Below are 56614 nucleotides of genomic sequence, written 5' to 3'. Positions count from 1 at the left end.
AATAGATCGAGAAGCTCAATTCATCCGGCGGGATGCGGACATCGGATCCGGATACGGCGTTCAACACCATGCCGCCTGCATCGAGCACCATGGTCTGCTTCTGCGTTTCGCCGGTTTCAGATACGCTGAGCTTCTTGGTAACACCGGCGCGACCGAACGAGACGTTAACGAAATAATCTCCGGGCATGAGGTGGAATGAGGCCGAGCCGCCCTTCGAGCTAGCCACCAGCGGCAGTTTGCCGTCAGTGCCTGCAATCGGGCTGAAGACATACCAGGAGAGGCCCTGCTGCTGCGGGCTGCTCTGTGGCGTCATTTTGGCTTCGAGCGAAACGTCCTTCAGTGAGCGCGCGGCGGAATTCTCGCCATCAGGCGCAACGAACGCATTGAGCTTCGGCATCTTCACGCTGCCGTCAAGCTGCTTGAACTCCTTGAAAGCTTCCTGCGCCGAGGCGTTTGTGCAGAGGCAGCCGAGAACCGCGAGAGCCGCGCTCAATCGGCGAGCCGATGAAATGCCTGACATGGGTTCCGAACCGATTGACTTCCGATAAGACACACGCCACTTCAAAACCAATGCCATGACAAATTCAAGGCCTGCATCCTCTTATCCGTTAAATGAAAGCAATCACTCCATGAAAACCGATATTAAGCTGATCGATTATCTTGCCGTGCGCAGATCCATTCCTGCCTTTCAGATGGCTGAACCAGGCCCGGAAAGGCCTGAGATTGAGGAGATTATCCGCCTGGCCTCGCGTGTTCCCGATCACGGCAAGCTCGCGCCCTGGCGTTTCATCGTCTATCGCGGTGAGGAACGTACGCGGATCGGCGAGGAATTGCTGAAGCTCGCTTTGGAGGCCAAGCCCGACTTGTCGGAAGAGATGATTCAGGTGGAGCGTACCCGTTTCACGCGCGCGCCGGTCGTGATCGCCGTCGTCAGCAAGGCAGCGCCGCACGTGAAGATCCCCGAGTGGGAGCAATTGATGTCGGCCGGGGCGCTTTGCCTCAATTTGCTGATTTCCGCCAATGCCCACGGCTGGGTATCGAACTGGTTGACCGAATGGTTTGCCTATGACGAACGCGCCTATCCGCTGCTCGGCGTTGCTCGTGGCGAAAAAGTCGCCGGCTTCATCCATATCGGCTCTTCGGACTTTCCGCCCGTGGAACGTCCGCGCCCTGAGCTGGCGGAAACCGTAACCTGGGTCGGAGGCGACGACGCCTGATGTTCTATTCGACGGACACCAATCGTCACGGCCTGGCGCATGATCCGTTCAAGGCGATAGTCGCGCCGAGGCCGATCGGCTGGATCGGCAGCAAGGGCAGGGACGGTTCGCTGAACCTGTCCCCCTATTCCTTCTTCAATGCGGTCAGCGACCGGCCGAAGCTGGTGATGTTCTCCTCGTCCGGCCGCAAGGACAGCGCGCGCAACGTCGAGGAAACGGGCGTCTTCACCGCCAACCTTGTCAGCCGCAATCTCGTGGAGAAGATGAACCACTCGTCGATTGCGGCATCTTATGGTATTAGCGAGTTCGAGCTGGCAGGGTTGACGGCTGCGCGCGCGAAATTGATTGATGCGCCTTACGTCGGCGAAGCCTTCGCCGTGCTTGAGTGCCGGGTGACGGAGATTCTCCGACCGAAGGGCCTCGACGGTGAACCCTCCGAGAATATCATGGTCATCGGCCAGGTCGTCGGCATCCATATCGACGAGGCGATCATCCGCGATGGCAGGCTCGATATGGCGCTTGCAAGGCCGGTCGCGCGCATGGGCTATATGGACTACGCCGAAGGCAGTGATGTTTTCGAAATGATGCGCCCCAAGGCTCCCTGATTTCAGCCTTTGTTCTTGAGGGGTTAACAAACGCGGTAAACGACCCGTAAACCTTTGCCCGCTAACGTTGGCAGCATGAGTTTGTGGGGCCGGAATCGCCCCGCCGATATCGGGGCGTTACGTGATCATAGAAGCATTCCTTCGTTGGGCTGAGACCGCAAAGGCAGAAAACCGGGCAAGGGCCGCCAATGCGCTCGGCCGCGCCTATCTCCAGTCGGAAATGCCGAAGGAAGAGCGCGTCGCCGCCGAGATGGCGATGACCTATCTGCTGGATGATCCGTCACCCCGCGTGCGGCTTTCCCTCGCCGAAGCGGTAGCGCATTCCCCCAGAACTCCTCGCAACGTGATTCTGACGCTTGCAGAGGACCAGCCCGAGATCGCAGGACAGATCATTCTGTTTTCGCCGGTGTTTACCGATGAAGACCTTGTCGATCTCGTACTGCATGGCAGCGATGTAACGCGGGTGCTGATTGCATCGCGCGGGCAAGTGCCGCGCGTCGTTTGTGCGGCGCTTGCAGAAATCGGCGAAGAGACCGAAATCCTGTGCCTTCTCGAAAATGACGGCGCCCTGCTGTCGCAGGCTTCGCTGAAGCGCATTGCCGAGCGTCTCGGCGACTGTGCCGATATACGCGGCCTGCTTCTTTCCCGCGATGTTCTCGCCTCCGACGTCAGGCACTTGCTGATGCGTCGGGTCAGTGAGGCGCTGTCGGAATCGAACCTCATTCAGACGGTGATTGGCACCGGCAGGTTGCAGCAAGTGGCGCGCGAGGCGAGCGACTCCGCCGCAGTCGCAATCGCCGGATCGGCACAACACGAACAATTGCCCGATCTGGTCGAACATCTGAGGCAATCCGGCTGGTTGACGCCGACATTCCTGATGCAGGCCTTGTGCTCCGGCAAGGTCGATTTCTTCACCTGCGCGATGACCAATCTTTCCGGCTGTGATGAGCGGCGCGTTCGCTCCATCATCTCAAGGGGGCGGGTCTATGCGATCCGCGCCCTTTACGAGAGCGCAGGCCTCTCGCGGGATATCAGCATCGTGTTCGTAGAAGCAACGTTGATCTGGCGCGAGGCATCGCGCAAGAACGGCGAGGCCATGCTGGAAAATGTTTCTTCCCGCCTAGCTCGCAAGTTCCGGCTCGCGGAGCAATCGACCGCGGCGACGCAGTTGCTCGACATGGTGGAGAAGCTTGCGAATACGGAACGGCGGCAAACGGCGAGGAATTTCGCGGCATTGGCGACCCGTGCCGCCGCGTGAGATGCAGCAAGCGACTTGTTTGCGAGGTATATTTTGTCCCTGATGATCGCTATCGAATCGCCCCGCCAAGATGGCGTCATCCGTCTTCTGGAGATGTCGGATGCTTATGCGGAATCATTGTACCCGGCTGAGAGCAACCACATGCTCGATCTCTCTTCGCTAGAGAAGCCAGAGGTAACCTTCTGGGTTGCCAGGATCGAGGGGGATATCGTCGGCTGCTGTGCTCTGGTCGGAGCCGGCGACGGAATCGCCGAGATCAAACGCATGTTCGTAGACCCTGCCGCCAGAGGACAGAGCGTTGCTCGAAAGCTGATGGAGACGGTTGAAGCAACAGCGATCGAAAAGCGGTTCGACGCCATACGGCTGGAAACCGGCATCTATCAACCGGAAGCAATCGGCCTCTATAAGAAGTTCGGCTATATCGAAATCCCCGCCTTCGGCAGCTATTTGCCTGACCCGCTCAGCCTGTTCATGGAGAAGCGCCTCAATCAGGCTTGAGGCGGGTCGCGGCCTCTTAGCTTTACTGTGTGCGGTTTGGAGTCGTCTATCCTCAAATGGAGGACGCGCACTTTTGCGCGGAGTGTCTTGGACGAAGCCTATTTTTCGGCACTGTCCTGCAGCTGGAGTTGCAGTTCCGGCTCCTGCGTATGCTGCTCCTCGGTCAATTCGGCCTCGCGGATCCACTCACGCCAGATTGCGACGATAATGGCCATCAGCACGGGGCCGATGAAGAGGCCAAGGAAGCCCATGGTTTTTACACCGCCGACAAGGCCGAAGAAGGTTGGCAGGAACGGCAGCTTGATCGGCCCGCCCACGAGCTTCGGACGAAGCGTCTTATCGACGATGAAGAGTTCGATCGTGCCCCAGAGGAAGAGGGCGATACCTGCCCAGAGCGAGCCGCTTGCGATGAGATAGATGGAGACCAATGACATCGACAGCGGAGCGCCGCCCGGCACCAGCGCCATGACGCCGGTCAGGACGCCCAGCGTAATGGCCGACGGAGCGCCAGCGATCCAATAGGCGATGCCGAGAACGATGCCTTCGCCGATGGCGATCAGCGTCATGCCCATAACGGTGGAGCTGATTGTCGCCGGCACGACGCGAGAAATGCGCTCCCAGCGGTTGGGAAGAATGCGTTCGCCAAGTAAATCGACTTGACGGACGAAGGTCGAGCCGTCGCGATAGATGAAGAACAGGGCGATCAGCATGAAGAGCAGGGTCAGGACGACGTGAAACGCATTGCCGCCGGCGGCAAGCACAGCCCTGTATATATTGCCGATGTGCGCGCCGCTGACGATCTGGGCCAATTCGCCGAGAGAGCCGGGGCTGCCGACATACTGTACCCATTGATCGCCAAGCCATGAGCCGACGACGGGCAGGGCTAGGATCCATTGCGGCGGTGGAGCGCCATCGCGATTGACGTGCACCGCCCAGCCGAACCAGTCGCGCACTTCACCGGCCATATAGAGCGCTGAGAGGACGATTGGCAGGACGAGGAACGTCACGATGAAGGCTATGGCTATGCTGGCTGCAAGTGTCGTGTTTCCACCTGTACGACGCACGAGATCGCTATAGAGCGGCCAAGTGGCAAAGCCGATGACAGCCGCCGCCAAAACCGGAACGAGGAAGCCGTAGAAGAAGTAGATGCCGGCAATTGCTATGAGGATAAGAAGCCAGCGGGCCGCAGAGATGGATGGTATAAGAGGCATTCGCGCATGCGCGCTTGGTCCGAGCCAACGATGCTCTTTCAGCTTCTGACGTTCAAAGACACCCACCAGACCTACTTCGCCCCACATTACTAGATTACCCGGTTATGGGGTATGATCTAGGCTCTTTCAAGGGCACCGCCCTGAAAGCCTCTTTATTCCGCTGCCGTGACAATGACACGACTACGTTGCGGATAAATATAAGTTCTCAACCCGGTCGGCGAACTACCTTGAAAGCAAAGAACTGCGTCTTTTGTGTTGGGTTGAAGTTGTTGTCGGAGACGAGGATGAGTACGTCCGTACCATCCTTTGCCTTGCCGAAGGTAATACCTTCGATATTGTCAGGAACGAGGCCGAGTGCCCGCAGATCCATGATCTGCGTCTTGCGCACAGGTACGATCCGTTGATCCGTTTTTGCCAGGGAAGGGATGTTCGAGATGTCGGTGGCGCCATCGAGGTCGAACATGTTGATGACCACGGAAGTACCGACGCCTTCCGCGTAGCCACGTTCGATCGAAAGCAGGCGACGATCGTCAAGCGCCATGATCTCGGACAAGCCGAAATCGTTCCAGCCCTTCGCAGTAGACGGAGCCTGCGGAATGGGCGAGATCGGGTAGGCGTACTGCGCCTTCTGCTCTCCTGTCGCTACATCGTAACGGATGAGGCGAGCAAGTGCGCCGCCGGTTAGCGTGGCGATCGGTCCGTCCTGATAGAGCGCCGACTCGGTGCCGACGATCAGATCGCCGCCGGGCAAGAAGGCCAGGCCTTCGAAGGCGAGATTGTCGCGAATGCCGATGCTTTTGTCTGCGGTTGGGGCGAAATTAGCAGGAAGCGAGAATTCGCGCATGAAACCGCCGTCACGGCTGGCGATCCGCACGAAAGGCGGCAGCAACGCCTTGCCGTCGCCTTCGCTGGTCCAATAGATCCCGTCTCTGCCCAGACGAATGGATTCAGCATCGACCTTTTTCGTCCCGAAAGGCTGGTCATCCTTGTCTTTCAGCGTGACATGATCGAGAATCGCCACACCCTTCAAGCCGCTGGCGCTGACATCAATATCGAGATTGTAGAAGCGAGCCGGCGCCTTTTCAGACCTATCATCGCTGATCGAGATATAGCGGCCGGTGGATGGATCGAATTCGATCCCCGAAAGTCCGCCCATCTCCACGCCATTCTCGCTGAAGCCCGTGGGAATATCGTAGCTGCCGAGATAGGAGAGGCTGATGCCCGCGCCGCAATCGCCGAACGGGCAGGGCACGTCGATCGGCGTGCCGATCTCGAGTGCGGAGGCGGCTTGACCAAACAGAAGAAAAGCGGCAGTCGTCAGAAATGGCTTCAACATGGCGAAATCATCAATCCAGATCGTGAAATGGCGGCATTGAGAACAATGCCGCCATCTACACATTCATCCATGACGTCTTTGTAACGGATATCGGACAATCCGATAAAGTTTCGCGAAGCCCTACTGGCCGGCAACCGATGATTGCCTCGCCGTCAGATATCCAGATCCGCGGCAAAGGCAGCCCGTTCTTGGATGAACCGGAAGCGAGCGTCGGCCTTGGTGCCCATCAGACTGTCGACGGCGTCACGCGTGCCTTCGAAATCGACCTCGTCGATCTCGACACGCAGAAGCGTGCGCTTGGACGGATCCATCGTCGTTTCCTTGAGCTGGGCAGGAAGCATTTCACCCAGACCTTTGAACCGGCTGATCTCGACCTTGCCTTTGCCCTTGAATTCCGTCTCCATCAGCTCCAGCCGGTGGGCGTCATCACGGGCATAGATGGACTTCGCCCCCTGCGTGATCTTGTAGAGCGGCGGAACGGCCAGGAACAGATGGCCCTGGCGGATCAGCTCCGGCATCTCCTGATAGAAAAAGGTGATGAGCAACGAGGCGATATGAGCACCGTCGACGTCGGCATCGGTCATGACGACGATGCGCTGATAGCGAAGGTCTTCCTCGCGGTATTTCGTACGCGTGCCGCAACCGAGCGCCTGGACCAGATCGGTAATCTGCTGGTTGGCAGAGAGCTTCTCCCGGCCAGCGCTCGCAACGTTGAGGATCTTGCCGCGCAAGGGCAGGATGGCCTGGTTGGTGCGGTTTCGTGCCTGCTTGGCCGAGCCACCTGCCGAATCACCTTCGACCAGGAAGAGTTCCGCGCCTTCGGACGTATTCTGCGAGCAATCCGCCAGCTTGCCTGGCAAGCGCAGCTTGCGCACGGCGGTCTTGCGGTTGACTTCCTTTTCCTTGCGGCGACGCATGCGCTCGTCTGAGCGCTCGATTACCCATTCCAGAAGCTTTTCGGCTTCGGCCGGATTGTCAGTGAGGTAATGATCGAAGGGATCGCGCAACGTATTCTCGACGAGGCGCTGTGCCTCGACGGTCGCAAGCTTGTCCTTCGTCTGACCGACGAATTCCGGTTCACGAATGAAGATCGACAACATGCCGACGCCGGAAATCATCACGTCATCTGTGGTGATATTGGCGGCGCGCTTGTTCTGGGTAAGCTCGGCGTAGTTCTTCAGGCCCTTTGTGAGCGCAATGCGGAAACCGGCTTCGTGCGTACCGCCTTCGGGAGTCGGGATGGTATTGCAGTAGGAGTGGATCTGGGGATCGCCGCCATACCAAGTGATCGCCCATTCCAGTGAGCCGTGGCCGCTTTCCTTTTCCGATTTGCCGGCAAAGATCTCGCGGGTGACAGTGAACTCGTTGCCCATCGTCGCCTTGAGATAATCCTTCAAGCCGCCGGGGAAATGGAAAACAGCCTTCTCGGGAACGTCCGAACCTTCCGGCGCAAGCTCCGGATCGCAGCTCCAGCGGATCTCGACGCCGCCGAACAGATAAGCCTTAGAGCGAGCCATGCGGAAAACGCGGGCCGGATCAAAGCGGGCATGATCGCCGAAAATCTGCGGATCGGGGTGGAAACGAATACGCGTGCCGCGGCGATTGTGGACATCCCCAAGTTCTTCGAGGCCACCGACCGGCAGGCCGCGCGAGAAACGCTGGCGATAAAGCTTGCGATTGCGGGCGACTTCGACCTCCAGATCATCCGACAGGGCATTGACCACGGAAACACCAACGCCGTGCAGGCCGCCTGAGGTCTCGTAGGCCTTGCCGTCGAATTTGCCGCCGGCATGCAGCTTGGTCATGATGACTTCGAGGGTCGACTTACCTGGCACCTGCGGGTGATTTTCCACCGGGATACCGCGACCGTTGTCGGTGACGGTGAGATATCCCTCACGGTCAAGATAGACTTCGATGAAATTGGCGTGGCCGGCCACGGCCTCGTCCATCGAGTTGTCGATGACTTCGGCGAAAAGATGGTGCAGCGCCTTCTCGTCCGTGCCGCCGATATACATGCCGGGCCGCATGCGGACCGGCTCGAGCCCCTCGAGAACGCGGATCGAGCTTGCGCCATATTCTTCGGCTGAAGACGTGGTGGGCGCAGCGCGCGGCGCCGGTGCCGGCTTTTCAGCCTTCACATCTGGCTTTTCCGCTGGCTCGGGCTTTGCGGAGCGGGGGAGTCCGGAGAAGAGATCGTTGCTGTTGTCCATAGAATTTCAAGCTGCTCAGATTTGTTCTGGTGGGGCCAGACCCCTTTATCATGCATTTGCTGCCGGTATTCGCGAATCACCGCGATTCTGCCAGAAACGGCACTCAAACGCGATGGCGCCCCTACGATGGGGCGGGTTTATGAAGAGATTTGCGTTGTCGGGTGAACAATGGCAAGCCCGATGGCCGATCAGAGGAAGTATCCGCATGCGAATGTCCACAGCTCATTTGTCTTTTCTAGCCGCAATTTCGGGCGTCCTGCTCCTAGCGACAACGGCGGGCGCTACGGCGGAGATGCTGAAACCCTTCAAGGACGAGCTGTTTTCGAGCCAGACCGTCATAGAAAATCACGATAACGGCGCCTTTCAGACAGTCGACTATCAGGAGATGCGCGATATCAACGGCCGAGACCAAATCCCGGAAAAGCGCGTCAAGCCTGTCTATGTCGACACTAGCGTGCGCTGGAAAGCGCAAGAGGACGAAACCCTGCAGCTTGGCGATCGGAAGGTTGATGTCACCCGCATCGGGCCGGGGTCGAAGCAGGCCTTCACCGTCATCTTCATCCATGGACGCGGTGGCGACCGTCGGCTCGGCTCGAACGATTATACATTTGGCGGCAATTTCAACCGGCTGAAGAACCTCGCCTACCGCAACGGCGGCACTTATTATGCGCCGAGCGTAAAAAGCTTCGACAGCAACGGCGTTGCCGATATCGCGGCGTTGATCCGCTATTCCCAAGAGCAATCGGGCGGCAGGCCCGTGATCCTGACTTGCGCTTCCATGGGCAGTTTCATCTGCTGGGGCATTACCCGCGATGCAGAAAGCGTCAAGCGACTGAAGGGCATGGCGATCCTCAGCGGCGTCACGGATCCCGATTTCACCAAAAGCGCCTTCTACAAGGCCAAGTTGCCGCTCTGGTTTACGCATGGCAGCAAGGACCCCGTCTATGCCGCGGCTGCCCAGCAGGCCTTGTTCGAAAAGCTCTACAAGGCGCATTATCCGACGCGTTTCACTCTATTCGAAACCGGAAACCATGGAACGCCCGTGCGCATGACCGATTGGCGCAAGGTGCTTAACTGGATCGTCGATCCACAGATATCGCAATAGGTCTGAAGCGGCTGGATTTATTTTCCGGATAAGCATCTTTCAAACGATTTGAACCGCTTTCTGGCGTTCGCCGCAACTTTCCTTTCCTGCTCCTTTTTGTTAGGTCGACGGAAGAAATAGGGGGAGAGCATCGGAATGACCAAATCCATACGGCCGCTTCTGGCCGGAAACTGGAAGATGAACGGCACGCGAGCAAGCCTGGACCAGATCAAGGCGATCGCGGATGGCATAAAGGCGCCGCTGTCGGAGAAGATCGATACGCTGCTGTGCCCTCCGGCCACCTTGCTCTATGTCGCGACGGCGCTTTGCGACGACAGCCCGCTCGCCATCGGCGCGCAGGATTGCCATCAACAAGTCAGCGGCGCTCACACCGGCGATATTTCGGCCGAAATGGTTGCGGACTGCTTCGGCACCCATGTCATCGTCGGCCACTCAGAACGCCGCAGGAACCACGCGGAAAGCGATATGCTGGTGCGCGCCAAGGCTCAGGCGGCGCATGATGCGGAGCTGGTTGCCATCGTCTGCATCGGTGAAACCGCCGACGAACGCAACAGCGGCCAGACGCTCGATGTGCTGAAGCGGCAGTTGGTCGGCTCCATTCCCGACGGCTCGACGGCGCAGACGACCGTGATTGCCTACGAACCCGTATGGGCGATCGGTACCGGCGTTGTGCCGACCCAGGAAAACGTCGAGGAGGCGCATGCCTTCATTCGCGCCGAGCTGATTCAGCGCTTCGGCAAGGAAGGCGCGCAAATGCGAATCCTCTATGGCGGGTCGGTCAGCGGCAGCAATGCCGGCGATCTTCTCGGGGTTGCACATGTCAATGGTGTGCTGGTTGGCGGACAGAGCTTGAAAGCGACCGACTTCCTTGCCATTTATGCCGCATTCGAACGGCAGTTCGCCTGAAGCAACAACTTGCCCGGAGTTCCAGCCCTAAAAGGGCTTGGAATAGGCGAGAGCCTCATGTAAAGAGCCGCGAGCTTTTATTTTTGATGCCCGCCAGCGGGCAGGACTGGACCTATGCAAACCGTACTGCTTGTCATCTATCTCATGGTTGTCGTCGCCCTTATCGGTGTTGTGCTGATTCAGCGCTCCGAAGGTGGCGGTCTCGGCATCGGCGGCGGCTCGGGCTTCATGTCTGCGCGCGGTACGGCCAATGCGCTGACGCGTACCACGGCCATCCTGGCTGCATTGTTCTTCGCCCTCGCGCTCGGCATGAACGTGCTGTCGCGCTTCGAAGGTCGCCCGACGGATATTCTCAACCGTATCCCGAGCACGGCCGGCCAGGGCAACGGCATCCTTGATTCGCTGGGTGGCCAGAAGGGCGCTGCTCCGGCAACCACCCCGGCCAAGCCCGTCGACAACAGCGGCGTTCCGAACAGCGGTGCCGTCGCTCCGCAGTCGCAGGCAACGCCTCCCGCAGCAACGGCAACCCAGCCTGCCGCTACGGCACCTGCTCAGCAGGCTCCGGCCGGGACCGGTCAGCAGACTGCGCCGGCTGCCACGACGTCCGCACCCGCCCAGAGCGGCGGCGACGTTCCGACCGGCAAGTAAGCCTGGTCGTAAAGATCATCCCCGGCAGGTCCTCGGATCTGCCGGTTTTGTTTTGTCTATATTCCGCGTAATGCGTCCAAAGTTCCGGAAACGAATTTTAGGGCTAGCGGAATCATTTGTGAAAAGGTATCCGGTGACTCCCATGGCGCGATATGTATTCATCACAGGCGGCGTGGTTTCTTCCCTCGGAAAAGGAATTGCGGCCGCGGCTCTCGGAGCGTTGTTGCAGGCTCGTGGTTATCGAGTCCGCCTGCGCAAACTCGACCCCTATCTGAACGTGGATCCGGGCACTATGAGCCCGATCCAGCACGGCGAGGTTTTCGTTACCGACGACGGTGCGGAAACCGACCTCGACCTCGGCCACTATGAGCGCTTCACCGGTCGCTCGGCCACCAAGACCGACAACATCACCACCGGTCGCATCTACAAGAACATCATCGACAAGGAACGCCGCGGCGATTATCTCGGCGCAACTGTCCAAGTCATTCCGCACGTTACCAACGAGATCAAGGATTTCGTCACCGAAGGCAATGACGACTATGATTTTGTCATCTGCGAAATCGGCGGGACCGTCGGCGATATCGAAGCCATGCCGTTCATGGAAGCGATCCGCCAGCTCGGCAACGACCTGCCACGCGGCACCGCGATCTACGTCCACCTGACGCTGATGCCGTACATTCCGGCTGCAGGCGAGCTGAAGACCAAGCCGACGCAGCATTCCGTCAAGGAACTGCAGGCTCTCGGCATTCACCCGGACATCCTGCTCGTGCGTGCGGATCGCGAGATTCCGGAAGCCGAGCGCCGCAAGCTTTCGCTGTTCTGCAACGTGCGGGAATCCGCCGTCATCCAGGCGCTCGACGTCGCCAACATCTACGACGTGCCGATGGCCTACCATAAGGAAGGCCTCGACAACGAAGTGCTGGCCGCTTTCGGCATCGAGCCGGCTCCGAAGCCGCGCCTCGATCAGTGGGAAGAAGTCTGCAATCGTATCCGCACGCCGGAAGGCGAGGTGACAATTGCCATCGTCGGCAAATATACCGGCCTGAAGGATGCCTATAAGTCGCTCATCGAAGCGCTGCATCACGGTGGCATTGCCAACCGGGTCAAGGTCAATCTCGAGTGGATCGAGTCCGAGGTCTTCGAAAAGGAAGATCCGGCACCGTATCTCGAAAAGGTGCACGGCATTCTCGTGCCCGGCGGCTTCGGCGAGCGCGGTTCTGAAGGCAAGATCCTGGCGGCCCGTTTTGCACGCGAGCGCAAGGTGCCGTATTTCGGCATCTGCTTCGGCATGCAGATGGCAGTCATCGAAGCTGCCCGCAATCTGGCCGGCGTCGAGAATGCCTCTTCGACCGAATTCGGTCCCACGAAGGAGCCGGTGGTCGGTCTGATGACCGAATGGCTGAAGGGCAACGAGTTGCAGAAGCGTACCTCTTCCGGCGATCTCGGCGGCACGATGCGTCTCGGCGCCTACAAGGCGGCGCTGAAGAAGGGCACGAAGATTTCGGAGATCTACGGCTCGACCGATATTTCGGAGCGCCATCGTCACCGCTACGAGGTCAATATCGATTACAAGGACAAGCTGGAAAATTGCGGCCTGACCTTCTCCGGCATGTCACCGGACGGTGTTCTGCCCGAGACGATCGAATATGCGGATCATCCGTGGTTCATCGGCGTTCAGTACCATCCGGAACTGAAATCCCGGCCTCTGGAGCCGCATCCGCTGTTCTCCAGCTTCATCGAAGCTGCGACGGAACAGAGCCGGCTGGTTTAGTACGTGTCGCGCAAAAATGCGCAGCAGTTTTGCGATAACGACATGCGCAACTGAAAAGCTTAAGGCGCAGGAAGCGAATCTGAACGATCGCGACGCGCCTTAAGAACGGCAAATCGCTTGCGATAGTCGCTTGGGCTGACCGCAAGCCTCTCCCGAAAATGATGACGCATGGTGGCGAGCGACCCGAAACCGCTCGCCACGGCAACATCGTCCAGCGAAACGTCAGTCTGCTTTTCGAGCAAGTCGCGGGCGCGTCGTAGCCGCTCGCCATGCAACCATTCGCCGGGAGCCATGCCGGTGGTCGCCTCGAAACGGCGTTGGAAGGTCCTCACGCTCATACCGGCCCGTGAGGCAAGCGCCGCAATCGGCTGCTCCTCCTGCAAGCGCTCGCGCATCCATTCAAGCAACGGACCCAGGCGGGCTCCTTCACGTTGCCGGAGAACCGGGGTCTCGATATACTGCGCCTGGCCGCCTTCGCGATGCGGCGGCACGACGAGGCGGCGGGCGACGCTGTTGGCGATATCAGGCCCGAAATCCTGCCGCACCACATGAAGGCAGAGGTCGATTGCGGCGGCGCTGCCGGCAGCGGTCAGCACACGGTCTTCATCGACATAGAGAACATCGGCATCGACTGATATATCCGGATAGCGCGCAGCAATGGAATCGACATAGCGCCAATGCGTGGTCGCCTTTCGACCGGCGAGCAATCCTGAGGCGGCGAGAACAGCAACGCCCGAGCAAAGCGACATGATGCGAGCGCCGCGCCGGTTGGCGGCTTGCAGTTCGGCAATTAGAGGGGCAGGGACGGGCGCTCCGATGCCGCGCCAACCGGGCACGACGATCAGGTCGGCATCGGCCAGAACGTCCAGCCCTTTATCAACCTGCACCGCCAACCCGCCAGCTGCGCGCAACGGACCGTCCTCGATCGCACAGGAGGAAAACCGATACCAATCGTCACCCATTTCAGGGCGTGGCAGGCCGAAGATCTCGTAGGCGACACCAAATTCGAAGGTGCAGAGCCCGTCATAGACCAGCGTGACGACGTGTGGGCCGAGAAGATTGCGGCTTTCTGAGTTTGGCATGATCTTGACGTTATATGGCATTTCGGCCAATTTCAACGGCGGGAACGCTCGGGCATGAATGCACCCAACCAAGAAGGAGCGTCCCATGTCCCTAGTCAGTGAAATCCCCGCGGCATTCCCAAGTCTTGTCGCCGAGTATTATGCCCGCAGGCTTGCCTTCGAGACCGATTGTTCCGACGTGCGCCAGGCTATGACATCAGGCAACGCGGATTTCGTTCTGCTCGATGTTCGCGGTCCGGCCATGTTCCAGGAGCAGCACATTCCCGGCGCGATCAACCTGCCGCATGGCAAGATGACTGCCCGGAAAATGGCGGAATGGCCCGAGGATACACTGTTCGTTGTTTATTGCGCCGGACCGCATTGCAACGGCACCGACAAGGCTGCCTGGCGCCTCGGCACGCTCGGCAAGCGCGTGAAGGTGATGATCGGCGGCATGACCGGCTGGGCCGATGAGGGGCATCCCTTTGAGGTCGGCTAAGTAGGGCGACGCGGCAAACCCGGCACATACCGGGTTTGCCATTCGTGCGATCTGCCGGAGTTTCCGCATCTACGTCATTTGACGGTCGCACCACTTCTGTTTCCATGCCACTCTGCGAGTAAGCATAATGGGGACAAAAGTATGATCTTCAATCCTTTTGACGATCGCACGGAGAGGCCGATGACCAAGATCGCAATCACCTTCGCACTGCTGATCGCATTCAATATTGCCGTATGGATCTGGGCATGGTTTGCGTTTGCCGACCGGCCGTCTTTGCTCGGTATTGCACTGCTCGCCTATATGTTCGGCCTGCGCCACGCATTTGACGCCGATCATATTGCTGCGATCGACAATGTCGTGCGCAAGCTCATCCAGGAAAAGAAGCAACCCTATGCGGTCGGCTTCTTCTTCTCGTTCGGCCACTCCTCGATTGTCGTGATTGCCTCGATCCTGATTGCGGCGACGGCTGCCGCCATGCAGAGCCAGCTCGATTCTCTCCACGATATCGGCGGTGTCATCGGAACGACGGTTTCGGCGGCTTTCCTGCTGTTGATCGGCATTGCCAATCTCTTTGTTCTCAGGGGCGTTTGGTTAGCCTTCAAACGGGCACAACGGGGAGAGAGGATCACCGAAGAAGATCTTGATGCCCTGCTAGCCGGCGGCGGCTTTCTGGCGCGTATCTTCCGTCCCATGTTCAAGGTCGTTAGCCGCTCCTGGCACATGTATCCGATCGGCTTCCTCTTCGGCCTCGGCTTCGACACCGCAACGGAGATCGGCCTGCTCGGCATTTCCGCCGCTCAGGCCGCACAGGGTATGTCCTTCTGGACCATCCTGGTTTTCCCGGCGCTTTTCACGGTCGGCATGTCATTGATGGACACGCTCGACAGCACACTGATGACCGGCGCCTACGGCTGGGCCTTCGTCAAGCCGGTGCGCAAGCTCTGGTACAACCTGACGATCACCGCCGCTTCGGTTGTTGTCGCCATTTTCATCGGCGGTATCGAGGCTTTGGGGCTGATCTCAGACAAGCTCGGTCTCGAAGGTGGCTTCTGGCGCTTCATAGGCGAACTCAATGACAACCTTGCCAATTTCGGCTTCGCCGTCTTCGGCATCTTCCTGCTGAGTTGGCTGATCTCGACCGTGCTTTACAAGGTGCGTGGCTATGACAGCCTGCAGATCAATCATTCCTGACGTCAATCGCTCCACAGGGAGATGATGGATACCACCAGAAGCAAGGCAAGGACCAAATTGAGGGCGCGCCATTGCCATTGTGCACGCAGCATGCGGGCAAGCAGCTGACCGAGCGCACACCATAGCGAAAGGGAGAATGCTGCCATCAGGCTGAAGGTGAGGCCCAGCAGCATTGCCAGGGCAAGCGGGCCGCTTGCGAGCATGGCGAAAGACGCGGCCGCGCCCACAGTCACCGCCCACCCCTTGGGATTGTGCCACAACATCCAGACCCCCGCCGCAAAGCTCGTCGGCTTCGCCATTCCGCCGGCACTATTCGGCTGGCCGCTTCTGCCGATCCTCAACGCAAGCCAGAGCAGATAAAGCGTGCCCAGCGTCTTCATGGCGATCTGCAATGCAGGAAAGGCTAGCAACAGGCTCCCGAGCCCAGCGGCGGCGGCTCCAGCCATGGAGCCGAGCCCTAGGGAAAAGCCCGCCATGACAGGGATCGAGCGGCGAAAGCCGAAATGTGCGCCAGAGGCGGTGGCAAGCGTTGTAGCGCCGCCCGGCGTAATCGTCGAGACGAGCGCAAACAGGATCAGCGGCAGCAGCGATTCCAAAGTCATTCCAGCGATCCTCCAATTCGGGAGATTGGTTAGCCGGAAGCTCGACATCAGAAAATCGAATATTGAAGGCGAGATGCATTAGTATTTATAATAGTGGGATGACTCGAAACTTCGATATCGCTCTCATCCGAACCTTTGCCGCAGTTGCCGACCAACGTAGCATGACAATTGCGGCCAACATTCTGCATATGACACAAGGAGCCGTCAGCCAGCAAATCAAGCGGCTGGAAGAGATGCTGGGATGCACGCTCTTCGAGAGAGATCGACGTGGCCTGAAGCTGACCGAAGCAGGTGAACGGTTGCTCGGCAACGGGCGCCGCCTGCTGATGCTAAATGACGACATCTGGGCCGACATGACGGAGCGGACGGTTCAGGGCAGCGTTCGGCTCGGCGTTCCCTATGACCTTGTCGGTGCAACGCTTGCACCAGTGTTGAAGTCCTACACTTTGCGCCATCCGCAGGTGGAGATTTCTCTCGTCTGTGCCTCGTCGCCGGAACTGCTGGAAGAACTTGAGAAAGGCGCCATCGACCTCTGCGTCGTCGAAGAACCGTTTGGCTTATCGCGGGGCGAATGTTTGGCCGTCGAACGACTCGTATGGGTGGGGGCGAAGGGAGGGAATGCCTACCGTAAGCAGCCGCTGCCGATTTCGATGGTAGCCGACACCTGCGCCTTCCGTCCGTCCGTCTTCGCCGCATTGAGCAATGGCGGGCGACGCTGGAGAACAATGTTCGAGAACGGGAATATCGAGGCGACCACGGCGACCGTCCGCACGGACCTAGCGGTTACGGCGTGGTTGGCCTCTACAGTTCCCGCCGATCTCGATATTCTCTCCGTCGAGGACGGTTTGCCCGAATTGCCGATTTTTTCCATCAACCTGCATCTACCCAAGGGAGAGGCGACGCCGGCAGCGTCAGAGCTTGCCCGCTATGTCCGCGATGGCTTGGTGCGGCCGCGCCAATCCGCGGCCGCCTGATCCAGGATCAATGTTGACGAAGCTCTACGCGGCCTTCGGCAGAGGGCCGACATAGCGCGATTGCGGGCGGATCAGTCGCCCGTCGAGCGTCTGCTCGCGCGCATGGGCGATCCAACCGACGGTGCGACCGATCGCGAAGACGCCGGTGAAGGCGTTGCGCGGAAAGCCGAGCGCATCGAGCAGCAGAGCCGTGTAGTACTCGACATTGACATCAAGCGGGCGATCCGGCTTGCGCTCCCTAAGCAGGGCGAGCGCAGCAGCCTCGATTGCCTCGGCCAGAGCGATCCGTCCGGCATCCGCCTGTCCGCTGGCGAAGATCGGCTTCAGCGCGGTCTTCAAAGCATCGGCACGCGGATCGCGCACACGATAGATGCGGTGGCCGAAGCCCATCAGCCGTTCGCCATGATCGAGTGCGTGCGACAGCCAAGCACGGGCGTTTTCCGGTTTGCCCACGCCATCGAGCATATCGAGGACCGGACCGGGTGCGCCGCCATGCAGCGGGCCTTTGAGGGCGCTGACTGCCGCCAGCACGGAGGATGTCAAACCGGCATGGGTCGAGGCAATGACGCGCGAGGCGAAGGTGGATGCATTGAGCCCGTGATCGGAGATCGTCACCAGATAGGCATCCAATCCCGCCGTCTGTTCGGTAGTCGGTACACGGCCGCTCAGCATGCGCAGAATGTCACCGGATTGGGACAGAGAGGCATCCGGCTTTATCGGCATGTCGCCATTCTGCAGTCGCAGCACGGCTGGCAGAAAAACGGCAGGTGCCGCCATCAGTCTGATGGCACTGGCGAGATCGTCACCATCCTCGATACGCGCCAGAAGAGCCCGCATGGCGTCTACCGGCGGCAGGGCGAGCAAGGCTGGGTCGGCTGGGTCGGCAGCCTCGACATGGGCGAACAGTGCGACGCGGGCCGCTCCGAGCTGGCTGCGGATAGAGGCGGCATCGATATGCGCGTCGAACAGGCCATCGAGCAATAGCGCCACAACATCCTCGTAGCGGCTGGTTGCCACCAGATCATCGAGCGAAACACCTCGGATGATCAGCCGACCGGCCGCGCCATCGACATCCGATAGCTTGGTTTCCGCTGCGACGACATCTTCAAGACCACTTTTCATTACGGTTCTCCTTTGACTATCGGATTAGATCGGACCTATTCTTATTGACGTCAATCTTGATGCAATTAATCAACATGAGGAACGATGAGCTGGCTGACGGCGGAGCAGGCGCTGAACCTGCTGGGAACGAAATCGCAGACGCTTTATGCCAACGTCAGCCGCGGGCGCATTCGCGCAAAGCCGGATCCGGCGGATACGCGGCGCAGTCTTTACTTCACCGACGATGTGAAAAGGCTGGCGACGCGCCATGCCGGGCGGCGCAAGACGGAGACGGTTGCCGCCGAAGCCATACAATGGGGCGATCCGGTATTGCCTTCGGCTCTATCGACTGTTTTCGATGGCAGGCTTTTCTATCGCGGCCAAGACGCAGCGACGCTGGCCGAAAATGCTGGCCTTGAAGATATCGCGCTCCTGCTTTGGGATATGAAGCGACCGCTTCGTCTGGAGGAGGGAGAAGTGCGGCACACGATCCCCTCTTTGGAAGCGGCCTTTCTGGCACTTGCCGCGCGTACGACCAGCGATCTTCCCTCGCTCGGCCGCTCGCTTCCGGCATTGCAGAGCGAAGCGGAAAGCGTCTTCGGGACAGTTGCCGATGCTCTGGCGCCAGGCGCCGCCGGCATGCCGCTGCATCAACGGCTCGCGCTCGCCTGGGGACGCCCGGATGCAGGCGACATGATACGACGCTGCTACGTGCTGCTCGCAGACCATGAATTGAACGCCTCGACATTCACAGCGCGAATCACGGCCTCGGCTGGTGCGACGTTGTCTGCAGCAGTGTTATCGGGTCTTTCGACGCTGACCGGACCGCTGCACGGCGGCGCTTGGCAAAGCGTGCGCTCGCTTATGGCGCGAGCAGCGTCGATCGGCGCAGAAGAGGCCGTCCGCAGCTACCTTTCGGAAGGTAGGCCATTGCCGTCCTTCGGCCACCAACTCTATCCGGATGTCGATATCCGCGGTGAGACATTGCTGCAGTGCCTCACGCTCCCGCCGCTTTTCGCCAAGGTGCGTGATATCGGCGAGCAGCTTGTCGGTGAGCGCGTCAATGTTGACTTTGCCCTGACCGCGATGACGCATGCCTATCATCTTCCGGAGGATGCGCCCCTGATCATTTTTGCACTGGCGCGCACCGTGGGCTGGCTGGCTCATGCCATGGAACAGGCGACGAGTGGCCGCCTCATCCGGCCGCGTGCCCGCTATGTCGGGCCGCCACTTCGGTGATCCTACATTCGCTGGTTTCTGGTCGAACTACGGCGTAGCCACCGGAAAGTGACATACGACCTCGATATTGTGGCCATCCGGATCGAGTATGAAGGCGCCGTAGTAGCTGGCGTGATAGTGCGGACGCAGACCGGGCCCGCCATTGTCGACGCCGCCGGCCACAAGGGCGGCTCGATGAAACTTATCAACGACATCTCGCCCCTGAGCGGTAAAGGCGACGTGAGTTCCGGTCTGTTGCCCGTCGCGCTGTCCGATCCAGAAGAATGCTTTCGATCCAATGCCATAGCCGGCAAAGATTTCACCCTCGGCATAAAGGCGTTCGATGCCCAACGGCTTCAGAGTCGCGTCGTAAAACATCTGGGAACGGTTCAGGTCGCGTACGCCGATCGTCACATGGTCCAACATGAATGCCCCCAATATTCGAGTTGGCTTCGCCTAACCTCGGCCGATCGCGCCTGCATCGCGATCTTTGAGTTCAATCCAGCCGATCTCCAGTTTGCGGTTGACGATAAGCCAGATCGTGGCGAGCGCGATCAGGCCCACGACGATATTGGCGGCCACGAAAAGTATGGGCGCAAGTTGGGCGATGGAGCCGCTTTCACCACGCTCGATCAGTCGCATTGGGGCTGCAGCAAGCGCCGTCGCACCGAAAGAAAATGCCCAATAGGCCGGGCTGAACCCTTCTTCCGTGATCCAGGGGAGCAAGCGAATCAAGATAAGCGCCTGCAGCAGGCCGTAGCCGATCATGGCATGCACAAGTATATCGGCGGGACCTTGCAGGACGCCGATATAGGCGAGCGCACCGACGACTGGCGGCGCCAGCTGGATACCAAGTGTGGGCCGCAAGGCTGGAGGAAGCGCCGGTCCCGTCAAAAGACGATGAAGCAGAGCCGATTCGATCGCCAGCCACGCGAAGAACCCAGCGCCGAAGAAAAGCTGCGCCCATTGCGGAAAGCCGAGTGCGGTGGCCACAATCGCGGTAACGAAGCTACCTGCGACACTTGGCAGGTAAAGGACTGCCGTGGTGGCTGCAATGTCGCGCCCGCCTTGCCACAAACCGCCTGTGCGCCACACCGAGAAGGCGAGCGTGTAGACTGCTCCGGCCAGGAATATCGCTTCTGCACCAACCCGCGAATAGGGTAGCAACCCGCCGGCCACCAGCATGGTGGCCACCCCGATCAGGCCGATGAAGCAACACAGGACAGGATGCGCGACCTCCTTGAGGGCTTCCTCGCGGGCCATTGCCCATTTCAGCAAGTAAAGCACGATCAGAACCAGCCAAACGGCAAGGCTGACAAAGGTCAGCACTTCACCAACCACCCCGGGCAATTGCCAGATGCGAGTTCCAACACGCCAGGCATTGGCTAGGCCCGAAAGCCCCAGAACCATGCCAAAGAACGAAGCTGGAACCAACGGCAGTTTCAGAGACGCAGCCATATGCCCCCTTTGACGCTTGCTCTGAGCGCCGCCCGAAAGAGAATAATGCAAAGAGCCCGCGAACGGTGCTAAGTTCACGGACGAAAACAGACCGGCAAAATACAGCTTTCCTCAAAGTGGGCAAAGCGTGATCATGGCGAAAAGCGAATGCTTTCGACCGGCGATATCACAGATGCGTGAGCGCGTGGATTTTTCTGCGTTGTCTCGCTCATGCATAGCTCGCCCGTCATTTGTTCATTGGAAAATATTGCGAAATATCTCTATGCAGTATTCAAACGATTGAAACCGTCCTAGGAGACTGAAAATGCAAATCGGAATGATTGGCCTTGGCCGTATGGGCAACAACATGGTGCAGCGCCTGATGAGGGGCGGTCATAGCGCGGTTGTTTTCGATGCGCGCCCGGAAAGCGTTGCTGGACTTGAACAGCTCGGCGCCACCGGCAGCAAGTCTCTCGCGGATTTTGTATCGAAACTTGCCAAGCCGCGCGTCGTTTGGATGATGCTGCCGGCTGCAATCGTCGATCAGGAACTGGCAGCCATCGTTCCGCTTCTCGAAGAAGGCGACATCGTCATCGACGGCGGTAACTCCTATTACCATGACGATATTCGCCGTGCCGAAGAGCTGAAGCCGAAGGGCATCCACTATGTCGACGTCGGCACCAGCGGCGGCGTTTTCGGCCTCGAGCGCGGCTATTGCCTGATGATCGGCGGCGAGAAGGAAACCGTCCAGCATCTGTCGCCGATCTTCGCAACGCTTGCTCCTGGCGTCGGTGACGTCGCTCCGTCGGCGATGCGCTCGGAAGAAGCCGCCAAGAACAGCACAGCAGAGCAGGGCTATCTGCATTGCGGCCCGTCCGGTGCCGGCCATTTCGTGAAGATGGTTCATAACGGTATCGAATACGGCCTGATGGCAGCCTATGCCGAAGGCTTGAACGTTCTGCGCCACGCCAATATCGGCAAGCAGGATGCAGAGAAGGATGCCGAGACTGCTCCGCTCTCGCACCCGCAGTACTATCAGTATGATCTCGATATTGCCGAAATCTCCGAAGTCTGGCGCCGCGGCAGCGTGATCACCTCCTGGCTGCTCGATCTTACTGCCGACGCCCTGCACGGTGATGCTGCCCTTTCGCAGTATGCCGGCCGCGTTTCCGACTCGGGCGAAGGCCGCTGGACGATTTCGGCTGCGATCGACGAGGGCGTTCCGACGCCGGTGCTGAGCGCTGCGCTTTATGGCCGTTTCGCCTCGCGCGGCAACGACGACTACGCCAACAAGGTTCTCTCCGCGATGCGCGCCGGCTTCGGCGGCCATCACGAGAAGCCCGTGAAGTAATGGCCTATCGATCTGAAAATCGGTCAGCCGGGTGGGTCAAACCTCCCGGCTTTTTCTTGCTCGCTGTCCACCGACCAAAGCGCGCCGCGGGTTCCTCAGAATTGCAGCGCGTGCTTCCGGAATGGCTTCAACCCAGCTGCTCTGGCCTCAAGAGCATGATCGGACAAGGCGCCCCGGCTTCGCGTTCAGGGGCGTGCGGCGGACGAACAATGAGGCAATCCGCACGCGAAAAGACCTTCATCATCGACGAATCCTGCTTCGAGAAGGGTTCGGCGAGCCAGCCGCCATCATCGGCTCTCGTCAGGGTCGCGCGCACATAATCCTGACGCTGATCGTTCGCAGCAAAGGGTATGGCTGCGCGTGCGACACCTTCGCGCTTGACCGGCGGCAGGGATGCGAGCTTGCGGATCAAAGGCTCCAGGAAGAGCAGGCCGCAGACGAGGCTGGAAACCGGGTTGCCGGGAAGGCCGAGAACGTGGATGTCACCGAGGCTGCCAACCATCAGCGGCTTGCCCGGGCGCATGGCGATGCGCCAGAAATCCAGCTTCATGCCGGCTGATATCATCGTTGCCTGTACGAGATCGTGATCGCCGACGGAAGCGCCACCGAGCGTAACGACGATATCGGCTTTTGCCGCCTGTGCACGGCCGATGGCAGCGGTGATTTCATCGCTATCATCAGGAACGATGCCAAGATCGAGCACGTGGGCGCCGGCATTGCGTGCAAGGGCGGCGATGCCGAACGTATTGGACGCGACGATCTGTGATGGACCCGGTGCGCTACCCGGCGCGACCAGTTCGTCACCCGTCGCGAGAACGGCGACCAGCGGCCGGCGATAGACGTCGAGCGCCGGATGGTTCATGGCGGCTGCAACCGTGAGGCGCGTAAAATCCATCACCGTACCCGCGGGCAGCACGACTTCATCGAGAAGGAAATCCTGGCCGCGTGGGCGTATGTGCTGTCCCTTACGCAACGGGTAGGTGGTGCGAATACGGTCGCCTTCGAGACGTCCGGCATCTTCCTGCAGAAGCACCGTATCGGCGCCTGTCGGAACTGGCGCGCCGGTGAAAATGCGAACGGCTTCACCCTTGCCGACAGCTCCGTCGAAGGCATGACCGGCAGCAGATGCGCCGATGACCTGCAACTCCGAACCGGGGGTCGCGGCATCCTCGAAACGCAGGGCATAGCCATCCATCGCTGAAGCATCGAAGGGTGGTTGAGTGAGGCGGGCAGCGAGATCTCTCGCCAGCACGCGACCCTCGGCCGCATCGAGCGGTACGCTTTCGACGCGATGGATCGGCGTTGCGCTGTCCAAAAGGCGTGCTTGAGCTTCGGCGACAGGTAACAGGCTCATGCGTCAAGCTCCCGGATGGCGGAAATCTCCCGATTTCCCGCCGGATTTCTCCAATAGAGTAATGCCGCCGATTTCCATGCCGCGATCGGCGGCCTTCGCCATATCGTAAATCGTCAGGCAGGCGATGGAAACCGCCGTCAGCGCTTCCATTTCAACGCCTGTGCGGCCGGTCAGCTTGGCCGTTGCGGTGACGCGCAAACCGGGCAGGGCAGCATCCTCGACGATATCGACGGTAACCTTGGTCAGTATCAGCGGATGGCATAGAGGAATGAGATTACTCGTTTGCTTGGCCGCCATGATGCCGGCAAGCCGCGCCGTGCCGATAACGTCACCCTTCTTGGCATTGCCCTCCCGGATCAGCGCCAATGTCTCCGACTTCATTTTCACGTGGCCGGTGGCGGTGGCGCTACGCGCCGTCTCGGCCTTGTTACCGACGTCGACCATATGCGCTTCGCCGGCTGCGTCGATATGCGTGAGGCCGGCCTTGGGTGTGGTCATCTTATTCGGCCGCCAGAATGCCGGTTTCGCCGTTCAGCAACAGCTTCGTCGCGGCCGTCACATCATCCTTGCGCATCAGGCTCTCGCCGACGAGGAAAGTGGTGATTCCGACCGCCTCGAGTCGCTTGCAATCGGCATGAGTAAAGACGCCGCTCTCGCCGACCAGCAATCGGCCGGCCGGCACCATGGCCGCCAGCGTCTCGCTGACCGTGAGGCTGACCTCGAAGGTGCGGAGATTGCGGTTGTTGATGCCGATCAGAGGCGAGGAGAGCTTTAGCGCACGCTCCATCTCTTCGGCGTCGTGAACCTCGACCAGAACGTCCATGCCAAGGCCGAAGGCCTCGTCCTGCAGCCGCTGCGCATCGTCATCGGAAAGCGACGCCATGATCAGCAGGATGCAGTCGGCGCCCCAGGCGCGGGCTTCCTGCACCTGATAGGTCTCGAACATGAAATCCTTGCGTAGCGCCGGCAGCGAGCAGGCTGCGCGGGCCTCCGTGAGGAATGCCGGTGCGCCCTGGAAGCTCGGCGTGTCCGTCAGCACGGAGAGGCAAGCCGCACCGCCGGCCTCGTAGGCCTTGGCGAGGGCAGGTGGGTCGAAGTCGGGGCGAATCAGCCCTTTGGACGGGCTCGCCTTCTTGATCTCGGCAATCAGGCCGAAGACACCAGCGCTTTGCTTGGCAAGAAGCGCCTTGTGGAAACCGCGTGGCGCAGACTGCTCAGTCTGCATAGCCTTGAGATCGGCAAGCGAAACCCTGGCCTTGGCAGCAGCGATTTCCTCGCGCTTGTAGGCTTCGATCTTCTGAAGGATATCGGTCATGACGTCCTGAACCTATTCTTCGTTGGAGACGGCGACCAGCTTTTCCAGCGCTGCGGCTGTTGCGCCGCTATCGAGCGACTGTGCCGCGAGCCTCATGCCATCATGGAGCGTTTCCGCCTTCCCGGCAATGACCAGCGACGCCGCCGCATTGGCAAGGGCGATGTCGCGATAGGCGTTTTTCGCGCCGCTCAACACGTCTCGAAGTGCCGCCGCATTGGCAACGCCATCGCCGCCCTTGAGGTCGGCCAGATCTGCATGCGGCAGACCAAAATCCGACGGCGTCAGCTCGAAGGTGCGGATCTTGCCGTTCTCGAGCGCGGCGACGGAGGTGGTGCCGGTCGTGGTGATCTCGTCGAGGCCATCGCCATGCACGACCCAGACGCTTTCGGCGTTCAGGTCTCGAAGCACTTCCGCGAGGGGGACGACCCATTGCGGCGCGAACACACCCAGCAGCTGGCGACGTGCGCCGGCCGGGTTCGACAGCGGTCCGAGCAGATTGAAGATCGTGCGCGTACCGAGCTCCACCCGCGACGGGCCGACATGGCGCATCGAGGAATGGTGCAGCTGCGCGAACATGAAGCCAATGCCGGCTTCACGAATGCAACGAGAAATCACCTCTGGCCCGATATCGAGCTTGATACCAAGAACCGATTGCGTGTCTGCCGTGCCGGCCTTCGAGCTCTGGGCACGATTGCCGTGCTTTGCGACCGGCACACCAGCGCCAGCGACGATGAATGCTGCAAGCGTCGAGATGTTGTAGGTGCCGACGCCATCGCCGCCGGTTCCCACGATGTCGATTGCATCTGCCGGGGCTTCCACCGGCAGCATCTTGGCGCGCATCGTGGTGACGGCGCCGACGATCTCGTCGACCGTTTCGCCGCGCACGCGCAGTGCCATCAGGAACGCACCGATCTGCGACGGTGTTGCTTCACCTGACATCAGGATTTCGAATGCGCGCCGGGCTTCATCCCGCGTCAGGGCCTCGCGACCGGCCACCTTGGCGAGGAAAGGTTTCAACTCTGACATTGACTATCCATCCTCCCGATCGGGCTTAACGGGACATCGCCTGTTCAGCGAGGCTCTGGTTGACGGTAACCGTGTACCTGGATTGCAGCTGGGCAACGATCTGGTCGAGAATGTCGTCACCGGCGGCATTGGCAATCTGGGCGACCTGCTGATCGTCGTTGCTGAGGGCATCCGTTGTCGGGTTGTCGTTGACATCGGTGACCTTCAGCAGGATCTGCGTGGTATCGTCGGCGCCGCCGGAGCTGGCAGCGGTATCGACAGGACCTGAAAATGCTGCGGCAATGCCGCCACGACCGAGAACCGGGTCGTCCGTCGAGCGTGTGATGCCGGTCTTGTTTTCGACGGCAATGCCAAGTGGGGCAGCGATATCGGCGAGCGACTTGCCCTTCTGCGCTGCTTGTTTCAGCTCGGTTGCCTTGGCGGCAAGGGCAACCTTCTGCTGCTCAGCAGTCCAGTCTGCGATGGCCTTTTCGCGGACATCGGCGAGGGTACGATCGTGATCCGGCGTCACGTTCAGTATATCATACCAGACATAGCCGTTGTTGCCGACGGTCAGCGGGGCGGGGTTGCCGCCCTGTTCGGCCTTGAAGGCCTCGGAAAGCAACTGCTGACGAACCGGCAGATCCTTGATCTCGTTACCCTTCTGATCCAGGCCCGTTGCGTCGATCGCGTCAATTGTGACCAGCTTCAGCTTGAGCTGCGATGCCGCTTCCTGGAGCGAGGCGCCGGAGCCGCGCAGATCCTCGAACTTGTCGTGAACGCTGGTGATTTCATTGGCGGCATTGCCGAGCGCGATCTGCTTGCGGATGTCTTCCTTGACGTCATCGAAATTCTTCGCCGTTTCGTCCTTGACGTTCGTCACGCGCAGAATGACGGGGCCGAAGGAGCCTTCCACCACGGGAGTAGTGCCGCCATCCTTGGTGACAGCGAAGGCGGCGTCGGCGATCGTCTTGTCAGGCATCTGGTCCTTGTTGAAGGTACCGAGCAGTACGTCGGAGGGCTTTTTGCCTTGATCGGTAACAAGCTGGTCGAAGGTCGTGCCGGTCTTCAGTGCTTCGGAGGCAGCATTGGCAAGATCCTTGTTCGCGAAGGTCAGCTGTTCGATCGTGCGGGTGGCCGGCGTCTTGAAACTGTCCTTGCGCTTGTCATACTGGGCGCGCAGCTCATCATCCGACACGCTCGCCGGATCGGCCAAATCCTCGGCTTGCAGCTTCACGTAGGCGAGTTTCCGATATTCCGGAGCGCGATATTTGGATTTAACCCCCTCGAACCACTTCGACAGAACGTCTTCAGCCGGAGCCTTGACGGGATCGATGTTGGCGTTGGTGAGAAGCAGATAATCGATGCTGCGGCTCTCGTCGTGGTACTGCTTGACGGCGTCAACCAGAACCTTCGGCGCGACGAAGCCGTTCGAAACGGCTTCAACGATCTGGCTGCGGATCGCGACCTTGCTGCGCTCCTTGATGTAATCATCGGGCGAAATATTGCTGTTACGGAGAAGCAACTCGAACTTCTGCCGGTCGAAAGCACCGTTCGGTGCCTTGAACGCCGGATCGTCGCCGATGAGCTTGGCCAGACGGTCCTGGGAAAGCCCCAGGTTCATGTCGGCAGCAAGCTGGTCGAGCGAGGCTCCTGCAACGAGCTGAGCGACGGTCTGCTGTCCTATGCCGAAGGCGCGCGCCTGGTCCGGCGTGATCTGCATACGCAACTGCTGGCTGATCGCCTGAATCTGGCGGCGATAGGCGAGGCGGAACTCGTTGGTATCGATCTGCTGATCACCGACCGTTACCACCGTGTTGCTGTTGCCGCCCGTGATGAGCGAACGCTCGACGCCCCATATGCCGAAAGCCGCCGCCAAAAGAAGCAACAAACCCTTTGCAACCCAGGTCTGGGCGATTTTTCTCAGCACATCGAACATCGGAAAGCAAACCTCGTCATCAACACGTCTTCGCCTGCGAGCGAAACAATCGGAGTTCCTTAGAACAATCCGAACCGGAATTGAAGAGCCACTGGGGAAATCACCCCACGAGGCGTAAACGAACCGGAACCTTTGACGCGCAATGACGTTCTACCCCGCAAGAACACACAGGAGCACACGATGGCAGAGACGAAATCAGCTTCCTCACAATCCACTTCGGCGCGAGCCCAAACGGAGACGGCGATGGAAGATCTGGCCGCTCAGGTTGCGGCATTGCGCGAGGATCTGTCGAAACTGTCACAGAGCGTGGCCGCCGTAGGGCAGGGAGCGAAGTCTGTCGTCGCAGAGGAAGCCGAGGAAATTACTGAGCAGTTCCGAGAGAGAGTTCGTCAGGAACCGATTTTCATGGTCGCTGCCGCGGCAGGCATTGGCTATCTCATCGGCTTGCTGAGTCGGCGCTAACTCCACGCCAAACTCTCGATAGGATGGATGAGCCCCACACGTCCATTCGACAGTGGAATTGCCGAAAAGGCGCGGACGCTTCGATCGTTCGCGCCTTTTCAATTCCGGAGATAATGGCGGCCACCTAAAGCCGACCGCTTGATGCAGCTCTATGCCCAGGGCTGCGGATCGCACTGCGACATCTTTGCGACACCGCTGCGACATCTTCGACCATCGCAAAATCTTGATCCGCTAGCCTCTTGTATCGGGCGGATGCTTACTATACGTAGGCATAATTATAAGGTTGCTTATGAATAGCAGGCTTTCCACATCATGGAATCGACACCAACTCTCGGCTTTATTCTCCACGACGTCGCCCGACTTCTTCGCAAACGGTTCGAGCAGCGCGCGAAGGATTTGGGGCTGACACGCTCGCAGTGGCAGACGCTCGCCTATCTAGCCAACAATGAAGGCATCCATCAGGCCGGACTGGCCGAGATGCTGGAAATCGAACCGATCACGCTCGTCCGCATTCTCGACAAGCTCAGCGAACGCGGACTGGTGGAGCGACGACAACATCCGAGCGATCGCCGCAGCTGGTTGCTCTACATGCGGGAGGAGGCCCGTCCTCTGATCGATGCCATGCGCAACATTGGCGAACAGACCCGCAAGGAGGCGCTTGAAGGCGTTCCCCCTGAGGATCGCGAGCGCCTCCACGAATTGCTTATCCTCATGAAATCGAACCTGCTTCACGCCTGCCGCTCGAAGGCAGTCGATAAAGAGATACAACATGGCTGATGCATCTTCCTCCCTGCGCGTTCCCGCAAACGCAAACTCCGCGGAACAAATCCAAGCTCCCGTAGCCGAAGCGCCATCCTCAAACCCGGCAGCGCAACCCGCAACAGCGGCCCCCGCAGCTTCGGTTACGCCGAAAGAAGCGCCGCGCAAGCGCCGCAAGCTGACGCGGCCCATCCTCTTTGCGCTGCTTCCCGTGGTCCTCGTCATCGGCGGCTATTACTACGTTACCGGGGGGCAGATCATGTCCACCGACAACGCCTATATCCAGGCGGATATGGTCGGCGTTTCGACCGATGTTTCCGGTACGGTCATTTCGGTCGATGTGCGCGAAAACGAAGTCGTGAAAAAAGGGCAGGTGCTGTTCCGCTTGAAGCCCGACTCCTTCCGCATCACGTTGGAAGGCGCGCAGGCGCAGCTCGGCAACGCCCGGAACCAGATCTTGAATCTGCATGCGAGCTACAAGCAATCGTTGGCCGAGATTTCACAGGCACAGGCCGATATTCCCTACTACCAGACGGAATTTGATCGCCAGCAGAACCTGATCAACAGCTCGGTCGCGTCCAAGGCCGCCTTCGATCAAGCCAAGCACAATCTCGAGGCTGCGCAGCAGAAGGTCTCCGTCGCTCAGGCGCAGGCTGCCACTACGCTGGCCCAGTTGGGCGGCGAGGGGGCCGCCAATCTTCCGGTCGAGCAGAACCCGCTCTATCTTCAGGCCAAGGCTGCCGTCGATAATGCACAGCGCGAACTTGACGACACGGTGGTGCGAGCTCCGTTCGACGGCGTCACCGCCAATGTCCCCTCACTGCAGGTCGGCGCCTATCTGACGGCCGCCCAGCAGGGCTTCTCGCTGGTATCGACCACGCATATGTGGATCAACGCCAGCCCGAAGGAAACGGAACTCACCTATGTGCGAACCGGCCAGAAAGTGACGATCTCAGTCGATGCCTATCCGGGTGTTACCTGGAAGGGAACTGTGGCGAGCATAGCGCCAGCCTCGGGATCGAGTTTCTCGCTGCTGCCCGCGCAGAACACCACCGGCAACTGGGTCAAGGTCGTGCAGCGTATACCGATGATCATCAGCATCGACGACATGCAGGGCAAGCCGCCGCTGCGTGTCGGGATGAGCGTCGTCGCCGATGTCGACACCGGCCATGCCCGCGGCCTGCCGGACTTCGTCACCAACCTGCTGGGCCATTCCCGCGGTCAGGACCATGAGTAACGCCACCACCACTTCGCCATCGGCGCCGATCGCCCATCGTGGCGCGATCACCGCCTGCGTCATCCTGTCCGTCATCATGCAGGCGCTGGACACGACCATCGCCAACGTCGCCCTGCCTCATATTCAAGGCGACGTCTCCGCCAGTGCGGACCAGATCAACTGGGTCCTGACGTCCTATATCGTGGCGGCGGCGATCATGACGCCGCCTTCCGGCTTCCTTTCGGCCAAGTTCGGCCGAAAGCGCGTCCTGCTCACGGCAATCGCTGGGTTCGTCGCTGCCTCGGTTCTCTGCGGCCTTTCGGAATCGCTGGTGCAGATCGTCGGCTTCCGCCTGCTGCAGGGCCTCTTCGGCGCTTCGCTCGTGCCGCTGTCGCAGGGCATCCTGCTCGATATCTACAACGTCGAGGAGCGTGGCCGCGCCATGGCTCTGTTCGGCGTCTCGGTCATGGTCGGCCCTGTTCTAGGCCCCGTCATCGGCGGCTGGCTGACCGACAATATCAGCTGGCGGTGGGTGTTTTACATCAACGTGCCGATCGGCGCGCTCGCCTTCTTCGGCATCGTCGTCTATGTGACGGAAACCAAGCTTGACGCCCTTGCCAAGCTCGATTGGTTCGGCTTCGGCATGCTGTCTATCGGCATTGCCGCCCTGCAGCTATTCCTCGACCGCGGCGAGCAGCTCGACTGGTTTTATTCAGGCGAGATCATCGTGGAGGCTCTGGTCTGCGTCTGTGCCTTCTATCTGCTGATCGTACACACGTTCACGGCCGAGCGAAGTTTCGTCAATCCTAGGCTTTTTCTCGACCAGAACTTTGCCGTCAGCATGCTCTTCATCTTCATCGTCGGCGTGACCTATCTGGCCTCACTTGCGCTGATGACCCCGTATTTGCAGACGCTGATGGGGTATCCCGTCGTCACGGCCGGCATCGTCATGGGACCGCGCGGTCTCGGCACGATGTTCTGCATGTTCCTCGTCGGTCGGCTGATCGGCAAGGTGGATACGCGACTCTTGCTGTTCCTCGGCCTCGCGCTTACGGCATGGGCCATGTACGAGATGACGGGCTGGACGCCTGAGGTTTCGCAATGGACGCTGGTCTCCGTCGGCTTCATCCAGGGCGCCGGCCTCGGCTTCCTCTTCGTACCGCTGACGACCATTGCCTTCGCGACGCTGCCGGCCCAGATGCGCGGCGATGGCACCGGCCTCTATAATCTCTCCCGTAACATCGGCTCGAGCGTCGGCATTTCGGTCGTCTCGATGCTGATCACGGAGAATACGCAGGTCAACCACGCCAACATCGCCGCCTATGTGACGCCTTTCAACCGCTATTTCGATGCGACTGCCGCCCACGGCCTTAGTCCATTGACGGCGGTCGGCCGCGCCACGCTCGACGGCATGATCACGACGCAAGCGACGATCATCGCCTATATCGACGATTTCAAATTGCTGATGTTGATGTCCATCTGCGCCATACCGCTGCTTTTGCTTCTGCGCAAACCATCGGCGCCGCCGGCCGTGGACCACAGCGTCGCCATGGAATAGCCACGCAGCCTTTCCAGTTTCACTGCGTGGCTGAATGGCCGCCGGGCACCACCCCGGCGGTCACTTTCGTAGAGCGCTTCCGCGTCGCCCCGAATCGCAAATGCTCTATCCAGATGTCTCAGCGCATTCCGGACGGAAAACCGCTGCACTCATTTCCTCGAAATGCCCTGTCAGCGAAAGCGGCGGCTGACAAAACGCGAACCTGCAGCACCGAAGCGCCAAAGAGGTTCGACGTTCTTGGTGATTCCGATGCGCTTGTCGACGACGGTCGCCACCGGCTCAGCGAGCAAGAGCGCGAAAGGTGGCTGATCCAGCGATATGCCATTCAAGCTAATGTCGATCGCCAGTGCCTGCGACAGCTTTCCCGGCCCGTTGCACAGAGACATGACATCGGTCATGCCGCGACGCCCCACCATCTCCTCGATACCGATCTCTGGTTCCAGGGCCCGGACGAGCACGGCGCTCCCAGTAAGGCAGACGAAGTTCAGACACAAGTGAATGCCGTAGGAACGGTAGATATAGACATGGCCCGGCGGCCCGAACATGGCGGCATTGCGCGGAGTAGGCCCACGAAAGGCGTGCGACGCCTCATCGTCTGGTCGATAGGCCTCCGTCTCGACGATGCGGCCGCCGATGCCTTCGACCGCAAAGCGCGCGCCGATCAAATCAGATGCAACGATAACGGCATCACGGTTGAAGAAAGCCGATAGGGCGGTGCCGACCAGCGGTTTCGACTCCGGCGAGAGTGTTTGATCGTCAAAAGTCATGGGCAGAAATGGCGTCCCTGTAGCGATGCCAAATCTTTCGCATAAGAGACAGCATCATGGAATATGGGGTCATGGCGGAAGAGGTGACCTTCACCGAGAGTGCCGAGATCGCGCGCCAGTTCATTGCGAATTGGGACAGCCGGCTGAAGGCGTCGAGGACATTCGAAACATCCGTGGAAAATCAGTGATCTAACCGATGAAGATCAAGAAGCTCTGCCCCTCGTGAGAGGCAGAGCTGAAGCGCTTTTGGGCACCTCATGCGAAAATTCGGTTGGGGGCGCCTTTCGCACGACGGCGCCTTACAGCAGGCGGCTGACGGAACCCTGAACGATCTCGACGGCGCGTGAGAATGTCGGCGGCGCGATACTCGAGCCTATCCGAAGACCGTGCTCGGCACACAGTTCTTACCATCCAGGATGGGGCAGGAAAATCTTCATGCAAGATCATTTTCGGGCTTTGCCGTCTTCGGCAAGCACCTGAATCTGCCCCTTCATGCTCAAGGAATAGGAGAATTCTGCGGTGCCGTTGAGGCTCTTTGCGCGCTGCGGACTGCCGACATACCAATCGAAGTCACCGCTCACGCGGCACAGATCCCCATCACAGGCGATGACGACCGATTCCGGCCTCAAGCGATACATTCTATTCGGCCAACGTTCGAAGAATTTGCGCTTGTCATCGAGTATCTCGTCCAGGCTCTTCTGCTTGCCATAAAAACGGACGTTGCCAGCGTAAACATCCGAGGCAAACGCAATCGCCTGATTGGCCGGCAGACTACCCGAGCTTACCAATCCGGCGACAAAGTTCCGGGCTGCCGTCTCTTCGTCTCTCATGCCGTTGATCGATGCTGGCGCCGATTGGATCGTTGGAGTAGCGGTCTGAGCTGCAGAAATCGGGCTGTTTTGCGCATCTGGCGAGAGATGCTCGATCCCGAACTGCTTGATCTCATCGGCATTAAAGAAATGAATATCGTCCGATGACGTACGAAACATGATCGGAAAAATGCGAGGATCGACGCCATATTTGTTCAGCGTATCGAGGATATCCGAAATATTGAGTTGCGCGCCGCCCAGACCGACGTTGCCGCTGATCTGGTGGACACCGAGACGGCCCTGGACGATGCGATTTCTGCCTGCGAAAAAGACATAGGCGCAGCCGGAGTCCGAGGAGATAACGGTGCTCATGCCCCTCATATAGACGTCATCGGCAATCAGCAGGCCATTCTGCACGTCACCGCCCGGACTGTTCAGCACTAGGATTTTGACGTTCGGGTTGGCCGCCAATATTCGCCTGAATGACAAAGCCGACCGCGCATCGATCGGTCCGTCCAGACGAATAGCCAGTGGCCAAAGAGGCGATACGGAGAATGGCGCAAGACTGTCTTCGGCTCGCGCATTCATCGCCCCAAGGAGTAAGCTAATCCCAATCAACAATACGCAACGACACAACACGGCAGGGCCCGTCGACTTCACCGATTATTGCCGAATAAGTAGCAAATGTCGATGACCAGATTTCGCCAAATGGTCGCGAACAATCGCCGTCAGTTGAGGCGTGCGACCGCGTCGTCGATAAGTCACCGGACGGTGACATATGATGCCTCAGGCTTCAATTTCGATGGCCGCAAGATCAATGTGCCACGACCAGAGTGCTTGAGGTCATGCACTAGGTTGTCTAACGGCGTCGCCAACAACAACAACAACGCTCACACTTAGCCGGCGGCAGACGTGTTTGTCGAGCCATCGGGGCACAGGGTTGTCGTTCCGTACCGCAGGAGTGAGCCACCAAATTCACGATTACGATTGCACCGTAAAAGTGCAGCCGGAGAGCGTTGCATCCCAGGAGATTGAACCCGTGCGGAACCGACGTTTACTCTTCGACGCGACTGCTTCCATCCCTTGACCGCCCTTGCAAACCATGCCTGTATTCTAGCCAACGCGCGACGAAGGTTTATGCGACTGGGTCACCCCGCAAGGCAGTTGCTCCGAGCCAACGCGAGGATCGCACCGCAATAGTTACCTTCCACGTGCAGGGTATAGATGATGAATCCGGGACAGATATCTTGCTTAAGAATTCCACACGGGTCGGCCCCGGCTATCCACAAGTCGTCGTTCTTGTTGGCGCAACGGGGGATCTCTCTCGGCGTAAACTGCTGCCTGGGCTGTTCCACCTGGTCAAGGCCGGTTTTATTCCAGGCTGCCGCATCGTGGGTGTCTCGCTTGATGATATCGATGTCGACGGTTTCCGCACCATCGCCCGCGAGTCATTAGACAATTTCCTGACACGCAAGTTCACGCAGGCCGAATGGGAGGCTTTCTCTGCATCGTTGGACTACGTCTCCCTTTCCGCCGGAGCGAGCGTGCTGAAGGAAGCTGTTAACAGGGCCGAGGAGGCGTTGGGACCCGAGACCCGGCGTGTGCATTATCTATCCGTTCCGCCAAAGGCTGCGCTTCCAGCCGTACAGCTCCTTGCTGAGGCCGGGCTGGTCGAACGCTGTCGCATCATCATGGAAAAGCCGTTCGGCACGGACCTTGCCAGCGCTGTGGAGCTGAACAGGAAACTTCACGAGGTGTTTGACGAGAAACAGATTTTTCGTATCGACCACTTCCTTGGCAAGGAACCAGCACAGAACATTCTAGCTTTTCGCTTCGCCAACGGCCTGTTCGAACCCATCTGGAACCGCAATTTCATCGACCACGTGCAGATAGATGTGCCGGAGACGTTAGGTCTTTCAACCCGCGCCGCCTTTTACGAGACGACAGGCGCCTATCGCGACATGGTGGTAACCCACCTTTTCCAAATCCTCGCCTTCATGGCGATGGAGCCGCCCACCGCTCTCGAACCGGCGCCAATCTCGGAGGAGAAGAACAAAGTGTTCCGCTCCATGTTGCCGATCGAGCCGCGTGATGTAGTACGCGGCCAATATATCGGCTACCGAAAAGAGCCTGGAGTTGATCCGGAGAGCGACACGGACACGTTCATCTCCCTCAAATGCGCCATCGATAACTGGCGCTGGGCAGGCGTGCCCTTTTTTCTGCGCACAGGCAAGCGCCTTGCCGAAGGGCAACGCATCATTTCGATCGCCTTCCGCGAGCCGCCGAAATCGATGTTCCCGGCAGGCTCTGGCGTGGGCGCGCAAGGGCCGGACCATCTGACATTTGACCTTGCCGACGCCTCGAAGGTATCGCTTTCCTTCTATGGCAAGCGGCCAGGCCCTGGCTTCCGTCTCGACAAGCTCTCGTTGCAATTTGCGATGAGCGAAACCGGCCTGATCGGTGAGGTTCTGGAAGCTTACGAGCGCCTGATCCTCGACGCCATGCGTGGTGACCACACGCTGTTCACCACAGCCGAAGGCATCGAGCGACTGTGGGAAGTCTCCCAGCCACTACTGGAAAACCCGCCGCCGGTGCGACTTTACGATCAGGGTGGCTGGGGCCCGAAGTCGATCCATCAACTCATAGCCCCACATGCCTGGCGCCTGCCATTCGAGCGGGCGTGGCGGGACTCGTCTAGGGAGTGATTGACATCCCGTAGCGTACGGAATTTGCCCTCTACGCCCTTGCCGCTCCTTCCACCCCTGAGCCCGTCCGCACCGAAGTCCTCGAACGCGCAGCGAGCGGCGAGATGGTGTCGGCTAGGCCGGTGCTCGTCAAAGCTGGGTCAAGTGAGGCATCCATGGCAAGGGAAATGCTGCCTCAGTCTTCCTTCATGGGTATCCTAGCTTCTTTGACCGCGTCGATGAACGCCAGACGAGCATCCTCTGGAGTTCGCTTGGCGCTGATCACGTCGGCGCAGACGGCCAAGGGACGATCAAGTGCAGTGGCCTCCTCAAGCGGCCAATCTTCAATGAGCGCCCAGCTGGCTGCTTGGGTTGTGTCGATGATCACCCAGTCATCCGGGCTCTCAAGCGCGATCGTGACCGCCTTGCTCCATTTTCCGTGCGTCACGGGACGTCCTCGAATTTGCAGTTGCTTATCGCTCGATTCATAGGCCGATCTACTTCGCGTGGCGAGGCGGTTCTTTAGCGGCCGGGCAGGGACATGAGCCGCGTGACCGGTGGCGCCTCAGCGCCGGCGATGAAGGCGACTTGAACGTCCTCTCGCTGCCATCCTTTGTCGGTGTCGAGAGATTGGACCGTGCGGACGTAATCGAACTCCGCTTTTTGAATGTAGGACCCGTTTATGGCGACTTCCCGTAGTACCAAAACTCGATGCGCTTTGCGTCGTCCACGCCGGCGCCGGTGACCGTCCACACGATATCGCCGTCCGGATCTTTCTTGCCGGCAATGATGACACCTTTCTCAGCCAGATGGTTCATTGTGGTTGCACCCGCGTCGGGGATGGCAACATGCGTTCGTGCATTGGGATGTCGCCATGCACGAGTTCCCGGCATTCTCTGGTTACAACGGCGTGCCCTCCAAGGCGGTGGCTGACAGTCACGCGAAGGCGCAATTCGAGCTCTTCAAGACAGCCAACCGGAAGCAGATTGGTCCTTCATAATTCGCCAAAACGAGTCTCCGGGCACATCCAAAACCGAAATCAAATTTCGCGTTAAAGTTTTCCCGGATGCACGTTTTATTATCCGTGCAGTAACCGTGCACTTCCGTGCGGAGACCCACGCACAGCGCTGCGTGGACGAAAATTCTCGAGGTGGTCGCAGCTACCGACTGCTTCGAATCTACAGTGCGTCAATCAACCGATGCACCTTTTCGGTTGCATAGACGATGTCCTCTCGGGGCAAATGCACCGTGATTTCAATCTCCTGCCATCGGCCACCATGATCTTTGGCGTAGCCGACAGCGGCCTTCAGAGATTTAAATTCGACTGCGGGAGCATCGGCAACCCAAAACTGCACGGTGCAATCCGCGTCAACGTAGTCCGAAAAGGCTTTGATTGGGTCTAGGGCCATGCGGTGAGCTTTATACCGTTGTCGGTTTGTTGGCTACTACGCGCGAAGCGGCATGGTCGACCGGGCAACAGCCGCAATTGCCGATTTAGGGCCGGGCGCATCTTGTCTCCAGCTGGACATATATCGCTCGCGCTGCGCCATGCGATACGCTAGAGCTACGCATGTTGCTTTTGGCTTCCAAAGCCAATTCGCCCGAATGGGCAACGAGATCTGAAAGGCCGGGACAAGCGGGCGTGGTTCTCGACAGCGATAAGAGAGAGCAACGCATAGCTCCGCACTTTCAGCGCAAATTCGAGGCGAATGCCGGCGAGACTTCGGCCTCCCCGAAGTGATATCGGGAAGGCTGAAGATCATGGCTTCTTCTGCTTGCTAGATTCGACGGCCCTTGCCCCAAGGGAAGGCGCTGCAGCAGGTGTGGCCTTGTCCTTCTTGGGTTTGCGGACCTCTTTATTGCTTTTAACTTGACCCTTGGCCATGGATTCCTCCTGTTTGCGATAATTGCTCATTACCGAGCAGCCGAGGAAAGAATGCAAGCTATATCTTGGCTTTCAGCTGTCAGGAGCGGCACCAATCGGGAAGGCGGACAGTTTTGTTCGTGAAGGTTGGGGTTTGTGTCCGGCCGTTCCTTCCCGACCAATTTCTCACGAGAGGATAATCCACCCCGTCAGCAATGGCGGGGTTTTTCTTGGCCCGTATTGGAGATTGCGATCGATGACGTCGCTGAATGCCCTATTTGCCATGCTGCAAATCGGTTACCGAAATGCTTCATGGATCACATTAGGCCTCGCCGACTCGGCCCCATTAGCAGGTGGAATATTGTTGCAGAGGACATGAAGCCATTTCACCCAGCGCATTTGTCGGAAAATTTTCGATGTGGGTATACGGTGCAGCCGATTCCCCACGTCCCGTTATTGCGGGAAGCGGTGGCCGCCAGCTGGATCGCTGGGCCTGGTCGGCAAATCGTTCCGTGACTGCTGAAGTTTTAAACCGCTATGTCGCTTTCCAGAAGCCACCAATTTCGGTTATGACAATCGTTGAATTTTCGCGCCATTTTTCAATAAATTGCAATAAAATCAACGCCATATGGCGGAAGAGGTGGGATTCGAACCCACGGTACGGTTTCCCGCACGCCGGTTTTCAAGACCGGTTCCTTAAACCACTCGGACACTCTTCCTGTCATAGCGGCGCAGCGCTTTATGAAAGTGGTTGGCTCGCTTTACCGCTATTCGGGCGGGAGCGTCAACCGGGCTGGAGCGCATATGCTACAACCAAATGCAAAGGAGACGGACCGCTTCCGATAATTCGTCCCCTTATGCAAGAATCAGGTCACGCGATTGTCGCCCAAAAGGGGGGGCTCGAAAGCCGCTGAAGCGCCTGTCAGGCATTCTCCGGCTTCGCGGATTGTGCAGCCCGCGTGCCGAGCAGGACCAGTGGGATGGCAACTGCATAAATGGCGACGACAGAGAGCCAGATGGCGCCTGGCCAATCCTTTTGGACGAGGAAATAGAATGTGGAGAACGCCAGCGGGCTGATGATCGTGGCAAGGCTGATGGCTGAGGTCAGCACGCCCTGCAGCTGACCCTGGCGGGTCTGATCGACCTGCCGTGTGGCGAGAGCCTGGAATGCCGGTGAACCGACCCCGGCAAGCGCGAAAATCGGCATGATGGCAAAGATCACCCAGCCCTGACTGGCGAAAGCCATGGCGACAAGCGCAATACACGCGCAGGCGATCCCGACGACGACGGCCCAGCGTTCGCCGAGGAACTTCGTCGCAGGGCCAGGCAGGAATATCTGCACCAGCGTTTGACAGACGCCGAATGCGCCAAGCGAGAGGCCGATCCAGAGACTGTTCCATCGGAACGTATCGAAGCCCCACAGCGCCCAGCACGTGCCGTAGGCTTCGCCCGTCGCGCTCAGGATAAAATAGACAAGGACAATCGGCATCAGCCCTTTCATCGAGAAAACCCAGCGCAGCGGCCGAAGCGGATTGAATGCGGCGAGATCGATCTTCTGACCTGACGGAGTGCGAGGTTCGGGGAGGACGAACAGGGCTATGAGCAAATTGCAGCCGTTCAGGACTGCAGCGGCAATGAAGGGAAGCCGCAGCCAACAATCGCCAAGCAATCCGCCGAGAACCGGTCCGACAATGAAGCCGACGCCGAACATCGCACTGAGAAGTCCGAACCTGCTGGCTCTTTTGTCTTCCGGCGAGATGTCGGTGATATAGGCGGTTGCCACGGAGGCATTCGCGCTCGTCAGGCCGGCGATGGCCCGACCGAGCAACAGCATCCAAAACTGCGGAGCGAACGCCATGATGACATAGTTGACTGCAGCGCCCGCCAGCGAAACGAGCAGTACGGGTCTGCGGCCGAGATTGTCGCTGAGCGCACCGAGCACGGGCGCGAAGGCGAACTGCATCGCGGCATAGAGCGCAGTCATCACGCCGACATAGGGCGCGATGTTCTGGCTATGGGTCACTTCCTCGAGAAGCCTCGGAAGAATTGGGAAGATGAGGCTTATGCCGACTGCATCGAGGCAGATTGCGGCGAAGATGACGATAAGGGGCTTGTTCATAGTCAACTTCAATCCAGGGAAATAACGAGCTTGCCCACGACGCGACCTCTGGCACTGACATCCTGTGCCAGTGCCGTCTGTTCAAGCGGGAAGGTCTGCTCGACACGCAGGTGGAAAAGACCCTCTGAGCAAAGCCGAGCCACATCGGCGAAAACCAACTGCGGATCCTTCGGAGGGCCATGGGAAAACTTCGCGCCGTATTCCTCCGCCGAGAAATCGGCCACGGAGAGAACCCGCGCGGGGTTGCCGACGATCGCGATCAATTCCGGGATCACCCCGGAGCCCGCGAGATCGAGGGCAGCACCGACGCCATTTGGCGCGAGTGCCTTGACGCGCTCCGCGAGCCCCGGTCCGTAGGTCGTCGGGAGAGCGCCGAGGTCGCGCAGATAGTCGTGTTTGGGTGCGCTTGCCGTCCCGATGACGATGATCCCGCGCAGGCGAGCCAACTGGATCACGCCAGTACCTATTCCGCCCGCAGCACCGCTCACCAGTAGCGTTTGGCCGGTTTCGATACCGACTTCGTCAAGAGCACGCGTCGCTGTATCGATGATGACAGGCAGCCCGCTCGCAACCTCGAATGACACACCGTCCAGCTTGTGCGCCCAGTGGGTGAGAAGCGCAAACTGAGCCATCGTATTCTCGCCGAAGCCGAAAACCGCATCGCCGATCGAGACGTCCAAAACGCCTTCGCCAATCTCATCGACGATGCCGGACGCTTCGACGCCGAAGCCTGCGGGAAAGATCACGTCTTCGAAATCGCGATATCGCCCATCCCGACGCTTCCAGTCGGAAGGATTGACGCCGGCCGCGCGGACAAGGATCCGCACCTGGCCTGGGCCGACATGCGGCTCATCAATCTCGACCACGCGAACGACTTCGAGGCCGCCATATTCGTTGAACTGCGCTGCCTTCATGTTTCGCTCCTTTCGGCGTGCCGCCCCCAAGATCGGGCGAATTAATCCGTATCGAATACAAATATGTACCAAGTATACATTTTGATACGACCAACAAAAGTGTTCGTCAATATGAAATATGTACTCGGTACAAAAATCCTGCTATCGACGTCGGCATGACAACGACAACCGATCGACGAACCCGTAAGCGTCTTGCCACACGGCAAAACATCTCCAATGTCGCGACCCACCTCTTTCTCGAGCGTGGCTTCGATCATGTGACGGTGGATGAAATCGCCACTGCCGCCGACGTCGGGCGGATGACGGTCTTCAATCACTTCCCCCGGAAGGAAGACATGTTCTTCGACCGCGACGAGGAGGCGAGGGAGATGCTGCGCGACGTCTTGCGGCAACGCGACGAAAGCATCGCCCCCATCGAGGCATACCGTCTGCTCGCGCATCGGCTCGTTGCGGAACAGCATCCTGCCGTCAATTTCTCCGCTCGCAGCCAAGGATTTATCGAGACGATAGAGGGGAGCGAAACCCTCAAGGCCCGGGTGAGGGCGATCCGCGACGAGATCGCTCATGTCGTGATGACGGCGCTAGCGGAAAGTGCAGGGCAACAACCCGACGATCCCGATGCCAAACTGGCCGCGAGCCTGCTTCTGGCAACGTGGACCGTCGCTTTCATCCAGGCGCACCAGACGTTTCGGCAGAAGCGCGATACCAAGCGCGCGACGGATGCATTTCTAGCCATCATCGACAAAGGAGCGGTGGGCCAGAAAGCCGCCTTGGCCGGCACGCCCTACTCGTGATGGCCCAGTACGCGCAATGCGTGTTTTCGGCATGTGGTATTATTGACAAAAAATAAGCTACGCATATTGTTAGCTGGCTTCAGTCAGATTTGACCCCTGACCTGGCAAATGTGGCCCGGCCGTCTCCAGCGATCGGGCCACTTCATTTCCCCATTTCGAACCTGCCGAACTACCAAACGCTACCTCCGATGTTGCATATGGCTGACTAGAGCACGCAGCTTGGGCGCCATATGGCGACGGCTTGGATAGTAGAGGTAGAAGCCGGAAAAGCGGGGGCTGAAGTTTTCGAGAACGGCCACAAGTTCGCCCCGTTCGATGTAGGGGCGAAAACTCTCCTCCATGCCAAAGCTGATTCCGGCGCCGGCTACGGCAAGCTTGCTCATCAATGCCATGTCGTTCGTGGTGATTTCCGGCGCGACGGCGACGCTGAACTCCTTGCCATCCTCAGCGAATTCCCAACGGTATGGCGCGACCCCGGGTGCAGGGCGCCAGCCTATACACCTTTTGGTGACAAGCTCACCGGGATGGGCAGGCGCGCCGAAGCGTTGCAGATATTGCGGCGAGCAAACGGCCAGTTGACGCTCATCGCCGGCAACGGGCACTGCAATCATATCCTGTTCGATTACCTCGCCGAGCCGGACGCCCGCATCATAGCCCTCGGCGACGATGTCGAACTCATCATCCGTGACAGTGATATCGAGCTGAACTTCCGGATTGGCCTCAGCGAATCCTGCTAGGAAAGGCCCCGACAAAAATCGCTCCGCAATGGACGAAACGGCAAGGCGCAACTGCCCGCGTGGCGGCCCGCGCAGGTTTCCGGCAGCCTCAGTTGCCGCGCGCATTTCGGCAATCGCAGGCGCTATATCGCCAAAAAGTCTGTCGCCGGCCTCGGTAAGGCTGACGCTGCGGGTTGTACGCAGCACCAGCGCGATGCCGAGCGTCTCTTCCAGCCGCCTGACCGTCTGGCTCACCGCTGATCTTGTAACGCCCATGCGCTCTGCCGCCGCGCGAAAACTTCGCTCCTCGGCAACGAGCGCAAACACTGCAAGTGCATTGAGGTCTGTTTCCATTGGTTAGCACAGCTTTCCATTGAGGTAAAAAATGATCGCCTTATCGCAACAATGAAGCGGATCTACCTTCCTGGCAACTGCTGCGGCAGTTCGAACAGCAATCAGGAAGGAAATGAATATGTCCCTCGACAAAGTCGTCCTCATCACCGGCGCCTCAAGCGGCATCGGCGCCGGAATTGCCCGGGAACTCGGGATGGCCGGAGCCAAGCTCATGCTCGGTGCACGGCGTACGGGTAGAATCGAAGCGCTGGCAAACGAGATCCGCGAAAGCGGCGGAGAGGCAGCAACGCGGCGTCTCGATGTGACCGATCGCGTGGATGTGGCCGCCTTTACCGAGGCGGCGCGGAGAAACTTCGGCCGCATCGACGTAATCGTCAACAATGCCGGCGTCATGCCGCTGTCGCTGATGGCATCGTTGAAAGTCGACGAATGGGACCGGATGATCGACGTCAACATCAAGGGCGTGCTCTACGGTATCGCGGCTGTATTGCCCGAAATGACAGCCCGGGGCTCCGGCCACATTATCAACATCGCATCCATAGGCGCGCTGTCTGTTTCGCCCACCGCCGCAGTCTATTGCGCTACCAAATATGCGGTGCGCGCCATCTCGGATGGCTTGCGGCAGGAGAATGAAAATATTCGCGTTACCTGCATTCATCCCGGTGTGGTGGAAAGCGAGCTCGCTGACACGATCACCGATCCCGTCGCTGCGGAGATGATGAAGACCTATCGCTCCATTGCTCTCCAGCCCGACGCGATCGGACGAGCGGTTCGCTATGCGATCGAACAGCCGGACGAGGTCGACGTCAACGAGATCGTCATCCGGCCAACACGCACACGATGAGGCGGTCGCGACGGCCAGCCATCGCTGCCGGGCTTCTTGCCTGCGCAGCTATCATCCTGTCCATCCAGAAAGGTCTCGCTAAGATGAATGTCGAACGAAATTCCGATACGCAAGCGCCGGAGAACCACCCTTATGCCGGAATGTGGGTTACAGCCGATGGCTATATCCGTCACAACCTGCTTGCAAACGGCCGCTACGACGAGGCGCGCGGCAAGCGAGAGAACGCCTATCAGGGGCGCTATGTCGTTCGCGGCGATCATATCGACTATTGGGACGACACCGGCTTTACCGCCGACGGAACATTCGTTGACGGCGTGCTGCACCATGCCGGCATGATCCTCTATCGGCTGGAATAGCGACGAGGTAGCTGGCCGCGGAGCATTTCCGTTTCAACCGAAGTCACGGAAATGCTCCGGCTCCCGTTGAGTCAAGCAACTCCAGACGCGAAAGCCACTGCAAAGGTCTGTGGGAGTTGCGATTGCTGGAACCAGATCTCGATAAAGCCGACCACCTTCCAAATATTGAAAAGAAAAGTTCGCGGCGCATGTCACAGACGATGCCTCTGCCTTGTCTTAGCTTCGAAACACCATCTTTCATTGGAGACAACAATGGTCCGCCAGCGTATCGCAATCGTTTATCACACGGGCTACGGACACACCGGTCGCCAGGCCGAAGCTGTCGGGGCAGGGGTCGAGCAAATCGACGGCGTCGAGGCGATGCTCTTATCCGTCGATAAGGTCGAACGGCATTGGGACGATCTTCATGCCTGCGAAGCGATCATTTTCGGCTCGCCGACCTATATGGGTGCGGTCTCGGCACCCTTCAAAGCATTCCAGGAAAAGACGTCGAGCGCCGTCCTATCCAAGGGTTTTCTTTGGAAAGACAAGATTGCAGCCGGCTTCACCACGTCAGGGTCACGATCCGGCGACAAGCTTTCGACACTCATCCAGCTGGCCATTTTCGCCGCGCAGCATGGCATGCATTGGGTCGGTCTCGATCTGCCGCCGGCCAACTGTTCATCGACAGGCTCCGAGGCGGATATGAACAGGCTTGGCTTCTGGCTCGGAGCCGGCGCGCAGGCGAATGTCGATGAAGGTCCAGACACCGCGCCGCCCGAAGCCGATCTCGCGACGGCACGCTATCTGGGGCGACGCGTCGCACTAACGACGCTACAATTCGTTCGAGGCCGCCAAATCATGGCAGCGCCATCTCAATACGCTCTTGCGCCCCAATGACCGAAACATCCGCCGACCCAACCTTTTCAGATTTGCGCCCGCGTCTCATCCGGCTTGCCTACCGGATGCTTGGATCGGTAGCGGATGCCGAGGACATTGTGCAGGAAGCCTGGCTGCGCTGGCTCGCGACCGATCATGTGTCGGTTCGCGAACCAGCCGCATTTATGCGAACCGTTGTCACCAGGCTTTGTCTGAATGAGCTGAAATCGGCACGGCGCCGACGCGAAGCCTATGTGGGGCCTTGGCTGCCCGAGCCGATCTTCGATCCGCAGGACGATGACGCGACCGATGATGTGACACTGCCGCTGATGTTGGCGCTGGAACGCCTGTCGCCGCTGGAGCGGGCTGCGTTCCTTCTCCACGATGTATTCGGCGTGGATTTCGAGGAGGTGGCACTGGCAATCGATCGTGAAGCCGCTGCCTGCCGCAAGTTGGCGAGCCGGGCGAGGGCGCATATCGTCGATGCCCGCCCTCGCTTTGCGATCGGGCGAGAGCAGGGGCTCAAGTTCGCCGCCGCCTTCTTCACCGCATCGAGAACCGGCGATATGGCTGCACTTCGCACTATGCTCTCGGAGGAGGTCGTCGCCTACGCGGACGGAGGCGGCAAAGTGGCGGCGTCACGGCGACCTCTTATCGGGATCGAGGCGGTCATGTTGCGTCACGAGCAGATGGCGCGACTTTTCCTCGTGCAACCCTCGCGACTGATCCGCTATGCCATTATCGATGGCTTGCCGGGTTTCCTTACGATGGAAGGCGGCAATGTGGTGCAGACGACGGCGCTGCATATCGAGGAGGAAAGGGTCGTTGCCATCTTTTGCACGCGCAATCCCGACAAGCTGCGCCACGTAGCAAGCACAACGGCGCATTGATTGTTGACGCGCCGAGTGGCGGGATGCGAGATCGCATTTCCACCGGCGTCGGAAAAGCATCCACCTGAAAGGAATAGCCATGCAGCGCTTCAGCATACGTCGCCTGGAGCGCGGCGATGCACTCGCGTTTAGCGACATCCGTCTCGAAGGCCTGTCTCGCCACCCCGAAGCCTTCGGCGCCTCCTATGAGGACGAAATCCTATATACTGAGACGCAAGTCGCCGACCGGATTGCAAACAATATCATCTTTGGCGGCTTCGCCGATGACGGCGCGCTCTTGGGTGCCATCGGCGTAGGTCGATCCAGCGCCGCGAAATTGCGGCACATCGCGTCTATCTGGGGAATGTATGTCCGGCCAAAGGCGCGAGGAACAGGGCTTTCGAGCCTGCTGATGGGCACCGCCGTCGATGAAGCCAAAGCGACATGCCGTTCGATAAGGCTCTGCGTCGTTTCCTCCAACAAGGCGGCCATTCGCCTCTACGAAACCTTCGGCTTCAAGGCGTGGGCAACCGAACGCGAAGCGCTGAAGGTCGGCGATGTCTACCACGACGAGATATTGATGCGCCTCGATACAGATGGCTGAACGGCTGTCTGGTTCCTGACCACCCGCCTTCGAACAGAAGCAAGAATTCGCTCTCATCTGTTCCGAGCTGGGACCTGCGGTATCAATCATAGAGTTGCGGCATAGACCATCACAGGCATATCCAAAGATTGCCTGCGCTTTACCGTTGATTAACCACGATCTTCAGAATTTCTCCTGTGCGCTTAATTTGCATCGCAAAATCGCCAAACTACAATCATGATTAAAGTACCGTTAGGTGATTGAGGCGTAGCAGGATACCGGAACGAGGGAAGTACTGGTCGGCAGACCTTCGTCAAAGTAATGAGTAGCGGCGTGGGACAGATGAAATTCGAAAATCGTGCGATGACATACGCAACGGGTATGCGTTGGTTTGCTCTCTCACTGATGTGCGCAACCATCACGGCCTGCGGAACAACTCAGAAGGTCGCCAGCAAGCGCCAGCACGGCAAGGAATATTTCTCCGAGAAGGAATACGGCGTTAAGGCCAGCCCTCGCGTCGTCAACAACGGCCCGGTGCCGAAGGGCGGCGGCCGCTTCATGGTCGGCAATCCCTATCAGGTGAAGGGCAAGTGGTATTATCCCAAGGAAGACTTCGGCTATAACAAGGTCGGTATCGCGTCCTGGTACGGTTCCGCCTTTCACGGCCGTTTGACGGCTAATGGCGAAGTTTACGACCAGCAGTCGTTAACGGCTGCCCATCCGACATTCCCGCTGCCAAGCTATGCGCGCGTCACGAACGTCGAGACAGGCTCTTCCATTATCGTTCGTGTCAACGATCGCGGCCCGTACCATCCCGGCCGCATCATCGACCTTTCCAACAAGACCGCGCAGATGCTCGACCTGCAGCACAGCGGTACGGGTGACGTGCGCGTGCAATATGTCGGCCGCGCCCGCATGGACGGCCATGACGATCCCTACCTGATGGCCTCCTACATCCCCAAGGGTTCGCGCCTGCCGAGCATCAATCCCGGCGGCCAGATTGCGAGCGGCGTGATGGTCGCGTCTGCGGGCCGGATGACTGCCGATCAACTGCCGGATTCGTATACGCCGACGCCGATGCGCGCCACGCGTCAGCAGCGCAGTTTCGAGTCGACGCCGGCGATCGCTCCCATTCCGCGCCAATCGCCCTATTCGGCAACAGCTTTCGCCGATACTCCGAAGGCTGCCTCCAACAACGACAAGCGCAATAACTTGCCGCCGATGACCTGGAATGGCGGCCCGATGCCGACCGCAGAAGCGGCCGAGCCCACCATGATCGTTTTGCCGCAGATCGGACCCATCCCCTATGAGCGTCCGGGTTCCTCGCGCCGCATGGCAAGCCTTGGCGATCAGTCGTTCGGTTCTACGGTTGCCGCCTATCAGAATGCTCCGGTCAAGACAGTCTATGTCGACCTGGCTTTCGATGCCGTCATGGTTCGTAACGATGGCCTGACGCAGGAGTCCATCCTCTCGGCTTATCGCCGCCAGCATCAGGGCACGACGCAGACAGATTGATCAGCGCCGTTGCCTGAATCTTCACCTATCACTAAAATAATAGTGCGGTGATCGGATTGCGGGGACGGTATGCCAAAGCGCTTGATTCTTTTGTTCCTTTTTGTCCTTAGCATCGGCCGTGCAGTTGCCGAGGCTCAGCCCGCCGTTCCCGGCGCTTTCGATACGAAAGCAGCGCAGGCTTTCATGATCGAGGGCTCCACCGGCACGATCCTCCTTGCCAAAAACGAGGATCAACCGATCTCTCCTGCCTCGCTTGCCAAGCTTATGACGCTGGACGTTATCTACGATGCCGTCAGGCGGGGGGAGATCTCGCTCGATACCGAATATCCCGTGTCGGAAAATGCCTGGAGAACGGGCGGAGCTCCATCGCGCGCATCGACGATGTTCGCTGCGTTGAAGTCGCGCGTCCGGGTCGGGGATCTCATCCAGGGCGTGGCGGTCCAGCAAGCAAATGACAGCTGTATCGTGCTGGCCGAAGGCCTTTCTGTCAGCGAACGCGAATTTGCCCGACGCATGACGGCGCGCGCGCGTGAGATCGGCATGCCGCGGGCGACATTCACGAATTCCACCGGCCTGCCCGATGCAAACGACCCGAACAGCGGCGGCAAAATCTCGATGCGCGAACTGGTGACCCTGGCGCAGGACCTGCAGCTGAAGCATACTGACCTCTACAAGTATTTCGGCCAGGCGGATTTCACCTGGAACAAGATTTATCAGCGCAACAAGAACCCATTGCTGCTGCTCAATATTGGTGTCGATGGCCTTGGACTGGGTTTTGCCGAGGGCGAGGGGTTTTCCATCGTCGCCTCGGTGGAACGCGACGGACGCCGGCTGTTTCTGGCGCTCGGCGGCCTGAAGAGCGACAAGGAACGCACGGAAGAAACCCGCCGTGTGCTTGAATGGGGCCTCAGCAACTTTAGGAGCCAGCGCCTGTTTAGCGGAAGCGAGGTGATTGGCGATGCCAGCGTCTATGGCGGCGCTCAATCAACCGTCAGCCTTGAGGCCAAGATCCCCGTCGACGTCTATGTTCCGATCGATACGCCGGACCGCCTTTCCGCGCGCATCGTTTACCGCTGGCCGCTCAGCGCTCCGGTCGTCACGGGTTATGAAGCCGGGACGCTGCGTGTGTTCCTCGGCGCTCGATTGGTTCGCGAATTGCCGCTCTATACAAAAGAATCAGTCGCTCGGGGCACACTCAGCCGCCGCGCCTTCGACGCCTTCATGGAATTGGCCGAATCCCTGCTCTTCTCCTGGCTGTGGGACAAACCCTTGCCGAGCTGACGCGCCGCTGCTCGCGAAATCCCTGTTTACACCCCATATAGAATGCAAGAGGCCGGCATATGCACGGTTCCACCCGAGAATGTCTTGGGTTAAACAGGATACATATCGCGTGCCGAGCGGCAGGCGCGCGACAAGTGCAGGACATGATCATTGGCTGATGCAAACGGATTATTCGTAAGCTTCGAAGGCGGGGAAGGGGCGGGAAAATCGACCCAGATCCGCCGTTTGGCCGAGCGCCTGCGGGAACGGGGCCACGAGGTGCTCGTCACACGCGAGCCTGGCGGATCACCGGGCGCGGAAGCCGTACGCCATGTTCTGCTCTCCGGCTCTGCCGAGGCGTTCGGCACGAGGATGGAGGCCATTCTATTCGCAGCCGCGCGAAACGACCACGTCGAGGAAGTCATTCGCCCGGCGCTCGCCCGTGGCACCATCGTCCTTTGCGATCGCTTCATGGATTCGTCGCGCGTCTATCAGGGCGTTACCGGCAATCTCGAGCCCGACTATATCGAGGCTCTGCAGAGAGTTGCCGTCAACGGCGTCGTTCCGGATTGCACGCTGATCCTCGACATACCCGCCGAGGTCGGGCTTGAGCGCGCGCGCAAACGCGCCTCCGCCGTCACGGCTCCAGATCGCTTCGAAAAGGAAGAGATGCAGACACATGAGAAGCGTCGCGAGGCTTTTCTCGATATCGCCGCACGCGAACCGGAACGCTGCCACGTGATCAACGCACAGCGTTCGGAGGACGCGATTGCCGGTGAAATCGCCGGGATCGTCGACCGACGACTCAGGCCCGCTGCGGACATTGTTGCCGAAGGATCGGAAGCGGCACAATGAGCGAAGAACGACCCGGCGTTCTGGAAGGTGCGATCGCGCCGCAGGACAATCCCAGACTCTTCGGCCACGACGACGCGGAAGCTTTTCTCGCGCAATCCTATCGTTCCGGCAAGGGCCATCACGCTATCCTGATCGAAGGGCCTGAGGGGATCGGCAAGGCGACGCTCGCCTTTCGCTTCGCCAACTACGTCCTTTCGCATCCTGATCCATCATCTGCGCCAGAGATCATCCCGGATCCCGATCCGGCGTCTCCTATCAGCCGGCAGATCTCCGGTGGCGCATCCCACAATTTGTTGCATCTGAGCCGCCCGGTCGATGAAAAGACCGGCAAGGTCAAATCCGCGATCACGGTGGACGAGGTGCGCCGTGCCGGAAAATTCTTCTCGCAGACCTCGGGAACCGGCAATTGGCGTATCGTCATCATCGACCCGGCCGACGATCTCAATCGGAATGCGGCCAACGCTATCCTGAAAATCCTTGAGGAGCCGCCGAAGCGCGCTTTATTCCTTGTGCTGTCGCATGCGCCGGGTCGGCTTTTGCCGACGATCCGCTCGCGCTGCCTGCCGCTGAAGCTCGCGCCGCTGGAAAACGAACCCTTGCGCTGGGCGCTCGAAAATCTCGGCGTGCCGTCGGGGCAGGGGAACGAATTGCTTCCGGCAGCCAAGGGCAGCGTCAGCGAGGCGCTCAAGCTCCTGAACTATGGCGGCGGGGAGATTATCGACGCCTACCGGCAGGTGCTTTCGACTGACGGACCTGCCGCGCGTAAAGCCATGCACCGCCTCGCCGATGCGCTTTCCGGCAAGGACAGCGACACGATCTTCGGCTTCTTCCTGTCCCATATCGGCGACGACATTGTTGAACGCGCGCGGGCCGCGGCTCTCGGCGGCTCTCTTGCAACGGCCGAAAGACTGGCGCGTCTCCATTCGGAGACAACCGAGCGGCTGAATATATCGCAGGCCTACAATCTCGATCGCAAGCAGACGCTCATCACCATTCTAAGCGAATTGAAGCAACAACTTTCCGCATAGATCGATTGCGCGCTTCCAGGCGGCAGCCGCGACGAGACTTGCAGAATTGCGTCAGGGCAGGATCAGCTTCCAGGCGACGACCGCCAGCGTCACGGCAAGGATGATGCGGACGGATCGCTCATGCAGGCGCGGCGCGAGCAGGCTGCCGGCGACAATGCCGGGAATCGACCCCACGAGCAGAGCAAACAGCATCGACCAGTTGATCTCACCGATGAACCAGTAGCCCATACCGCCGATCAGGGTCAGCGGTACGGCGTGGACGATATCAGAGCCAACGATCTCGCGGACATCGGTCTGCGGATAGAGGACGAGCAGCACGGTCACGCCAAGCGCACCGGCACCAACCGATGTCATGGTGACGAGGGTGCCGAGCAAAAGACCCAGAATGATAGTCGCCAATGCAATGGTGCGCGGCGTCAGCTTGCCACGTTCGCCGCGCCATTTCCGTATGGCTTCCAGAATCTGACCGCGGAAGATCAGCATCAGCGACGTCAGGAGCAGAAGACAGCCCAGTGAGAGCGTGATGGCGTGCGCGACCGAAGGGCTTTCGCGATTGACGCCGGCCATGATCCACAGCATGAGCAAGGCTGCCGGCACACTACCGGAAGCGAGCAGGGCAACCACCTTCCAGTTGACGCGCCCATGAATGCCATGGACAGCCGTTCCCGCCGTCTTGGTGATTGCCGCGTAGAGCAGGTCCGTGCCAACAGCGGTTGCCGGATGCACCCCGAACAACAGCACCAGCAATGGCGTCATCAGCGACCCGCCGCCGACGCCCGTAATGCCGACCAGCATGCCGACGAAGAAGCCGGAAAATGAATAAAGCGGCTGATAGGTACTGAGAAAACTCAAAGCAACGGCCCCTTGAAGCCGCCGGACAGGCTTATTAAAAATTCTTTGAAATTCACGACCATCTCTGTCCTGCATTCCGATCCTTTGAAGGGGTAAAGGCGAGGCGGGAGTGAGTCAAGCAAGGCCCGCTTGTCGACATCCTATTGCTGCACCCGCGAAACTTGGTGTTTCGCTCCCGGCAAACATGCGCTAAAGCGAGCGGAGCACGCATAACAAAGACGCAACCGTAAAAACGGACCCTTGCCCGATATGACCGAAAAGACCCCGTTCTACATCACCACCGCAATCGCTTATCCCAATGGCAAGCCGCATATCGGCCATGCCTATGAACTGATTGCCACCGATGCCATGGCGCGCTTCCAGCGTCTGGATGGGCGCGACGTCTTTTTCCTGACGGGTACCGATGAGCACGGCCAGAAGATGCAGCAGACGGCGCGCGCCGAAGGCATCGAACCGCAGCAGCTCGCCAACCGCAATTCGGACGAATTCCAGGCGATGGGCAAGCTCCTGAACGCGTCTAACGACGACTTCATCCGCACGACTCAACCGCGTCACCACCAGACCTCGCAGAACATATGGAACCTGATGGCCGATGCCGGAGACATCTATAAGGATTCCTATGCCGGCTGGTATTCGGTGCGCGACGAAGCCTATTACCAGGAAAACGAAACCGAGCTGCGCGCCGATGGCGTGCGCTACGGACCGCAGGGCACGCCCGTCGAATGGGTTCAGGAGGAAAGCTATTTCTTCAAGCTCTCCGAATACCAGGACAAGCTACTGAAGCATTATGAGGAAAATCCGGACTTCATCGGACCGGCTGAGCGCCGCAACGAAGTCATCTCCTTCGTAAAGTCGGGCCTGAAGGATCTTTCCGTCTCGCGCACTACGTTCGACTGGGGCATCAAGGTGCCGAACGACCCGGCTCACGTGATGTATGTCTGGGTCGATGCGCTGACCAACTATCTGACGGCGACCGGCTATCTCGAGGATAAAAACAATCCTCGGGCGAAATACTGGCCGGCCGATCTCCATATTATCGGCAAGGACATCATCCGTTTCCACGCCGTCTACTGGCCGGCCTTCCTGATGTCGGCGAAGCTGCCGCTGCCGAAGCGCGTCTACGCCCACGGCTTCCTGCTCAACAAGGGCGAGAAGATGTCGAAGTCGCTCGGCAATGTCGTCGATCCGATCAACCTCGTGAACCACTTCGGCCTTGACCAAGTACGCTATTTCTTCCTGCGCGAAGTCTCCTTCGGCCAGGACGGCAGCTACAGCGAAGAGGCGATCGGCACGCGCATCAACTCCGACCTCGCAAACGGCATCGGCAACCTCGCCAGCCGCTCTCTGTCAATGATCGTCAAGAACTGCGAGGGACAGATTCCCGAATGCGGTCCGCTGACCGACGAGGATAAGGCGCTTCTGGCGCAGGCCGATGGGCTGCTGGCTTCGACGCGCGAAGACATGGGCAAGCAGCTTATCCATCGTGCGCTCGCCTCCATCATATCGGTGGTTTCCGAAACGGACCGCTATTTCGCAGGTCAGGAGCCCTGGGCGCTGAAGAAGACCGACCCTGCCCGGATGGCGACCGTGCTCTATGTCACGGCCGACGTGGTGCGCCAGATCGCCATTCTGCTGCAGCCGTTCATGCCGGAATCTTCGGGCAAGCTCTTGGATCTCATTGCTATTCCCGCAGACAAGCGTGATTTCGCAGCGCTCGGGGAGGCGGGTCGCCTCGTTGCCGGGACGCCACTGGAAGCACCGAAGCCGGTCTTCCCGCGCTACGTCGCACCGACTACCGAATAAGGTGTTCCATGCTGATCGATACGCATTGCCATCTGGATTTTGCTGACTTCGCGGAGGAGCGCGACGCGATCGTCGCGCGTGCACACGAACTCGGCGTCAAGCAGATGGTCACGATCTCGACCAGAGTTCGCAAGCTTGACGGGCTACTTGAGCTGACCGAGCGCTACCCATCGGTTTTCTGCTCCGTGGGCACGCATCCAAACAGCGCCGATCAGGAACTGGATATCCAGACCGAGGATCTTGTGCGGCTGGCAAACCAGCATAAGAAGATCGTCGCGATCGGTGAGGCGGGGCTCGATTACTTCTACGATACAGTCAAACCGGAAGACCAGAAGACCGGCTTCCTGCGGCATATCGCGGCGGCCCGCGAAACGCAGCTGCCGCTGGTCATTCATAGCCGCAGCGCGGACGATGACATGGCCGCGATCCTGGCGGAGGAAACCGGGAAGGGGGCTTTCCCCTTCATCCTCCATTGCTTCTCCGCCGGCCCTGCCCTTGCCCGCACGGGCGTCGAACTCGGAGGCTACATCTCCTTTTCCGGCATCCTGACCTTTCCGAAGTCGGAAGAGCTGCGCGACATCGCCAAGACGATCCCGCACGACCGATTGTTGGTCGAGACGGACGCGCCGTATCTGGCACCGAAGCGCTGGCGCGGCAAACGCAACGAACCATCCTATGTCGTCAACACTGCCGAAGTGCTGGCCGACACGATCGGCGTCAGCATGGCGGAAATAGCGGAGATCACTACGGCGAATGCCTTCCGCTGCTTCTCCAAGATGACAAGGGTCTGACGGCGTGACCTACCGGCGACGCTTCACCATTTTGGGCTGTTCCTCGTCGCCGGGCGTGCCGCGCATTACCGGCGATTGGGGTGCCTGCGATCCGAGAAATGCAAAGAACCGTCGCACGCGCGCGGCTTTCCTCGTTGAGCAAATCGCACCGGATGGCGGCATCACCACCGTCGTAATCGACACAGGACCGGATTTTCGCGAACAGATGATCCATGCCGGCGTCAGCTTCATCGACGCGGTGCTCTATACCCATGCGCATGCCGACCATATTCACGGCATCGACGATCTGCGCGGCTATTTCCACATCTCGAACGAGCGCATCCCGATCTATGCCGACCCACAGACGATGGACCGCATTCGCGAAGGCTTCCGCTACTGCCTGGAAACGCCGCCCGGCAGCAGCTATCCGCCGATCGTCCGGCCGGTATTGATCGAAGACCTTGAGAAAGGTTTCACCATTGATGGGGCAGGCGGGCCGATCCGCTTCTGGCCGCACAAGCAATTGCATGGCGATATCCACTCGCTGGGATTCCGCATTGGCAAGCTCGCTTATTGCAGCGATATCAGCGACTTCCCGCCGGAATCGGTAGAAAAAGTCGAAAATCTAGACGTCCTCATCATCGATGCTTTGCAATATCGGCCACATCCAAGCCATTTGTCGCTGGAACAATCGCTCGGCTGGATCGAGCGACTGAAGCCAAAACATGCCATCTTGACCCACATGCATACGCCGCTCGATTATGAAACCGTGCTGGCGGAGACGCCCGACCATGTCGAGCCAGCCTACGATCAGATGCAGATCGAGCTCGACGTGGAGGATGACGATCTATGAGCGAAGACAGCAAGAAGCTTTCAAGCCTGGAACGGGTCGAGCTTGCGGCACGGAACCTGGGTCTCGAAATCTCGATCAAGCGCATGGAGCAATCGACGAGGACGGCCGAGGAGGCTGCGAAAGCGGCCGACTGTGCCGTCGGCCAGATCGTCAAATCGCTGGTTTTCGTCAATGCGGACACGCATGGACTGACGCTGCTTCTCGTTTCCGGTGCGCATAATGCCGATACGGCCTATATTGCAGCAAGTTACGGAATTCGGCTGAAACGCGCCGATATCGACCGGGTTCGCGATGAAACCGGCTTTGCAATCGGCGGCGTAGGCCCGATCGGCCATCTGGTCGAGCTACCCGTCTTCATCGATGAAAGTCTTTTGGCTTATGATCAGGTCTGGTGTGCCGCAGGACGACCGGACAGCATTTTCGCATGCAATCCAACGCTTCTGGCGGAAAAGATTGCGGCAAAAATCATCCGTATCAAGGCAAGCTGAAGTTAGCAGCGCGCACTCGCTGTGTTCTCCTGATTGCCGCGGAACATCGTAAAGGAGGATGCGATGAGCCAAACTTCACACGAGAAAAGAACCGACACGGCATCAAGAATGATCCGTGCAACACCAAAGGCAATCTTTCAGGCGTTCATGGGCCCGGAGGCGTTGATCTCCTGGCTTCCGCCCAAAGGCATGACCGGCCAGATCATGACCTTTGAACCGTGTCGGGGCGGCAGCTATCGGCTGGCACTTCGCTACGACATTCCCGATCATTCGACACCCGGAAAGTCTTCCGAGCATTTGGACATCGTATCAGGTCGGTTCCTGGAGATCATTCCGGACGAGCGGATCGTTCAGGCCGTGAATTTCGAATCCGACGACACGGCATTCAACGGCACAATGGTCATAACCTGGTCGTTGGCCGAGACGCTATCAGGCACAAACGTCACCATAGTTTGTGAAGACGTTCCGAGCGGCATCAACAAGAAAGATCACGACGAAGGCTTGAAGTCGACCTTGGAAAATCTCGCCAACTATCTAGAATAAAAAGGAAAAGCGATTGGTCTGGCGGTTTAATTAAATGTAGTACGGTTCCATAATCTATCTTATCTGATCACATTATGTAGCCGCAAAGTTGAAGTGTCCTGTTTTTGCAAAGTTGGAATGTCACTCTCCCCGGGTTTTTGATGACCTGGGAGATTGCGGATGGGACTGATTGCGATGAGCGAGCGCGATCTGCAGCGGATCGAGATTTTGTCGAAGGTGATCGCCGGCCGCATGACGCTGGTGTCGGCGGCGCATGTGCTTGATCTGAGCACGCGCCAGGTCCGTCGTCTTCTGGATCGGATCAGCACT

General features: G+C 59.2%; 57 protein-coding genes, 1 tRNA gene and 1 pseudogene (1 of these 59 cut by a window edge). 35 read left to right on the top strand and 24 right to left on the bottom strand.

Annotated elements, in window-relative coordinates:
- A protein-coding gene (locus QD461_RS28020) for a hypothetical protein (protein WP_414090517.1) crosses the window boundary here: on the bottom strand, window positions 1–520 show its 5' end (the start). 602 nt of this gene lie to the left of the window's left edge; only the first 520 of its 1122 coding nucleotides appear in the window; it begins with the start codon at window positions 518–520; its stop codon lies beyond the left edge, outside the window.
- A 109-nt stretch (window positions 521–629) separates the two neighbouring features.
- Here QD461_RS28020 and QD461_RS28015 point away from each other — a divergent pair, with 109 nt between their 5' ends.
- The 4 genes from QD461_RS28015 (at window position 630) to QD461_RS28000 (ending at window position 3578) form a co-directional block, all read left to right on the top strand.
- Complete coding sequence (locus QD461_RS28015; protein ID WP_414090516.1) at window positions 630–1217, top strand: nitroreductase; 588 nt, start codon at window positions 630–632, stop codon at window positions 1215–1217.
- Window positions 1217–1822, top strand: coding sequence for a flavin reductase family protein (locus tag QD461_RS28010; protein ID WP_414090515.1), 606 nt, complete (start codon window positions 1217–1219; stop codon window positions 1820–1822). Before QD461_RS28015 ends, QD461_RS28010 begins: the two co-directional genes overlap by 1 nt.
- Before the next feature lie 106 nt (window positions 1823–1928).
- Entirely contained in the window at window positions 1929–3080 is a 1152-nt protein-coding gene (locus QD461_RS28005) for a DUF2336 domain-containing protein (protein WP_414090546.1), read from the top strand.
- A 33-nt stretch (window positions 3081–3113) separates the two neighbouring features.
- Window positions 3114–3578, top strand: a complete 465-nt coding sequence (locus tag QD461_RS28000; RefSeq protein ID WP_414090514.1) for a GNAT family N-acetyltransferase — start codon at window positions 3114–3116, stop codon at window positions 3576–3578.
- A gap of 98 nt (window positions 3579–3676) precedes the next feature.
- On the opposite strand, the gene QD461_RS27995 is transcribed toward QD461_RS28000, so the two are convergent.
- The 3 genes from QD461_RS27995 to parE all read right to left on the bottom strand — a co-directional run bounded on the left by QD461_RS27995 (window position 3677) and on the right by parE (window position 8335).
- On the bottom strand, window positions 3677–4855 hold the full coding sequence (locus QD461_RS27995) for an AI-2E family transporter (protein WP_414090545.1): 1179 nt from the start codon (window positions 4853–4855) through the stop codon (window positions 3677–3679).
- 139 nt (window positions 4856–4994) lie between these two features.
- A complete protein-coding gene (locus tag QD461_RS27990) occupies window positions 4995–6125 on the bottom strand; it encodes an esterase-like activity of phytase family protein (protein WP_414090513.1) in 1131 nt (376 codons plus the stop codon).
- A 152-nt stretch (window positions 6126–6277) separates the two neighbouring features.
- Complete coding sequence (gene parE, locus QD461_RS27985; protein ID WP_414090512.1) at window positions 6278–8335, bottom strand: DNA topoisomerase IV subunit B; 2058 nt, start codon at window positions 8333–8335, stop codon at window positions 6278–6280.
- Window positions 8336–8540: 205 nt separating this feature from the next.
- Between parE and QD461_RS27980 the strand changes: the two genes are divergently transcribed.
- From QD461_RS27980 to QD461_RS27965, 4 genes are all read left to right on the top strand, one after another.
- Window positions 8541–9440, top strand: coding sequence for a dienelactone hydrolase family protein (locus tag QD461_RS27980; protein WP_414090511.1), 900 nt, complete (start codon window positions 8541–8543; stop codon window positions 9438–9440).
- Window positions 9441–9575: 135 nt separating this feature from the next.
- Window positions 9576–10346: a triose-phosphate isomerase gene (gene tpiA / locus QD461_RS27975; protein ID WP_414090510.1), complete on the top strand. Its 771-nt coding sequence runs from the start codon at window positions 9576–9578 to the stop codon at window positions 10344–10346.
- 114 nt (window positions 10347–10460) lie between these two features.
- The gene (gene secG / locus QD461_RS27970; protein WP_414090509.1) at window positions 10461–10994 is read left to right on the top strand and encodes a preprotein translocase subunit SecG; all 534 of its coding nucleotides are present in this window, start codon (window positions 10461–10463) and stop codon (window positions 10992–10994) included.
- A gap of 142 nt (window positions 10995–11136) precedes the next feature.
- On the top strand, window positions 11137–12765 hold the full coding sequence (locus tag QD461_RS27965; protein WP_414090508.1) for a CTP synthase: 1629 nt from the start codon (window positions 11137–11139) through the stop codon (window positions 12763–12765).
- Between the two features lie 59 nt (window positions 12766–12824).
- On the opposite strand, the gene ftrA is transcribed toward QD461_RS27965, so the two are convergent.
- Window positions 12825–13868, bottom strand: a complete 1044-nt coding sequence (ftrA, locus tag QD461_RS27960) for a transcriptional regulator FtrA (RefSeq protein WP_414090507.1) — start codon at window positions 13866–13868, stop codon at window positions 12825–12827.
- Window positions 13869–13932: 64 nt separating this feature from the next.
- On the opposite strand from ftrA, the gene QD461_RS27955 reads away from it, so the two are divergent.
- Window positions 13933–14325: a rhodanese-like domain-containing protein gene (locus tag QD461_RS27955; protein WP_414090506.1), complete on the top strand. Its 393-nt coding sequence runs from the start codon at window positions 13933–13935 to the stop codon at window positions 14323–14325.
- A 141-nt stretch (window positions 14326–14466) separates the two neighbouring features.
- Window positions 14467–15516 (top strand): HoxN/HupN/NixA family nickel/cobalt transporter, encoded by a 1050-nt coding sequence (locus QD461_RS27950; protein ID WP_414090505.1) that lies wholly within the window; start codon window positions 14467–14469, stop codon window positions 15514–15516.
- 2 nt (window positions 15517–15518) lie between these two features.
- Here QD461_RS27950 and QD461_RS27945 read toward each other — a convergent pair whose 3' ends face one another.
- Window positions 15519–16118, bottom strand: a complete 600-nt coding sequence (locus QD461_RS27945) for a LysE family translocator (RefSeq protein ID WP_414090504.1) — start codon at window positions 16116–16118, stop codon at window positions 15519–15521.
- A 98-nt stretch (window positions 16119–16216) separates the two neighbouring features.
- Here QD461_RS27945 and QD461_RS27940 point away from each other — a divergent pair, with 98 nt between their 5' ends.
- Window positions 16217–17092, top strand: coding sequence for a LysR family transcriptional regulator (locus QD461_RS27940; RefSeq protein ID WP_414090503.1), 876 nt, complete (start codon window positions 16217–16219; stop codon window positions 17090–17092).
- Window positions 17093–17116: 24 nt separating this feature from the next.
- Here QD461_RS27940 and QD461_RS27935 read toward each other — a convergent pair whose 3' ends face one another.
- On the bottom strand, window positions 17117–18214 hold the full coding sequence (locus QD461_RS27935) for a citrate synthase/methylcitrate synthase (protein ID WP_414090502.1): 1098 nt from the start codon (window positions 18212–18214) through the stop codon (window positions 17117–17119).
- Between the two features lie 84 nt (window positions 18215–18298).
- On the opposite strand from QD461_RS27935, the gene QD461_RS27930 reads away from it, so the two are divergent.
- The gene (locus QD461_RS27930; protein ID WP_414090501.1) at window positions 18299–19432 is read left to right on the top strand and encodes a citrate synthase; all 1134 of its coding nucleotides are present in this window, start codon (window positions 18299–18301) and stop codon (window positions 19430–19432) included.
- Between the two features lie 27 nt (window positions 19433–19459).
- Here QD461_RS27930 and QD461_RS27925 read toward each other — a convergent pair whose 3' ends face one another.
- The gene (locus tag QD461_RS27925) at window positions 19460–19837 is read right to left on the bottom strand and encodes a VOC family protein (RefSeq protein WP_414090500.1); all 378 of its coding nucleotides are present in this window, start codon (window positions 19835–19837) and stop codon (window positions 19460–19462) included.
- A gap of 30 nt (window positions 19838–19867) precedes the next feature.
- Window positions 19868–20869, bottom strand: a complete 1002-nt coding sequence (gene tehA / locus QD461_RS27920; protein ID WP_414090499.1) for a dicarboxylate transporter/tellurite-resistance protein TehA — start codon at window positions 20867–20869, stop codon at window positions 19868–19870.
- 304 nt (window positions 20870–21173) lie between these two features.
- On the opposite strand from tehA, the gene gnd reads away from it, so the two are divergent.
- Window positions 21174–22199, top strand: coding sequence for a phosphogluconate dehydrogenase (NAD(+)-dependent, decarboxylating) (gene gnd / locus QD461_RS27915; RefSeq protein WP_414090498.1), 1026 nt, complete (start codon window positions 21174–21176; stop codon window positions 22197–22199).
- 127 nt (window positions 22200–22326) lie between these two features.
- Here the strand turns inward: gnd and glp are convergent, their stop codons facing one another.
- Genes glp through QD461_RS27890 form a run of 5 tightly spaced genes read right to left on the bottom strand, consistent with a single transcriptional unit; the run spans window position 22327 to window position 27812 of the window.
- Complete coding sequence (glp, locus tag QD461_RS27910; protein WP_414090497.1) at window positions 22327–23553, bottom strand: gephyrin-like molybdotransferase Glp; 1227 nt, start codon at window positions 23551–23553, stop codon at window positions 22327–22329.
- 3 nt (window positions 23554–23556) lie between these two features.
- Entirely contained in the window at window positions 23557–24051 is a 495-nt protein-coding gene (gene moaC / locus QD461_RS27905; protein WP_414090496.1) for a cyclic pyranopterin monophosphate synthase MoaC, read from the bottom strand.
- A 1-nt stretch (window position 24052) separates the two neighbouring features.
- Complete coding sequence (trpC, locus tag QD461_RS27900) at window positions 24053–24868, bottom strand: indole-3-glycerol phosphate synthase TrpC (protein ID WP_414090495.1); 816 nt, start codon at window positions 24866–24868, stop codon at window positions 24053–24055.
- A 12-nt stretch (window positions 24869–24880) separates the two neighbouring features.
- A complete protein-coding gene (gene trpD, locus QD461_RS27895; RefSeq protein ID WP_414090494.1) occupies window positions 24881–25894 on the bottom strand; it encodes an anthranilate phosphoribosyltransferase in 1014 nt (337 codons plus the stop codon).
- A gap of 25 nt (window positions 25895–25919) precedes the next feature.
- Window positions 25920–27812 carry a SurA N-terminal domain-containing protein gene (locus QD461_RS27890; RefSeq protein WP_414090493.1) on the bottom strand — a complete coding sequence of 631 codons (1893 nt, stop codon included), beginning with the start codon at window positions 27810–27812 and terminating at the stop codon, window positions 25920–25922.
- A 180-nt stretch (window positions 27813–27992) separates the two neighbouring features.
- Between QD461_RS27890 and QD461_RS27885 the strand changes: the two genes are divergently transcribed.
- The 4 genes from QD461_RS27885 (at window position 27993) to QD461_RS27870 (ending at window position 31807) form a co-directional block, all read left to right on the top strand.
- Window positions 27993–28274: a hypothetical protein gene (locus QD461_RS27885; protein ID WP_184710459.1), complete on the top strand. Its 282-nt coding sequence runs from the start codon at window positions 27993–27995 to the stop codon at window positions 28272–28274.
- A 312-nt stretch (window positions 28275–28586) separates the two neighbouring features.
- Window positions 28587–29051 carry a MarR family winged helix-turn-helix transcriptional regulator gene (locus tag QD461_RS27880; protein ID WP_414090492.1) on the top strand — a complete coding sequence of 155 codons (465 nt, stop codon included), beginning with the start codon at window positions 28587–28589 and terminating at the stop codon, window positions 29049–29051.
- A complete protein-coding gene (locus tag QD461_RS27875; protein WP_414090491.1) occupies window positions 29044–30270 on the top strand; it encodes an HlyD family secretion protein in 1227 nt (408 codons plus the stop codon). Before QD461_RS27880 ends, QD461_RS27875 begins: the two co-directional genes overlap by 8 nt.
- Window positions 30263–31807, top strand: coding sequence for a DHA2 family efflux MFS transporter permease subunit (locus tag QD461_RS27870; protein ID WP_414090490.1), 1545 nt, complete (start codon window positions 30263–30265; stop codon window positions 31805–31807). Before QD461_RS27875 ends, QD461_RS27870 begins: the two co-directional genes overlap by 8 nt.
- A gap of 170 nt (window positions 31808–31977) precedes the next feature.
- Here QD461_RS27870 and QD461_RS27865 read toward each other — a convergent pair whose 3' ends face one another.
- Window positions 31978–32574 carry a DNA-3-methyladenine glycosylase gene (locus tag QD461_RS27865; RefSeq protein WP_414090489.1) on the bottom strand — a complete coding sequence of 199 codons (597 nt, stop codon included), beginning with the start codon at window positions 32572–32574 and terminating at the stop codon, window positions 31978–31980.
- 56 nt (window positions 32575–32630) lie between these two features.
- Here QD461_RS27865 and QD461_RS27860 point away from each other — a divergent pair, with 56 nt between their 5' ends.
- Window positions 32631–32762 (top strand): hypothetical protein, encoded by a 132-nt coding sequence (locus QD461_RS27860; protein ID WP_414090488.1) that lies wholly within the window; start codon window positions 32631–32633, stop codon window positions 32760–32762.
- A gap of 255 nt (window positions 32763–33017) precedes the next feature.
- On the opposite strand, the gene QD461_RS27855 is transcribed toward QD461_RS27860, so the two are convergent.
- Entirely contained in the window at window positions 33018–33854 is an 837-nt protein-coding gene (locus QD461_RS27855) for a hypothetical protein (RefSeq protein WP_414090487.1), read from the bottom strand.
- Window positions 33855–34627: 773 nt separating this feature from the next.
- Here QD461_RS27855 and zwf point away from each other — a divergent pair.
- Window positions 34628–36088 (top strand): glucose-6-phosphate dehydrogenase, encoded by a 1461-nt coding sequence (gene zwf, locus QD461_RS27850; protein ID WP_414090544.1) that lies wholly within the window; start codon window positions 34628–34630, stop codon window positions 36086–36088.
- 175 nt (window positions 36089–36263) lie between these two features.
- Here the strand turns inward: zwf and QD461_RS27845 are convergent, their stop codons facing one another.
- The 6 genes from QD461_RS27845 to QD461_RS27820 all read right to left on the bottom strand — a co-directional run bounded on the left by QD461_RS27845 (window position 36264) and on the right by QD461_RS27820 (window position 40964).
- Window positions 36264–36515, bottom strand: coding sequence for a DUF982 domain-containing protein (locus QD461_RS27845; protein ID WP_414090486.1), 252 nt, complete (start codon window positions 36513–36515; stop codon window positions 36264–36266).
- 232 nt (window positions 36516–36747) lie between these two features.
- On the bottom strand, window positions 36748–36885 hold the full coding sequence (locus QD461_RS27840) for a hypothetical protein (protein WP_414090485.1): 138 nt from the start codon (window positions 36883–36885) through the stop codon (window positions 36748–36750).
- A 360-nt stretch (window positions 36886–37245) separates the two neighbouring features.
- A complete protein-coding gene (locus tag QD461_RS27835) occupies window positions 37246–37476 on the bottom strand; it encodes a hypothetical protein (RefSeq protein WP_414090484.1) in 231 nt (76 codons plus the stop codon).
- Between the two features lie 1084 nt (window positions 37477–38560).
- Window positions 38561–38650 (bottom strand) — tRNA-Ser (locus tag QD461_RS27830).
- Between the two features lie 203 nt (window positions 38651–38853).
- On the bottom strand, window positions 38854–40050 hold the full coding sequence (locus QD461_RS27825) for a TCR/Tet family MFS transporter (RefSeq protein WP_414090483.1): 1197 nt from the start codon (window positions 40048–40050) through the stop codon (window positions 38854–38856).
- Between the two features lie 8 nt (window positions 40051–40058).
- The gene (locus tag QD461_RS27820) at window positions 40059–40964 is read right to left on the bottom strand and encodes an NADP-dependent oxidoreductase (RefSeq protein WP_414090482.1); all 906 of its coding nucleotides are present in this window, start codon (window positions 40962–40964) and stop codon (window positions 40059–40061) included.
- 155 nt (window positions 40965–41119) lie between these two features.
- Here QD461_RS27820 and QD461_RS27815 point away from each other — a divergent pair, with 155 nt between their 5' ends.
- Window positions 41120–41758, top strand: coding sequence for a TetR/AcrR family transcriptional regulator (locus tag QD461_RS27815; RefSeq protein ID WP_414090481.1), 639 nt, complete (start codon window positions 41120–41122; stop codon window positions 41756–41758).
- Window positions 41759–41937: 179 nt separating this feature from the next.
- Here the strand turns inward: QD461_RS27815 and QD461_RS27810 are convergent, their stop codons facing one another.
- The gene (locus QD461_RS27810) at window positions 41938–42828 is read right to left on the bottom strand and encodes a LysR family transcriptional regulator (protein ID WP_414090480.1); all 891 of its coding nucleotides are present in this window, start codon (window positions 42826–42828) and stop codon (window positions 41938–41940) included.
- A 118-nt stretch (window positions 42829–42946) separates the two neighbouring features.
- Between QD461_RS27810 and QD461_RS27805 the strand changes: the two genes are divergently transcribed.
- The 9 genes from QD461_RS27805 (at window position 42947) to QD461_RS27765 (ending at window position 50996) form a co-directional block, all read left to right on the top strand.
- Window positions 42947–43672, top strand: coding sequence for an SDR family oxidoreductase (locus tag QD461_RS27805; RefSeq protein ID WP_414090479.1), 726 nt, complete (start codon window positions 42947–42949; stop codon window positions 43670–43672).
- 83 nt (window positions 43673–43755) lie between these two features.
- Entirely contained in the window at window positions 43756–44028 is a 273-nt protein-coding gene (locus tag QD461_RS27800; protein ID WP_414090478.1) for an Atu4866 domain-containing protein, read from the top strand.
- Between the two features lie 252 nt (window positions 44029–44280).
- The gene (locus QD461_RS27795; protein ID WP_414090477.1) at window positions 44281–44907 is read left to right on the top strand and encodes a flavodoxin family protein; all 627 of its coding nucleotides are present in this window, start codon (window positions 44281–44283) and stop codon (window positions 44905–44907) included.
- Entirely contained in the window at window positions 44904–45776 is an 873-nt protein-coding gene (locus tag QD461_RS27790) for a sigma-70 family RNA polymerase sigma factor (RefSeq protein ID WP_414090476.1), read from the top strand. The genes QD461_RS27795 and QD461_RS27790 overlap by 4 nt, the downstream gene beginning before the upstream one ends.
- A 79-nt stretch (window positions 45777–45855) precedes the next feature.
- Complete coding sequence (locus QD461_RS27785; RefSeq protein WP_414090475.1) at window positions 45856–46359, top strand: N-acetyltransferase family protein; 504 nt, start codon at window positions 45856–45858, stop codon at window positions 46357–46359.
- A 321-nt stretch (window positions 46360–46680) separates the two neighbouring features.
- Window positions 46681–47853, top strand: coding sequence for a septal ring lytic transglycosylase RlpA family protein (locus tag QD461_RS27780; RefSeq protein ID WP_414090474.1), 1173 nt, complete (start codon window positions 46681–46683; stop codon window positions 47851–47853).
- Between the two features lie 69 nt (window positions 47854–47922).
- Window positions 47923–49134: a D-alanyl-D-alanine carboxypeptidase family protein gene (locus QD461_RS27775; protein WP_414090473.1), complete on the top strand. Its 1212-nt coding sequence runs from the start codon at window positions 47923–47925 to the stop codon at window positions 49132–49134.
- 150 nt (window positions 49135–49284) lie between these two features.
- Entirely contained in the window at window positions 49285–49968 is a 684-nt protein-coding gene (gene tmk / locus QD461_RS27770) for a dTMP kinase (protein ID WP_414090472.1), read from the top strand.
- Complete coding sequence (locus tag QD461_RS27765) at window positions 49965–50996, top strand: DNA polymerase III subunit delta' (protein WP_414090471.1); 1032 nt, start codon at window positions 49965–49967, stop codon at window positions 50994–50996. The genes tmk and QD461_RS27765 overlap by 4 nt, the downstream gene beginning before the upstream one ends.
- 51 nt (window positions 50997–51047) lie before the next feature.
- Here the strand turns inward: QD461_RS27765 and QD461_RS27760 are convergent, their stop codons facing one another.
- Window positions 51048–51848: a sulfite exporter TauE/SafE family protein gene (locus QD461_RS27760; protein WP_414090470.1), complete on the bottom strand. Its 801-nt coding sequence runs from the start codon at window positions 51846–51848 to the stop codon at window positions 51048–51050.
- A gap of 249 nt (window positions 51849–52097) precedes the next feature.
- On the opposite strand from QD461_RS27760, the gene metG reads away from it, so the two are divergent.
- The 6 genes and pseudogenes from metG to QD461_RS27730 all read left to right on the top strand — a co-directional run.
- Window positions 52098–53651, top strand: a complete 1554-nt coding sequence (gene metG, locus QD461_RS27755; protein ID WP_414090469.1) for a methionine--tRNA ligase — start codon at window positions 52098–52100, stop codon at window positions 53649–53651.
- A gap of 8 nt (window positions 53652–53659) precedes the next feature.
- On the top strand, window positions 53660–54442 hold the full coding sequence (locus QD461_RS27750) for a TatD family hydrolase (RefSeq protein ID WP_414090468.1): 783 nt from the start codon (window positions 53660–53662) through the stop codon (window positions 54440–54442).
- 4 nt (window positions 54443–54446) lie between these two features.
- Window positions 54447–55274, top strand: a complete 828-nt coding sequence (locus QD461_RS27745) for an MBL fold metallo-hydrolase (RefSeq protein WP_414090467.1) — start codon at window positions 54447–54449, stop codon at window positions 55272–55274.
- Entirely contained in the window at window positions 55271–55762 is a 492-nt protein-coding gene (locus QD461_RS27740; protein ID WP_414090466.1) for a YbaK/EbsC family protein, read from the top strand. Before QD461_RS27745 ends, QD461_RS27740 begins: the two co-directional genes overlap by 4 nt.
- 63 nt (window positions 55763–55825) lie before the next feature.
- Window positions 55826–56305 carry an SRPBCC domain-containing protein gene (locus QD461_RS27735; protein WP_414090465.1) on the top strand — a complete coding sequence of 160 codons (480 nt, stop codon included), beginning with the start codon at window positions 55826–55828 and terminating at the stop codon, window positions 56303–56305.
- 159 nt (window positions 56306–56464) lie between these two features.
- Window positions 56465–56614, top strand: a pseudogene (locus QD461_RS27730) (ISNCY family transposase); the annotation flags it as partial.

The organism is Rhizobium sp. BR 314 (assembly GCF_047445805.1).
Lineage (GTDB): Bacteria > Pseudomonadota > Alphaproteobacteria > Rhizobiales > Rhizobiaceae > Rhizobium > Rhizobium lusitanum_B.
The sequence above is the reverse complement of the archived record's forward strand: the minus strand, read 5'-3'. Positions and strand labels throughout refer to the sequence as shown.

Bases quoted from the DNA above. Each gene is read 5' to 3' on its own strand.
- QD461_RS28015 (WP_414090516.1), top strand. From the start codon at position 630: ATGAAAACCGATATTAAGCTGATCGATTATCTTGCCGTGCGCAGATCC.
- QD461_RS28010 (WP_414090515.1), top strand. From the start codon at position 1,217: ATGTTCTATTCGACGGACACCAATCGTCACGGCCTGGCGCATGATCCG.
- QD461_RS27990 (WP_414090513.1), bottom strand. From the start codon at position 6,125: ATGTTGAAGCCATTTCTGACGACTGCCGCTTTTCTTCTGTTTGGTCAA.
- parE (WP_414090512.1), bottom strand. From the start codon at position 8,335: ATGGACAACAGCAACGATCTCTTCTCCGGACTCCCCCGCTCCGCAAAG.
- QD461_RS27980 (WP_414090511.1), top strand. From the start codon at position 8,541: ATGCGAATGTCCACAGCTCATTTGTCTTTTCTAGCCGCAATTTCGGGC.
- tpiA (WP_414090510.1), top strand. From the start codon at position 9,576: ATGACCAAATCCATACGGCCGCTTCTGGCCGGAAACTGGAAGATGAAC.
- secG (WP_414090509.1), top strand. From the start codon at position 10,461: ATGCAAACCGTACTGCTTGTCATCTATCTCATGGTTGTCGTCGCCCTT.
- QD461_RS27965 (WP_414090508.1), top strand. From the start codon at position 11,137: ATGGCGCGATATGTATTCATCACAGGCGGCGTGGTTTCTTCCCTCGGA.
- ftrA (WP_414090507.1), bottom strand. From the start codon at position 13,868: ATGCCATATAACGTCAAGATCATGCCAAACTCAGAAAGCCGCAATCTT.
- QD461_RS27955 (WP_414090506.1), top strand. From the start codon at position 13,933: ATGTCCCTAGTCAGTGAAATCCCCGCGGCATTCCCAAGTCTTGTCGCC.
- QD461_RS27950 (WP_414090505.1), top strand. From the start codon at position 14,467: ATGATCTTCAATCCTTTTGACGATCGCACGGAGAGGCCGATGACCAAG.
- QD461_RS27945 (WP_414090504.1), bottom strand. From the start codon at position 16,118: ATGACTTTGGAATCGCTGCTGCCGCTGATCCTGTTTGCGCTCGTCTCG.
- QD461_RS27940 (WP_414090503.1), top strand. From the start codon at position 16,217: ATGACTCGAAACTTCGATATCGCTCTCATCCGAACCTTTGCCGCAGTT.
- QD461_RS27935 (WP_414090502.1), bottom strand. From the start codon at position 18,214: ATGAAAAGTGGTCTTGAAGATGTCGTCGCAGCGGAAACCAAGCTATCG.
- QD461_RS27930 (WP_414090501.1), top strand. From the start codon at position 18,299: ATGAGCTGGCTGACGGCGGAGCAGGCGCTGAACCTGCTGGGAACGAAA.
- QD461_RS27925 (WP_414090500.1), bottom strand. From the start codon at position 19,837: ATGTTGGACCATGTGACGATCGGCGTACGCGACCTGAACCGTTCCCAG.
- tehA (WP_414090499.1), bottom strand. From the start codon at position 20,869: ATGGCTGCGTCTCTGAAACTGCCGTTGGTTCCAGCTTCGTTCTTTGGC.
- gnd (WP_414090498.1), top strand. From the start codon at position 21,174: ATGCAAATCGGAATGATTGGCCTTGGCCGTATGGGCAACAACATGGTG.
- glp (WP_414090497.1), bottom strand. From the start codon at position 23,553: ATGAGCCTGTTACCTGTCGCCGAAGCTCAAGCACGCCTTTTGGACAGC.
- moaC (WP_414090496.1), bottom strand. From the start codon at position 24,051: ATGACCACACCCAAGGCCGGCCTCACGCATATCGACGCAGCCGGCGAA.
- trpC (WP_414090495.1), bottom strand. From the start codon at position 24,868: ATGACCGATATCCTTCAGAAGATCGAAGCCTACAAGCGCGAGGAAATC.
- trpD (WP_414090494.1), bottom strand. From the start codon at position 25,894: ATGTCAGAGTTGAAACCTTTCCTCGCCAAGGTGGCCGGTCGCGAGGCC.
- QD461_RS27890 (WP_414090493.1), bottom strand. From the start codon at position 27,812: ATGTTCGATGTGCTGAGAAAAATCGCCCAGACCTGGGTTGCAAAGGGT.
- QD461_RS27885 (WP_184710459.1), top strand. From the start codon at position 27,993: ATGGCAGAGACGAAATCAGCTTCCTCACAATCCACTTCGGCGCGAGCC.
- QD461_RS27880 (WP_414090492.1), top strand. From the start codon at position 28,587: ATGGAATCGACACCAACTCTCGGCTTTATTCTCCACGACGTCGCCCGA.
- QD461_RS27875 (WP_414090491.1), top strand. From the start codon at position 29,044: ATGGCTGATGCATCTTCCTCCCTGCGCGTTCCCGCAAACGCAAACTCC.
- QD461_RS27870 (WP_414090490.1), top strand. From the start codon at position 30,263: ATGAGTAACGCCACCACCACTTCGCCATCGGCGCCGATCGCCCATCGT.
- QD461_RS27865 (WP_414090489.1), bottom strand. From the start codon at position 32,574: ATGACTTTTGACGATCAAACACTCTCGCCGGAGTCGAAACCGCTGGTC.
- QD461_RS27860 (WP_414090488.1), top strand. From the start codon at position 32,631: ATGGAATATGGGGTCATGGCGGAAGAGGTGACCTTCACCGAGAGTGCC.
- QD461_RS27840 (WP_414090485.1), bottom strand. From the start codon at position 36,885: ATGAACCATCTGGCTGAGAAAGGTGTCATCATTGCCGGCAAGAAAGAT.
- QD461_RS27835 (WP_414090484.1), bottom strand. From the start codon at position 37,476: ATGGCCCTAGACCCAATCAAAGCCTTTTCGGACTACGTTGACGCGGAT.
- QD461_RS27825 (WP_414090483.1), bottom strand. From the start codon at position 40,050: ATGAACAAGCCCCTTATCGTCATCTTCGCCGCAATCTGCCTCGATGCA.
- QD461_RS27820 (WP_414090482.1), bottom strand. From the start codon at position 40,964: ATGAAGGCAGCGCAGTTCAACGAATATGGCGGCCTCGAAGTCGTTCGC.
- QD461_RS27815 (WP_414090481.1), top strand. From the start codon at position 41,120: ATGACAACGACAACCGATCGACGAACCCGTAAGCGTCTTGCCACACGG.
- QD461_RS27810 (WP_414090480.1), bottom strand. From the start codon at position 42,828: ATGGAAACAGACCTCAATGCACTTGCAGTGTTTGCGCTCGTTGCCGAG.
- QD461_RS27805 (WP_414090479.1), top strand. From the start codon at position 42,947: ATGTCCCTCGACAAAGTCGTCCTCATCACCGGCGCCTCAAGCGGCATC.
- QD461_RS27800 (WP_414090478.1), top strand. From the start codon at position 43,756: ATGAATGTCGAACGAAATTCCGATACGCAAGCGCCGGAGAACCACCCT.
- QD461_RS27795 (WP_414090477.1), top strand. From the start codon at position 44,281: ATGGTCCGCCAGCGTATCGCAATCGTTTATCACACGGGCTACGGACAC.
- QD461_RS27790 (WP_414090476.1), top strand. From the start codon at position 44,904: ATGACCGAAACATCCGCCGACCCAACCTTTTCAGATTTGCGCCCGCGT.
- QD461_RS27785 (WP_414090475.1), top strand. From the start codon at position 45,856: ATGCAGCGCTTCAGCATACGTCGCCTGGAGCGCGGCGATGCACTCGCG.
- QD461_RS27780 (WP_414090474.1), top strand. From the start codon at position 46,681: ATGAAATTCGAAAATCGTGCGATGACATACGCAACGGGTATGCGTTGG.
- QD461_RS27775 (WP_414090473.1), top strand. From the start codon at position 47,923: ATGCCAAAGCGCTTGATTCTTTTGTTCCTTTTTGTCCTTAGCATCGGC.
- QD461_RS27765 (WP_414090471.1), top strand. From the start codon at position 49,965: ATGAGCGAAGAACGACCCGGCGTTCTGGAAGGTGCGATCGCGCCGCAG.
- metG (WP_414090469.1), top strand. From the start codon at position 52,098: ATGACCGAAAAGACCCCGTTCTACATCACCACCGCAATCGCTTATCCC.
- QD461_RS27750 (WP_414090468.1), top strand. From the start codon at position 53,660: ATGCTGATCGATACGCATTGCCATCTGGATTTTGCTGACTTCGCGGAG.
- QD461_RS27740 (WP_414090466.1), top strand. From the start codon at position 55,271: ATGAGCGAAGACAGCAAGAAGCTTTCAAGCCTGGAACGGGTCGAGCTT.
- QD461_RS27735 (WP_414090465.1), top strand. From the start codon at position 55,826: ATGAGCCAAACTTCACACGAGAAAAGAACCGACACGGCATCAAGAATG.